This window comes from Paenacidovorax caeni (assembly GCF_001298675.1).
Taxonomy (GTDB): domain Bacteria; phylum Pseudomonadota; class Gammaproteobacteria; order Burkholderiales; family Burkholderiaceae_C; genus Paenacidovorax; species Paenacidovorax caeni.
The window spans coordinates 1-56730 of the sequence record NZ_CYIG01000019.1; the positions used below are offsets into that span (position 1 = coordinate 1).

Sequence of the window (56730 nt, forward strand, 5' to 3'; positions counted from 1 at the left end):
GTGCGTCCGCAGGGCGTCAAATGGGCGTGCCGCTGGCTCATAACGCCGGAATTTGCCGGCGAATCGAGCTGCCATCGTCGCTTCGATCCGCATCGCGAAACTCAACGTGCCTCAGTCAGCTCGGACACGCAGGCGGACTGGGTTTTGCAGACCTTCCTTAAGCGCCCCCAAAGAACATTGAACAAATCTGCCTCCAACCCAATACAGGAAAGCGCAAGCAGCTATCAAAAACAGAGTGGCACCATCACACCGCTGAGGCCTTCTGCGCATGCTCCACCACCCGGTTGCGCCCCGCACGCTTGGCGGCATAGCAGGCCATGTCGGCGGCATGCAGCACCTCGGTCACATTGGCCAGGCCCGTATCCAGCATCACCACGCCAATGCTGGCCCCAAGGGTGAAGCTGCGCCCCTGGTAGGCAGGCTCCCAGTCCTGCAGCGCCGCACGCAACTGCTCGGCCACGGCCAGCCCACGTGCATGGGTGCAGCCCGGAAGCACCACGGCGAACTCGTCACCGCCCACCCGCGCAGCCCAGCCGATCTGGCGCACCTGCGTCTCGATCAGGCGCGCCACGTGGCGCAGCACGTCGTTACCCGCCTCGTGGCCCGCCTCGTCGTTGAGCACGGCGAAGTGGTCCAGATCGAGAAACAGCAGCACGCCTACACCACCCGCCGCGCCTTCCTGCCGCTGCGCAAGCAGGTTCTGCAGGCGCAACTCCAGCCCGGCGCGGTTGGCCAGCAGCGTCAGCGGGTCGTGCCGCACGCCCCAGTCCTGCTGGCGCAGCGCCTCGCGCTCGGCAGTCATGTCCTCCAGAATCCAGACCGACCCGACGCCCTCTTCCGCCTGCCCCAGGGCATGGCCCTGCACGCGCACCCAGACCGGCCCGCCATCCTTGCGCTGAAAGCACACGTCGCCGTTGAAGGCGCCATGGGCCGTGAACGCCTGGCGCACCTGGCGCTCCAGATGCTGGTAATCGGCCACCGAGGCGTGCAGCATGCTGGCGTGCTGGCCACGCAGTGCATCCAGCGAATAGCCGAGCATGTGGCAGGCTTGGCGGTTGAGCAGCTCAAAGACACCGCTGCGGATGATGACGATGCCGACGGGCGCATGGTCGAGGATCGCCTGGAAACGCACACCCAGCACCGCATGCTGCTCGCGCAACTGGGCGCGCTGGTGCCCCAGGCTGCGCAGCACGTCGACCAAGGCATCCACCTCGCCCGCCGCGCGCGGCCAGGGCTCAAGGGCGCTAGGCCCGGCTTGCAGCAGTTGCGGCGCACGATGGCGCAGCACGGCCAGCGGTTGCGCCACCCAGGCCATGCACAGCATGGCGCCCAGGGCAATGAGCAGCAGCAAGGCTGCTGCCATCCACCACATCTGGCCCGACCCACCCTGCCCCGGCACCGCGCGCACCTGCACATCGCTGACGCGCGCCACCATCCATTGCGGCAACGGCATGCCGGCCATGCTCACGATGTGGGCGGGCTGCAGCTGGGTCTGCGCACCATCGACGATGGCCTGCGCACGCGCCTGCCAATCGGCATAGGCCTGCGCCAGGCCGGGTTCGTCGCGCACCTGGCCGAGGATGCGCGCGGGCTGCGAGTGCGCCAGGATGGTGCCGTCGCGCGTGAACACGACCAGGCGCGAGTCGGCACGCAGCGGCAGCGCCAGGGCCGGCGGCAGCAGGGCCTGGGATTGCAGGCGCAGCGTGCCACCGATGACGCCGAACAGACTGCCGTCCTCGCGGTGCAGCGGCATCGTGAAGAGCAGCCGCGCCTCACTGGTGTGCTCGGCGATGGGCTCGGAAACCTGGGGCTTGCCGTCGGCCAGCGCGCGGCGCAGGCCGTCGCGCTCTGCGGGGTCGAGACTGCCGGCCTGCTGCACGCGACCATGGCGCAGGTACAGGCTCAGCAGGCCATTGGAGCGCGCCACCAGCAGGCTGTCGAAAAAGCGGGCGGGCTGTAGCCCCTGGTGGAGCTGCGCTTCCAGCGCAGCAGGCGACTCGACCATGGACGGCGTGATACCCGCCGCCACGGATGCCAGCAGACGCTGGCTTTGCTCGACCTTGCCGGCCAGCAAGCGCGCCAGCATTTCGACTTCGTCGTTTTGCTGCGCTGCCAGCCGCTGCACGGTTTCCTGTCCCGACGCCTGCGCCACGATGAAGGCCCCGAGCCCCCCAGCGAGGGCCACTGCGAGCGCGGCCACGAGCATGAGACGCCAGACCATGGCGCCGGGTGCCCACCAAAAGCTGGCCACGGCCCCGGGATGCCCCTGCGGCGAGGGACTCATACGCAGCCCCGCAGGCGCCCCGCTGCACGGGCCAAGGCGGCAGAGGCAAAGATGGAAGTCATGGTGCGTTGCGTATCCCTGAGTAGCTCAGGCAAATATACGCAGCGCATTGGCCACACCGCCTGGGTGGAACCCTTGAAGCACGGGGCGGAAAACCCTGATCCGCACCAGGGTAGAAATCGCTTTAAACGCCCGCGACCATTTGCAGCGCGCGCGGCTGCGGCAGGGCCAGCACGTTGCCCGTCCCGGCGATGAGCCCGTGCTCGCGCAGATGGCGCAGCACGCGCGAAAAGGTTTCGGGCGCAATGCCGAGCTGCGCGGCGATCAGGCGCTTGCGCTGGTGCAGGGTCACGCGCAGGGAGCCGTTGCCGTCGTGCTGGGCATGGCGCAGCAGCCACTGGGCGCAGCGCGCCTCGGCGTCTTGCGCCAGGCGGCTCACGGCCAGCTCGGTCTGCTGGCAGTAGCCAGCGGCCATGTCGCGCAGCAGGCTCTGCACCGAATCGGGGAGCACGGCGAAGCCACGCATGAACGTGTCGCGTGGCACGCTGCGCATGTGCACCACGGTTTCCGCCACCATGTCGACGGCGCAGGGCTGTTCCAGCAGCACCGGTGCAGCATCAAGCCACGCGGGGCCTTCCACCACGCCGAGCTGATGGCGCATCTGCTCGCCATCGCGCACGCCCAGCAGCACGCGGCCGCTGTCAATGTGCAGTACCGAGGTGGGCCGCTGGTTGCGCACGCGCAGCACCCCGCCAGGCGCCACCACTTCGGCCTGAGCGGAGGGGTCGAAAGACGGAGTCAGGAACATGGCTGCGACTGTGCACGCCCGCGGCCTTTCGGGTTTTGAGACAAATCAACAAAACCCCTGCGCTACCGTCAAGAATGTAAAAGATGTCAGCGGGGTGCGGCCCCGGCCTCAAACCACTGCCGCACGAGCGTGCGCTCGGCATCGGTCATGCCGGTGGCGTTGTTCATGGGCATGAGTTTTTGCACCACCACCTGCTGGTAAATGGCTTGTGCGTTCTGCCGCACCGCGTCGGCCGTGTCGAAGCGCAGGTTTTTCATCTGCACCTGCGCTCCATGGCAGCTGTAGCAGCGCTGCGCCAGCACGCCCTGTACGGTGGCGAAGTCCGCCACTGGCGCAGCCGCTCCCGCAGGCGCCGGGGCGGCGGGGGCCGGGCGCATCCAGACAATCGCGGCCAGCAACACGGCCACGCCGGCCAGCGCATAGGGCAGCGGATTGCCGTTGCGCCCCAGCTTGTAGCCGTGGCGCGCCACGAAGAACTGGCGGATGGCGGCGCCCGCGAACATCATGAGGATGAGCACCAGCCAGTTCTGTGGGTGGCTCCAGGTGAAGCTGTAATGGTTGCTGAGCATGGCAAACAGCACGGGCAGCGTGAAGTAGGTGTTGTGCACGCTGCGCTGCTTGCCGCGCTTGCCGTGGATCGGGTCCACGGGCTGGCCGGCCTTGATGGAGGCCACCACCGTGCGCTGGCCGGGGATGATCCAGAAGAACACGTTGGCACTCATGGCGGTGGCGATCATCGCGCCCACCAGCAGAAAGGCCGCACGGCCCGCGAACCAGTGGCACGCCAGCCACGAGGCCACACACACCAACCCCAGCACCAGGACGCCGACGATCGCGTCGCCGTTTTTCTTCTGCCCAAAGGTGCGGCACGCCAGGTCGTACAGCAGCCAGAACACGGCCAGGAAGCCCAGCGCCACCGCGATGGCTGTGGACGGTGCCCAATCCATGCGCGACTTATCGACCAGGTACGTGCTGGCGTTCCAGAGGTACGAGACGGTGAAGAGCGCGAAGCCGCTGAGCCAGGTGCTGTAGCTCTCCCAGAAGAACCAGTGCAAGTGCTTGGGCAGTTGCGGCGGCGAGACGTTGAACTTCACCGGATGGTAGAAGCCGCCGCCGTGCACGGCCCAGAGCTCACCGCTCACGCCCTGCTTTTTCAGGTCTTCGTCCTCGGGCGGCGTGAGGCTGCTGTCGAGGAAGACGAAATAGAACGACGAGCCGATCCAGGCGATGGCAGTGATGACGTGGAGCCAGCGCAACAGCAGGTTGGCCCAGTCGAGAAGATAGCTTTCCATGATTCTCAACCTTGCGGCATGGGTGCCGCTTTCATTGCAACCTGCTCACCACTGCGGGCGCTCTGAGCAGAACGAAAGAACGTGTTGACGATCTTTTCATAGTGTCCGTTGCCCCGCAAAGGCAATGGCTGCAAGGCGCCCACCGCAAGTCGCACTGGTGTGCGGCGAGGATGGGCAACGCCGCAGACGCTGCCTTTGCGGGGCAACCCTCCGGGCAAGGTAGCAAACAGCCGCACTCGTCGTTGCGCGCCTTGGCCAGGCCGCCGGCATGGCCTGCGGCGCGCGCCTCGATTGCGGCTGTTTGCTGCCTTGCGGGCACCATGAAAAGATCATCAACACGTTCTAAGGCCGCGTACACACTCACCGGGCACCGCTGCGACCTGTCCGAGAAGGTGAAGTGTATGCAATTTTGGTGTACGTTTGCAGCCGCCAAAACCCTTATTCCGTGCGCCGTTGCAGCAGCTGCGCGGCCACGGCCACGGCGATCACCTCCGGTTCCTTGCCCTGGATGCCAGAAATGCCGATCGGGCAAGTGACGTGCGCCAGCTCCGCCGGCGTAAACCCGCGCGCGCGCAGCCGGTGGCTGAAGCGCGCCCATTTGCTGCGGCTGCCGATGAGCCCGATGAAGGGCAGGTCACCCCGCTCGCGCTGGCGCTGCAGGCACGCCATCACCACGTCCAGGTCCTCGGCATGGCTGAAGCTCATCACGAGCACCGCCGTACCCGGCGCGAGCTGCGGCACGGCGGCCTGCACGGGGCTGGAATGCTCGCACTGCACGCCCTCGGGCGCGGGGTTGGGAAAGATGCCATCGCGGCTGTCGATCCAGGTCAGCGCGAAAGGCAGCGGCTGCAGTACGCGCGCCAGCGCATGGCCCACGTGGCCGCCCCCAAACAACGCCACAGGCGCCAGGCGCGGGCCCAGGCGTTGGTACAGCGCGGCAACGTCGGCGGCCTTGATGACGGTGAAGCGCAGGTGCACGACGCCGCCACAGCACTGCCCCAGGCTGGGCCCGAGCGCAAAGCGCCACAGCGCATCCCCCGGAATACCCGCAAGGTGCGCACGCGCTGCCGCCAGTGCCTGCCACTCCAGATGGCCACCGCCCACCGTACCCACCACGGCGCCACCGGCCTCGGCGCTGAAAACGGCCATCCAGGCGCCCGGCTCGCGCGGCGCCGAGCCTTGGGTAGACTCCACCTCCACGAGGCAGGCCGGACCACGCGCCAGGCCGTCCAGCAAGCGCTGCCATGCCGCTGCCCCCGTCGTCACCGTCCCTGTATCCAGCCCCGTCACCATTACTCCTTGCAGGCTCCAGCCCTGTGCCAGCATAGCGCCCACACCATGCATTTTTTCCGCCCGTCTTCCTCCTGCGTTTCCCGTGTCCGGCGTGCTGGCCTGCTGGCTGCAGCCACGGTCTGGCTGGCTGCCTGCCAAGCGCCGCCGCAGGGCCCGGGCGCGCCACTGCCCGCAGATAGTGCGCGGGTCTCCCAGGCCTCCACCGCCCGCGCCTACCGCGAGGACGCTGCACGCCACCTGTACCAGCGCCATGCGGCACGCATCCACGCCGGCAAGCTGCCGGCCATGCTGTACGCCGTGGGCGTGCTGGACGTGGAGATCGACCACACCGGCCAGATCAAGCGCCTGCACTGGCAGCGGGCGCCGCAGCATGCCCCCGAGGTGGTGCGGCAAATCGAAGCCCTGGTGCGCGCCGCAGCGCCCTTCCCGGCTCCTGCGCGCATGGGGCGCGTGACCTACACCGATGTCTGGCTCTGGGATGCCACGGGGCAGTTCCAGCTCGACACACTGACCGAGGGGCAGCTCTGAAAAAATGAGCAGCTAGCGCTTTCTCCAATTGGGTTTCAAGATGTTTTCGATTTGAAAACTTTGTGCATCAAGCGCTAGCAGCTATTGTTTCATGAGCACCGGACTCACGACCCTCGGTACGTGGAATAGCTCCACGGACTCACCAGCAGCGGCACGTGGTAGTGCTGGTCGGCGTGGGCCACGCCGAAGTCCAGGCTGACCTGGTTCAGAAAGTTGGGCTCGGGCAGCTGCACGCCGCGCGCCTTGAAATACCCCGCCACATCGAACGTCAGGCGGTAGGTGCCAGCACGCAGGCTGGCGTTGTCGAACAGGGGGGCATCGGTGCGGCCGTCGTGGTTCAGTACGAGGCGCTTGACCAGCGTGGCCGTCTCGCCGTCGGTGGCGTACAGCGCCACCGCCATGCCCGCGGCCGGGCAGCCATGCATGGTGTCGAGGACGTGGGTGCTCAGGCCCATGGAACTTCTCCTATGCCGCTCTGTGGCGGTATGCGATCACCAAAGTGTATACAGTTTTTGTACATCAAACTCCAGTGGATACCCGCACACCGAGCGAACAGAGGCCCTAGCCGAGTCCGGAGAGCCCCACCAGCGCGCCGGCCTGCAGGTGCCCGAGCACGATCATTGCCACCTGCAGCAGCACCAGCGCCACCAGCGGCGCGAGGTCGAGCCCGCCCACCAGCGGCACCACGCGCCGCAAAGGCCGCAGCAGCGGCTCGCTCAGGCGCTCGATCACGCCGGCGATGGGCGAGCGCGTCTGCACCCAGGACAACAGTGCGTACACGATCAGCAGGCCCGTAAGGCCCGAGAGGACGATGCGCGCAAGGCCGAACAGGGCCAGCACAGGCAGCGCAGCCAGCGGCACCACGCCCCCGAAGAACAGCCACAGCAGCAGGTACTGGGCCGCTTGCAGCAGCAGTGCGGCCACCAGGCTTGACAGGTCCCAGCGCCCTGCGGGGGGGATCACGCGGCGCAGCGGCATCACCAGCCAATCGGTCAGCGCAAACACCAACTGGCCTACCGGATTGGCGAACGGTATGCGCTGCAACTGCATATACAAGCGCAGCAAGCAGGCGCCCGTGAGCAGGCCGGCCACGACATCGAGCAAGAGGGTAACGATCTGGTAGAGCATCGGCAGTGGCGGACAACGGGGCGGACCCCAACCCATGGGATGATAGCGGGCTCGACCACCATGGCCCATCCCCTCACCCTCACCTCGCTGCCCCTGTTCCCGCTGGAGACGGTGCTCTTTCCCGGCGGCACTCTGCCGCTGCGCGTGTTCGAGGTGCGCTACCTCGACATGGTGCGCAAATGCCAGCGCGCGGGCGCGCCTTTCGGCGTGGTGGCGCTGGCCAGCGGCCGCGAGGTGCGCCAGGCAGGCGCACCACAGGAGCAGTTCCACGACGTGGGCACGCTGGCCGCCATTGCGCAGCTCCAGTCGCCGCAGCCGGGCCTGGTCACCCTGAACGCGCACGGCACGCTGCGCTTTCGCGTGCGCCAGAGCCACCAGCTGCCGCACGGCCTGTGGGTTGCCGACGTGGAGCAACTGGACGCAGACACCCCGGCCCCCGTGCCTGCTGACCTGCGCCGCTTCGCCACTGCCCTGGCGCATGTGCTGCAGACCCTGCACGATCGCCAGCCCGAGACTGAACGCACGCCCCCCGCGACGCCAGCGCAGTTGGACGACTGCGGCTGGGTTGCCAACCGCTGGTGCGAGCTGCTGCCCGTGCCGCTGCCACTCAAGCAGCGACTGATGGCGCTGGACAACCCACTGGTGCGCCTGGAGCTGGTGGGAGACGTGCTCGACCGCACGGGTATCGCGCCATGACGGCAGCGCCGTGCGGCGCACCTGCCAGCGCCCCGCCCCTTCTCGTCATGCAGGTCATCACCAAGGGCGAAACCGGGGGCGCGCAGACGCATGTCGAGACACTGTGCCGCGCACTGGCGGGCCGGGTACGCTTCACCGCCGTGATCGGCGGCAGCGACCCGCACCCGCCACTGGCCCGGTCCCTGCACGCCCTGGGCGTGCCGGTGCAGCGCATCGCCGCGCTGAACAACGGCCTCGCCCCGGCCCGGGTGGCGCGTGCCGTGGCCGCGCTGGTACGCCAAATCCGCGCCAGCCGCCCGCAAATGCTGCATGCCCACAGTGCTGCGGCCGGGGTGGTGGCGCGCGTGGCGGGGTACATCACACGCACCCCGGTGGTCTATACCGTGCATGGTTTCGCTTTCAAGGCCGGTGCCCCCTGGCCGCGCCGCGCCCTGGCCTGGCTGGTGGAGGCGCTGTGTGCCCCCCTCACCCGACACCTGGTGTGCGTGTCGCGCCATGAGCTGCGGCTGGCACGCTGCCTGCCAATCGCAGCGCGACGCTGTAGCGCCGTTGCCAACGCCCTGGAAGACCTGCCTGGTGGAGCGCGCGCACGCAACCTGCCGGCACGCATCGTGATGGTGGCGCGCATGGCGGCACCCAAGCGCCCCGACCTGCTGCTGCATGCCCTGGCGCTGCTGCGCGACGAAACGGGCACGGAAATCCCCGCCACGCTGGCCGGTGATGGTCCGGACCTGGCCGCGCACCAGGCACTGGCCCAGCACCTGGGACTGAAGGCCGTTGAATTCACGGGCCTGTGCACCGATGTGCCGGGCCTGCTGGAGCAGCACGGCGTGTTTGTGCTGCTGTCAGACCACGAAGGGCTGCCCATTTCCGTCATCGAGGCCATGCGTGCAGGCATGGCCATCGTCGCCAGCGACCTGCCCGGCCTGCGCGAACTCCTGCCCACCCCGGAACAGGGCCTGCGCGTACCCAACGACACCCACGCCGTGGCCGCTGCACTCCAGCGCCTGGCCCACGACCCCACGCTACGCACAGCGCTGGGGCAGGCTGCACGCGAGCGCTACACGCAGGCATACACGCCTGCGCACATGGCCCAGGCGGTGCTCGACGTCTACCACCACGCTGCCACGGCGCCGCACCATGCAACCCGCCCTTGACCCCCAGCCGCGCGGCTCCTTCGCCGTGCGTTACCAGAATGCGGTGCTACGCTGGGCCCTGGCCGGCCTGCTGGTGCTCATGCTGGCCTACGCCCTGGGCTGGTGGCTGCAAGGCCAAGGCTGGGCCACCGCACAGTTCCCCGCCACGGTGCTGTGGTGCGTCATTCCCTACGCCATGGCCACGCAGTGGCTGTACCAAGGTGCCTACCTGCCGCACTTCGAGCGCGTGAGCTACGTGGTGGTGGCGGCCACCATGCCGTTCGCGCTCACGCCACTGGGCTTCGCGCTGGCACAGCACCCGTATTCGCGCGGCGCCGTGCTGCTGGCCTATGGACTCACAGCCGCCTGGTTCCTGCTGGGCTACCGTGCCATCCGCCGCCGCGACGTGCTGCACCTGGCATGCCTAGATCCCGCCCTGCCGGCCAGACTGCAGGCGCGCATCGGCAGCCCCCGGCTGGAGACCCTGCCGCTGGTGCTGCACGTCTGCCAAGGCACGCCGTTCCCCGCGCCTTGCGACGGCGTGGTGCTCGACCCGGCGTCGCCCAGTGACGCCCGGCACATCCGCGCGCTCAAGCAGAGCCACACGCGCCTGTACAGCCTCGACGCCGTGGCCGAGATGCTGACGGGGCGGTGCATGCTCCCCCAAGCCGATGCCCTGTGGGAGCAGGACGTGCGCCCCGCCTACGATGTGGCCAAGCGCATGTTCGACCTCAGCGCCACGGTGCTGACGCTGCCGCTGTGGCTGCCGCTGTGCCTGCTCACTGCCCTGGCCGTCAAAATCGACTCCCCCGGTCCGGCGCTGTTCTCGCAACAGCGCACGGGCCTGCATGGCCGCCCGTTCCGTCTGTGGAAGCTGCGCAGCATGCACCATGCCCAGTGCGAAGCAGCGCGCACCCGCCCAGCCCAGCCGGGCGACGACCGCATCACGCGCGCCGGCCGCTTCATCCGGCGCACGCGCCTGGACGAATTGCCACAGCTGTGGAACGTGCTGCGCGGCGACATGTCGCTCATCGGCCCGCGCCCAGAGCAGGTGCCCTTCGTGCACGAGTTCGCCCAGCGCATCCCTGCCTATCCCTACCGTCACTGGGTGCGCCCAGGACTCACCGGCTGGGCACAGGTGCAGCAGGGCTACACCGATGGCGCCGCAGAAGCCGCCGTCAAACTCGGCTATGACCTGTACTACGTCACGCACTACTCGCTGGCGCTTGACCTGCTGATCATCTACAAGACCGTGCGCATCGTACTCACGGGCTTTGGGGCACGCTGATGGCCCGCACGCCCCCGCGCGTTTGCCTGCTGCACGACGGCCCGCGCCTGGGCGGCGTGGCCACCATCGTGCAGGAACTGCACGACGGGTTGCACGACGCCGGCTGGGCCGTGGACACAGCGCCACCGCACCCGCACGCCTGGCGCACGGCACGGCACGCCGATGTACTGCTGGCCGCGCACAGTTTCGGCCCTGCCTATGCGGCCTGGGCCCTGGGACGGGCGCTGGGCAAACCCTGGGTGGTCTGGGTTCACGGTCCGCTGCAAGAGGTGCTGAACGAAGCGCGCAGCGCTCCCGCCAAACGCGCCTGGCTGCGCTGGCTGTATCGGCAGGTGCCGCAGTTCGTGTTCATTTCGCGCCACGCCCGTACCTCGCTGGAGGGCTTCCTGGGCCAACCGCTGCCGGATGCGCGGGCGCATGTCATTCCCAACGCGCTGCGCCTGCCGCGCGCCCCCCTGCGCACGGCCCCCACGGCAAGCGGCACGGTGGAACTCGGCTATGTCGGACGCCTGTCGCCAGAAAAGCAGCCTGAGCGTTTGATCGCCATGCTGCGGCTCCTGCCACCGCGCTACCGCCTGAGCCTGGTGGGCGACGGCCCTCTGCGTGCCGCGCTGGAGCAGCAGGCGGCAGACCTGGTACACACCGAGCGCCTCGCGTTCTGCGGCGCACGGCCACGCGCAACCGCCCTGGCGCCAGACTGGCATTTGACGCTGCTGGCCTCGCGCTACGAGGGCGGCTGCCCCCTGAGTGCGATCGAATCGGCAGCGGCAGGCATCCCCTTCGTCGCGCCCCCCCTGCCCGCGCTGCGCGAAACCGTCCCTGCCTGCCTGCTGGCTCCCGGCGACAGCCCGGCGCAGCTTGCTGCCGCCGTGCAGCAGGTGCTGGCCCTGCCCTCGCTGCAGATTCAGCGGGCGCTGGACAGTCTGCTGGCCCGTCACGCCGTGCCGCGTTTCACCGACCAATGGCAGCAGGTGCTGCGCGAGGCTGCCGCATGCTGATCCACTATGTGCGCGGGGGCAACGCCTACCTGCCAGAGTTGGCCGCTTATGCGGACTTTCTGCAAGGCCTAGGCCACCAAGCCCAGATCCACCAGGACAGCGCCAGCGTGCCCGGGGATGCCGCCGTCGTCTGGTGGCTGTGCGGGCGCGTGCCGCGCCACGCGGCGCGGCGCTTCGCCCACGCCTTTCAGGTGCATGAGTACGCCTCGGCCTCGGTGCCTCCCTGGGCCTGGCTGAAGGACCGGGCCAAGCGTGCCAGCCAGCCGCAGCCCCAGTACCGGCTGTTCCAGAACGCCTGGGTGCGCGCGCGCCTGGGCTTCGCCGACGGCGTGCCCTGCGAATTCCGCGACATGGGCATCGCTTCAGCGTTTTTCTCCGCCCAAGGCACACCGGGTTCGCCGGAATTCGACGTGGTCTACCTGGGCGACATGCGGCGGCTGCGGCATTTCATCCCACTCCTCCAGGGGCTGGAACAGGCCGGTCTGCGCACCCTGCTGATCGGCGAGCCGCCGCCAGACCTGCACCCTGTCTTGGCACCACTGCAGCGCACCACACTCACCGGCACGGTGGCACACAGTGCCGTGCCCGGGCTGCTGCGCCGCGCCCGCTTCGGCCTGAACCTGGTGCCGAACCAGGCACCGTACCACCAGCAGACTTCGACCAAACTGCTCGAATACTGCGCCGTGGGCCTGCCCGTGGTGACTACCGATTACCCATGGGTGCGGGCCTTCGCACAAGCACACGAGGCGCGCTTCATCTTGCTGCCGCGGCAGGTCAAGGATAGGGCGCAATACGCCCGCTTTTTTGCCACCCAGCTCGACCATGCCGCCTGCACCGTCCCCGACCTGCGCGCGCTGGCCTGGCCGCGCGTGCTGGAGCGCCTCGCGCTGTGGCACACCCTGGGGTTGCGCCCATGAAGCGCCTGCCAGCCTCCGCCACGCTGGCCATGGCCAGCCTCGTCTCGCTCGGCGCCCAGGCAATGATGGGCGTGGCCATGTTGCACTTCTTCTCGCCCGAAGCGACAGGCCGTTTTGCCGTGATCGCGCAGGTGGCATTCTTCTGGGTCACGCTGGCGCTGGCACAAGGCCCGCTCACCTTCCTCGCCGATGTGCAGCAGCCCCCGGGGCAGGCACTGCGGGCCGTGCTGCGCGCCAGTCTGGCGCGCTGGGGCCTGCTGCTGCCCCTCGTGGGTGCAACCGTCTGGCTTGGCGCCATGGCACAGCCGCTGGCAGTACTAGGCTGGGCCGCGCTGCTGGCCCTGCTGCAAATGCTGTGGTACCTGGCGCAGCCCTGGGCCCTGCGCACAGCCACGCCCACCTCGGCAGCGCTGGCACGCGCGCTGCCCCCATTGCTGGCGCTGGCGCTGGCGGCGGGGTGGAGTGCACTGCACGGCGGCGATGGCGCCAGCGGCCTGCTCGTGGCGGCGGCGGGTGGCTACGCACTGGGCGCACTATGGCTGCGGCCCGCCAAGCGCCGCACGCAAGGCAGCGCGCCTGCTGCGCTCCCGGCAGCGCAGGCGCCCCGGCAGGGCGACCGGCGCAGCGCCTGGCTGCGCATGGCACACACCACCATGGATGCCGTGACAGGCACGGCGCTGCTGCTCATTTGGCAGCGCCTGCACGGCGTCGCCGAAGCCAGCTACCTCGCGGTGCTGCTAAGGCTGCTGGGCTTCGTGCCGACCATCGTTCATGCCGCCTGGGCACAGGTGCTGCTGGCGCGGCGCGAGACGGCGCAGGGGCGCTCGGTCGCCATCGGCCTCGGTGCGGCGCTGGCAACCGGGCTGGTGGGGCTGGCGGGCGCCGCGCTGCTGGACATGGGCCTGCTGGCCGACGGTTGGCGCGGGCTGCAGCCCTACCTCCTGCCGCTGGTTCTCTGGCAGAGCAGCGCCTGCCTTTTCGCCGCCCTGAGCCACCGCCCCTTCCAGCAGGGCCGGGAGCGGCGCTATTCACACCTGGCCATTGCCTTCGACGCGCTGCAGCTGCTGGTGCTGACCCTGCCGCTGCTGGGTGCCGCCGTGTGGTCCCCCACCGAGCATCTGTGGTGGCTCGCGGGCGTGTCGAGCACGGGCTTGCTGGCCTTGAGCCTCTGGATGGCAGGTATAAAACTAAAATAGAAGGTTTATTTCCCCCAAACCGGCTGCTGCCCATGTCTGACCATTCCAACGCCCCTGCCCTGCCCGCGCAAGACGACAACCAACTCATCGCCGAGCGCCGCGAGAAACTCAAGGCGTTGCGCCAGCAGCAGGCGCAGGGCGGCGGCGTGGCATTCCCCAACGACTTCCAGCCCGCCCACCGCGCCAGCGCCCTGCAGGCAGAGCATGGCGCAGCCAGCGCCGAGGCGCTGGAGGCCACGCCCGTGCAGGTGAGCGTGGCCGGCCGCATGATGCTCAAGCGCGTGATGGGCAAGGCCAGCTTCGCCACGCTGCAGGACGCCACTGGGCGCATTCAGCTTTACGTGACGCGCGACGCGCTGGGCGAGGAGCTGTACGCCGCCTTCAAGCACTGGGACCTGGGCGACATCCTCGGGGCCGAGGGCCAGCTCATGAAAACCAAGACCGGCGAGCTGTCGGTCAAGGTGACGCGCCTGCGCCTGCTCACCAAGAGCCTGCGCCCCATGCCGGACAAGTTCCACGGCGTGGCCGATCAAGAGCTGAAGTATCGCCAGCGCTACGTTGACCTGATGACCGACGAGGCCGCACGCCAGCGCTTCGTCGCGCGCAGCAAGGCGGTCAGCGGCATCCGTGAATTCATGGTGCAGCACGGTTTCCTGGAGGTGGAAACGCCCATGCTGCACCCCATTCCCGGTGGCGCCAACGCGCGCCCCTTCGTCACGCACCACAACGCGCTGGAGCAGGACATGTACCTGCGCATCGCGCCCGAGCTGTACCTCAAGCGTCTGCTGGTCGGCGGCTTCGAGCGCGTGTTCGAGATCAACCGCAACTTCCGCAACGAAGGCATCTCGGTGCGCCACAACCCCGAGTTCACCATGATGGAGTTCTATGCAGCGTACTGGAACTACCAGGACCTGATGGGCTTCACCGAACAGCTCATCCGCGACACAGCGCTGAAGGCCGTGGGCACGCTGCAGCTCAGCTACCAGGGCCGTGCAGTGGATCTGTCCCAACCGTTCGCACGCCTGACCATCCGCGAGGCCATCTACCAGTACACCGAAGCGGGCGCGCACGTCGACGACGCGGCCTGGCTGGTGAGCGCGCTCAAGAAGCTCGGCCTGAGCGAGGAGAAGGACCGCCTCTCGACCCGCACACTCGCCAGCCTGCAGGTGCTCTACTTCGAGGAGATGGTGGAAGACAAGCTGTGGCAGCCGACCTTCATCATGGAGCACCCGACCGAGATCTCGCCGCTGGCGCGCGCCAACGATGTGCGTCCCGAAGTGACCGAACGCTTCGAGCTCTACATCACGGGCCGCGAATTCGGTAATGGCTTCTCCGAACTGAACGACGCCGAAGACCAGGCAGCACGCTTCCAGGCCCAGGTGAACGCCAAGGACAGCGGCGACGACGAGGCCATGTACTACGACCACGACTTCGTGCGCGCCCTGGAGTACGGCATGCCGCCGGCTGGCGGCTGCGGCATCGGCATCGACCGCTTCATGATGCTGCTGACCGATAGCCCCAGCATCCGCGACGTGATCCTGTTCCCTGCGCTGCGCCGCGAAGGCTGAAGCGCCCACCCGACGCCCCAGCCCCTTGGAGCCTTTTGCCATGACCACACCACCGCCCCCCGCCATCCAGTTGCCCGCGCCGCGGCTCAGCGCGCCGATGGCGCTGCCGGAATCCTTTACGGTGCTGGTTGTGGACGACCAGCGCTCCGTGCGCGCGGCCCTCAAGGCCGAACTGCAGCACGCGGGCTTGGCCGACATCATGGAAGCCGGCACCGCCGAGGAAGCGCTGGCGCAGTTCAAGGCGCGGCGTCCCGACCTGGTGCTGCTCGACATCAAACTGCCCGGCCGGGACGGCTACTGGGCTGCGCAGCAGATGCGCGAAGCCGAGCCAGGCGACTGGACGCCCATCATCTTCCTGTCCGGCCTGGACAGCGACCTGGATCTGTGGCGCGGCATCGAGTCGGGCGGCGACGACTACCTGGTCAAGCCCGTCAAGCCCATCGTCCTGGTGGCCAAACTGCGCGCCATGCGCCGCCTGCTGGACATGCGCCGGCGTCTGGTCACCCTGTCGGCCGATCTGCACGAGGCCAACCAGCGCCTCAACGAGATGGTGGAGCTCGACGGCCTGACCGGCCTGGTCAACCGGCGCGGCTTCGACCGCATTCTGCACAGCGAGATTCTGTCGGCGCGCCGCGAAGGCCAGCCACTCACCCTGATGCTGTGCGACCTGGACCATTTCAAGCCTTACAACGACGCCAGTGGCCACTTGCAAGGTGACGCCTGCCTGCGCGAAATCGGGCGGCTGCTGCAGGGCGTGTGCATGCGCCCGCGCGACGTGGCGGCACGCTACGGCGGCGAGGAGTTCGCGCTGATCCTGCCGAACACCCCGCGCTCTGGCGCCATGACCTTCGCCCGCGCCCTGGGCCAGATGCTCAAGACCCATCCAATACCGCACCCAGCCTCGCCGCTGGGCCCCCACCTGACGATCTCTGGCGGTATCACCACCTGCGTGCCAGACGAAGGCGCAAACGCCGAAAGCATGATCATGCGCGCCGACCAGGCCCTGTACGCCGCCAAGTCGCAGGGGCGCAACCGCTTCTTCAGCTTTGAGATGCAGATGGACACCATCGAGCAGCGCTGCGCGTGACAGTGCTCCGGTAGCAGCCCACCCGTAAGACTGATTGGCCGATGAGTACAAGCCGCTTCGACAAGTTCAAGACCCACCTGCCCGACTGGGTGCAGGACTGGCTGGACATCATCGTGCCCGGCGCGCAGATCCTGTTGATCATCGGCGCGGCCTGGCTGCTGCAGCGGCTGCTGCGCAAGCTGGTCACGCGCGCAGCGCGGCATTACAACCTGCCGCACGCCATGCTGATGACCATGAACGGGCTGATCCGCTGGTCTATTGTGCTGAGCGCGCTGCTGCTCGTGCTGGAGCGCCTGGGCGTCTCGGCCACGGTGCTGTGGACCGCGTTCACCGGCTTTGCCACCGTGGGTGCGGTGGCCTTCTTTGCCGCATGGAGCGTGCTGTCCAACCTGTTTTGTGCACTGCTGATCTTTACCGTCGGGCCATTTCGCATCGGCGACTACATCGAGCTGCTGGACAACCCCGACAAGCCTGGCGCCAAGGGCCGCGTGGTGGACATCAATTTGCTCTACACCACGCTGGAAGACTTTACCGCCGACCCAGAGCACCCAACGCTGCTGCAGATTCCCAACGCCCTGATCTTCCAGCGCGTGGTGCGGCGCTGGAAGCATGTGCCGCCGCCCACGCCGGTCGCAACCGCCGCAGAGCCCGCGGCACCGGCCCAGAAGCAGGGTTAACGGCGCCGCAACTGCCGGGCGCAGGCTGTGCAGGCTGCCGCCCCAAGCCAGCCCCCGCGTCAACCCGCCATGGGCAGCACATGCAGCTGCTGGGTCTGCGGATCGAGCACCCAGCGCGTGGTGTGGAAGGCGCGCACGCTGTCGCGGTGCGCCACCGACACCAGCGCCCCGCCCTCAGCCTGCGCCAGCTGCACCAGCTGCTGGTACAGGTGGGCTTCGGCGGCCTTGTCCAGCGCGCTGGAAGCCTCGTCGGCAAACACCCAGGCCGGGCGTTTGAGCAGCACCCGCGCCACCGCCAGACGCTGCTGCTCGCCGCCCGACAGGGTGCTGGCCCAGACGGCATGGGTGTCAAGCGCATCGACCAGCCCCGGCAGCAGTGCATCCTGCAGCGCCTGGCGCAGCTGTGCGTCGCTATAGCGATCGGCTGCATCCGGGTAGGCCAGCGCATCGCGCAGGGGCCCTTCGGGCAAATACGGACGCTGGGCAATGAACATGGCGTTGGCCGGGCGCTGCACCTGCCCCTGGGCATGCGGCCAGATGCCGGCCAGCACGCGCAGCAGCGTCGATTTGCCGCTGCCCGAAGGCCCCTCCAGCAGCACACGCTCGTGCGGCAGCACCTGCAGCTGCGCATGCTGCAGCACCGCCCGGCCACCGGGCAGCGCCACCTGCTGCAGCTGTGCCTGCAGCGCGCTGGCCTGCCCCCCTTCCGCCGCACCAGCGGCCGCCCCACCAGCGGGCGGCGTTGTCAGCGTCGTCACCAGCGCACTGTCGTAGGTGCCACTGTGGGTGGCAGCGTCATGCGCCAGCGCCCGTTCAAAGCCGTGCAGACGCTGCACCGTGGCACGCCACACCGCCAGCTGCTGGTAGTTGTCCACCAGCCAGCTCAGCGCCCCCTGCACGGCGGCAAACGCCATGGAGGTCGAGATCAGCACCCCCATTTCGATCTCGCCGCGGAAGTAGCGCGGCGCCAGCAGCAGATCGGTGAACACCATGGCCGTCACCATGTAGAAGGTGGAAAACCAGATCAGGTTTTTTTGCTTGTGGATCAGCGTACGGGTGGTATCCAGCAGGGCGTCAAAGCGCCCGCCCAGCTGGGCACGCTCAATGCGTTCGCCGCCATCAAGGGCAATCGCCTCGGCGTTGTCGCGCACGCGCACCAGGTGGTGGCGAAAGTTGGCCTCCAGGCGCTGCTTGTCGAAGTTGAGCTGGCGCTGCGGTCGGCCAATGATGAAGGTGATCCAGGTGCCCAGGCCGCAGTACAGCACCGCAATCCAGACCATGAAGCCCGGAATGTCCAGCGCCGCACCACCCAGCGCCTGGGGCAGCGTGATGTCCGTGCCCTCCGAGACGCCCCACAGCATGCCGGTGAACAGGCACAGCGTCAGCAGCGAGCGCAGCAGCCCCGAGGCCAGCACCAGCGTCATCTCGGTAAAGACATTGACGTCTTCCTGAATACGCTGATCTGGGTTGTCAGGCACCTGCACTCCGGGGGCGTTGCGCGCCAGCTCCAGCCGGTAAAACGCCTGCTGCCCCAGCCAACGCTGCAGGTAGTGCTGCGTCAGCCAGCGGCGCCAGCGCAGCTGCAGCATCTGCACGACGTAAAACAGCACCACCGCCGCCACAATGATGGCGCCCCCCAGCAGCGGAAACCAGCCCAGCAGGCGCCAGAAGCTGTCGGCATCGCGCTGCTGCAGCGCCGTTGACAAGGCGCCGGCCCATTCCGCGTTGGCGCGTGTCAGCGCCGTGGCGGTGATGGTCAGCACCGCCATCAGTACCAGCATGCCCAGCGCCCGCCAGCGCTCGTCCGAGCGCAGATACGGCAGCACCAGACTCCATGCCTCTTGCAGCGCCTGCCGCGCCGCTTGGACTTTCCCCATGTCAACGCTCCTTGGTAAACCAAAGCGCCATCGTAGGTGCGCAGTTGCCGCACACACCAGAAAAATCTTGCGCCCTCGCGGTGACCAGTGCCGCCGCACTGCCCTGCGTGGGGGGCGCTAGCGGCGCTGTCGCGTCAGGGCAGCAAGTCCAGCGCCTGCATGTACGCCGGCTGCAGCATCAGTTCATCCCACGGCGTGGGCAGGGTCTGCGGCAGCAAGGCCAGGCGGCGCGCCTCGCTGTCCGGGCTGGGCTGCCAGCGCCCCTGCGCCAGGGCCTGGGCCAGCCCGGCGATGAGGTCATCCACCGCGCTGCCATCGCCCAGGCTCTGGTTGCACAGCAGCACCAGGTCGCAGCCCGCTTGCAGTGCGGCCAGCGCGCCCTCGGTGTAGCTGACGAGCTGGCCGTCGAGGCGGCGCGCGCCTTCCATGCTCAGGTCATCGCTGAAGATGGCGCCCTCAAAGCGCAGGCGGCCGCGCAGAATGTCCTGCAGCCACTTGGCCGAGAAGCCGGCCGGGCGGCTGTCCACCTTGGGGTAGATGACATGCGCGGGCATGACGCTGGTGAGGGTGCGCGCCAGCCAGTCGTACGGCGCGGCGTCGTCGTGCAGGATGGCCGTGAGGCTGCGCCGGTCCACCGGGATCTCGGTGTGCGAGTCGGCCTGGACGAAGCCATGCCCCGGAAAATGCTTGCCGCAATGCGCCATGCCCGCCTGCAGCAGCCCGTGCGCCAAGCCCTGCGCCAGCACGCTGACCACACGCGGGTCGCGCGCGAACGCACGGTCGCCAATCACGCCGCTGGCACCGTAGTCGAGATCGAGCACCGGGGTGAAGGAAAAGTCCACCCCGCAGGCGCGCAGCTCGGCGCCCAGCACGTAGCCTGCCGCCGTGGCCGCACGCAAGGCGCGCAGCGCGCCACTGCCTTCGCGCTGCCGGGTGCCCTGGCCGTCGTCCAGCCACATCTGGCCAAACGCCGCCATGGGCGGCAGGTGGGTGAAACCGTCGGTCTTGAAGCGCTGCACGCGCCCCCCCTCGTGGTCCACGCAGATGAGCAGATCGTCGCGCACGGCCTTGATCTCGGCCGTGAGGGCCAGCAGCTGGGCACGGTCTTGCCAGTTGCGCGCGAACAGGATCATGCCGCCCACCAGCGGGTGCGCCAGGCGCACGCGGTCGGCCGCCGTGAGGCTGGTGCCGGCAATGTCGATGATCAGGGGGGAGTGCTCGGTCATGTCGTTTTTGCTCTCATTGAAATAGCTGCCAGCGCTTTCCCAGTAAGGGCTGGAGGCTGATTTGGCTCAAATTTTCTCGACCACGCAGAAGCTGGCTGCGTAATCGGCCTCGTCGGTCACGGTGATGTGGCTGCGCAGGCCGCGTGCGGCAAACCACTCCTGCAATGCGCCGTGCAGCACGATGGCGGGCTGGCCACTTTCCAGGTTGGCGATTTCGCAGGCGCGCCAGGTCATGGGCATGCGCATGCCCAGGCCGATGGCCTTGCTGAATGCCTCCTTGGCGGAAAACCGCGTGGCCAAGTAGCGCACGCCACGCTCAGGCCAGCGCGCACCGCGCGCACGCCAGGTACGCAGCTCGGCATCGCACAGCACTTTCTCGGCGAAGCGGTCGCCGTGGCGCGCCAGGCTGGCGGCAATGCGGCGGATATCGCAGATGTCGGTGCCAATGCCGTAAATCATGGAATATGGGTCAAATCGGTCGCCCGCCCTTACTGGGAAAGCGCTGACAGCTATTGAATCAGGAGTTTCGCTCCAGCATGCCCTGGTCGATGCAGCGCTGGTAGGCCACCACAGTGTCGCCATAGCCCAGCTCCAGCGCGTCGGCAATCAGCGCATGGCCGATGGACACTTCCAGCACGCCGGGCACGCCGGCCAGGAAGTCGGCCAGGTTGTCGCGGTTCAGGTCATGGCCGGCGTTCACGCCCAGCCCCACGTCGAGCGCCGCCTGGGCGGCGGCGCGGTAGCGCTCCAGCTGCACGGCCTGCTGTGGCGTGCCCCAGGCGGCGGCGTAAGGCTCGGTGTAGAGCTCGATGCGGTCGGCACCCACGCTGCGCGCAGCGGCCATCTGCGCCGGTTCGGCATCCATGAACAGGCTGACACGCACGCCGAGCTGGCGGCATTCGGCGATCAGTGGCTTGAGCCGCTCGGCATCCTGCGGAAAACGCCAGCCATGGTCGCTGGTGAACTGGTCTTCGGCGTCGGGCACGAAGGTGGCCTGGTGCGGGCGCACCTGGCGGATGAACGCCATCAGGTTCTGCGTGGGATTGCCCTCGATGTTGAACTCGGCCTGCGGCCAGTCCTTGAGCAGCACCGCGAGCTCGGTCACGTCCTGGGCGCGGATGTGGCGCTCGTCCGGGCGCGGGTGCACGGTGATGCCCTGCGCACCGGCCTCCAGGCACAGTTGGGCGGCGCGCGTGACGCTGGGAATGCCCAGGTGGCGCGTGTTGCGCACCAGGGCGACTTTGTTGACGTTGACCGACAGGGCGGTGCGCGGGTGGGAGGTGGTCATAGCGATTGCAGATCCATCATGAGCTGGCGCGTGCGCAGCACAGGGCTGCCGCAATGGTATTGGAGCAGCTGGCGCAGCAGAGGTTTCAGCTCCGCCGCCACGCCAACACAGGCGCGCAGCACCGCAGGATAGCCCGCGGGCGCCTCCAGCGCCTGCTGCAACGCGCACCACGCATCGCCCGCGAGCGTGGCACGGTCGCCGGTCTGCGCCGGGCGCAGGCCGCCTTCGGGCACCAGCGCATAGCGCGCCTGGGGCCGCAGCGCAGCCAGTGTGGCCGAATCGGCGTCAAGCGCGGGCAGCAGGCCCAGCGCGCGCAACAGCAGCAGCTCAAAGGCGCGCAGCACGGGCTCCAGCGCCTCACCATGCGCCCCGGCCAGCACGCGCACCACGCCAGCGTACAGGTCGAACAGTTCGGCGTGCGGGTCGTCGCGTGCCAGCAGGCGCAGCAGCAGCTCGTTCAGGTACAGGCCCGCGAGCAACGCGTCGCCCGTGGGCATGACGTGCCCACCGACCCACTCGGCGCCCTTGAGCGGGTGGATTTCGTCGCGCACTTCCTGCGACACGGTATAGCCCAGGCGCAGCGGCTGCAGCGGCAGCAGCACGGGGCGGAAGTTGGAGGTGGGCTTTTTCGCACCCTTGGCCACCAGCGCCACGCGGCCGTGGTGGCGGGTGAACACCTCAAGGATCAGGCTCGACTCGCTCCAGTCGTAGCTGTGCAGCACGAAGGCGGGTTCTTCCTGGATGCGGCGCGCGCGCATGGATTGCTATTGCATCAATAGCTGCCAGCGCTTGCTGGGCAAGGGCTGGAGCCCAATTCTGGCAAGAAGATCACTCGTAGCCGAAGGCGCGCACGCGCGCCTCGTCGTCGGCCCAGCCCGAGCGCACTTTGACCCAGACTTCAAGGAACACCTTGGCGTCCATGAGCTTTTCCAGCTCCTGGCGCGCCTCGGTGCTGATGCGCTTCAAGCGCTCGCCCTTCTCGCCGATGACCATGGCCTTGTGGCCGTCGCGCTCGACCACGATGGTGGCGGCGATGCGCAGGAAGCGCTTGTGCTGCTTGCTCTTTTCCTCGTCAAACTTGTCGATGACCACGGTGGAGGTGTAAGGCAGCTCGTCGCCGGTGAAGCGGAACAATTTTTCGCGCACAGTTTCGCTGGCCAGGAACTTCTCGCTGCGGTCGGTCAGCTCGTCCTCGGCGTACCACCAGGGCTGCTCGGGCAGGTACTTTTCGCAGATGCCGAACAGGCGCTCGATGTCGCCCTTGTTCTTGGCGGACATGGGCACGAACTCAGCGAAGGGGTGGCGCTCCTGCATATCGCGCAACCACGGCGCGATCTCGGCGCGGCGGTGCACGGTGTCCAGCTTGTTGGCGATCAGCAGCGTAGGGATGCCGGGTTTGAACAGACTCAGCACCTTGGCGTCGGCCAAGGTAAAGCTGCCGGCTTCGACGACGAACAGGATCAAGTCCACGTCGCCAATGGCGCCCATCACCGTCTTGTTCAGCGACTTGTTCAAGGCCGTGCTGTGCTTGGTCTGGAAACCCGGCGTATCGACGAACACGAACTGCGTCGCACCCTGGGTACGAATACCCGTAATGCGGTGGCGCGTGGTTTGCGCCTTGCGGCTGGTGATGGAGATCTTCTGCCCCACCAACGCGTTCATCAGCGTGGATTTGCCCACGTTGGGCTTGCCCACGATGGCGATCAGACCGCAGCGTTGGTTCGTCGCGCCTGGCGCGCCCGCCCCCGCGGGGCGTGCCGCGGCAAGCATGGATTCAAGGTCATTGGGGCCGCCAGCACTTGCATCGCTAGCGCCAGCAGCTACGTTTTCAGTAGCATCGTTCATCGGTTCTTGGCTTTCAAAGTGACCAGCATGGCGGCGGCAGCGGCTTGTTCGCCCGCACGGCGTGAGCCCCCCGTGCCACGTTCGGCCAAGCCCAGGGGGGGAATGGCGCACTCCACCTCAAAGGTCTGGCGGTGCGCCTCGCCCAAGGTGGCCACCACACGGTATGCGGGCAGCTTCATTTTGCGGCCCTGCAGCCACTCCTGCAATGCGGTCTTGGCGTCCTTGGAGGCGGCCTGCATATGCGGACTAATGGCCACGCCCTCAAACAGGCGGTGCACCAGGGCCTCGGCCTGGGCGTAGCCCGCATCAAGGTATACCGCGCCGATCAGCGCCTCAAGCGCATCAGCGAGGATCGAGGGGCGCTGCGTGCCGCCGGACTTGGACTCACCCTCGCCCAGGCGCAGCACGCCGGGCAGTTGCAGGCGCAGCGCGAGCTGGTGCAGCGTGTCCTGCTTGACGAGGTTGGCACGCACACGCGACAGGTCGCCCTCGGGGAGCGTGCGCAGGCGCTCATACAGCAGGCTGGAAACCGCGAGGTTCAGCACGGAATCGCCAAGAAATTCCAGGCGTTCGTTGTGGTCCGCGCTGAAGCTGCGGTGCGTGACGGCGCGCTGCAGCAGGGCCGGATCAGAAAAGACATGCTGCAGTCGCTGCTGCAGCGCGAGAAGGCTGGCTTGCACCGATCGGGTTGCTTACTTGGCTTCGTCATTGAAGCGATAGACGAGGTACGCCGGACCAGCCAGGGCGATCTCACGCGCGTACTGGTACGACACGACGATCTTGTCGCCGCGCTTGGTGACTTCGAGGTCAGCACCCTTGATGGAGCTGATGTCGTCGATCTGCGCTGCCTTGTCGAAGATGGTGCGCACTTCCGCCACGGTCGAGCCCTCCTTGGCGGCCTTGGCGGCGGCCTTGCGGATGGCCTGGTGCTCCAGGAACACCGGAATCGACTGGCCACCGATAGCGAAGGCCGCCACGGCGAACAGGCCGATGAAGATGACCCCGAAAAAGGACAGGCCGCGCTGGTGCGAACGGCGAGCAAGGCGGTATGCGTGCATGTTTTTCCCTCTGGATCAGTTGAAAGAGCCGATGCGCTTGAGGTTGCCGAAGTTCATCCAGACAAAGAACGCCTTGCCCACGATGTTGGCTTCGGGCACAAAACCCCAGTAGCGCGAATCGAGCGAATTATCGCGGTTGTCACCCATCATGAAATAGTGCCCCTCGGGCACCTTGCACGTCACGCCCTCGACGCTGTAGCGGCAGCCCTCGCGCCCGGCAAAATTGCTGGCCCCCTGCACGAAGGCCGGCGAATCGGGGTTGACGATGATGCGGTGGCGCTGCGCGCCGAGCTGTTCGTCAAACTGCTTGAAGTAGCGCATGGCATCGGCATCGAAAAAGTCGGGCAGTGCCGCGGTGTCGACCGGCTTGCCGTTCACCGTGAGGCGCTTGTTCAGGTAGGCGATCTCGTCGCCCGGCACACCCACTACGCGCTTGATGTAATCCATGCTGGGCTGCGGCGGGTAGCGGAACACCATCACGTCACCACGCTGCACCGGGTTGCCCTCGGTGATCTTCTTGTTGATGAGGGGCAAACGGATGCCGTAGGTGAACTTGTTCACCAGGATCAGGTCGCCCACGAGCAGCGTGGGGATCATGGAGCCCGAGGGAATCTTGAAGGGCTCGAACAGGAAAGAGCGCAGCAAGAAAACGGCGCAGATCACCGGGAACAGCCCTGCCGTCCAATCGAGCCACCAGGGCTGCATGAGCAGGCGCTCACGCGCCTCGGCCACGTCGCCATCCACCTTCTGAATGCCCATACGGTCCAGCTCGGCGCGGCGCTGGGTGTCCGCATCAAGCAGGGCCTGTGCCGCCCGGCGGCGCTGTGGCAGGAAGTAGAAGCGCTCGGCCAGCCAATAGGCCCCGGTGACCACGGTGGCCAGGAACAACAGCAGCGCGAAGTTGCCCTCGATGGCACCGGTGTACCAGGCGCCGATGTAGCCGACAAAGGCCGCGAGCACTACGGCGGTGATGGTTTGCATGGCTTGCATATCGAATCAGTCCTCCACTTGCAAGATCGCCAGGAAGGCCTCTTGCGGCACTTCCACCGAGCCGATCTGCTTCATGCGCTTCTTGCCCGCCTTCTGCTTCTCAAGCAGCTTGCGCTTACGCGTGATGTCGCCGCCGTAGCACTTGGCCAGCACGTTCTTGCGCAGCGCCTTGATGGTCTCGCGCGCGATGATGTTGGCGCCAATGGCGGCCTGGATGGCCACGTCGAACATTTGGCGCGAGATGATCTCGCGCATCTTGGCGGCCACGGCGCGACCGCGGTACTGACTCTGGCTACGGTGCACGATGATGGACAGCGCATCCACCTTCTCGCCATTGAGCAGGATGTCCACCTTCACCACGTCGGATGGGCGGTACTCCTTGAACTCGTAGTCCATGGACGCATAGCCGCGGCTGACCGATTTGAGCTTGTCGAAAAAGTCCAGCACGATCTCGCCCAGCGGTAGCTCATAGGTCAGCATGACCTGGCGCCCGTGGTACTGCATGTTCATTTGCACACCGCGCTTCTGGTTGGCCAGCGTCATCACCGGGCCGACGTAGTCCTGGGGCATGTACAAATGCACCGTGACGATGGGCTCGCGGATCTCCTGAATGCGGCCCTGCTCCGGCATCTTGGAGGGGTTCTCCACCATGATGACCTCGCCGTCGCCCTTGACCACCTCGTAGACGACGCTGGGCGCGGTGGTGATCAAATCCTGGTCAAACTCGCGTTCCAGGCGCTCCTGCACGATCTCCATGTGCAGCAGACCCAGGAAGCCACAGCGAAAGCCAAAGCCCAGCGCCTGCGACACCTCGGGCTCGAAGTGCAGCGAAGCATCGTTGAGCTGGAGCTTTTCCAGCGCGTCGCGCAGCGCGTCGTACTGGTTCGCCTCGGTCGGGTACAGACCGGCAAACACCTGGGGCTGGATTTCCTTGAAGCCGGGCAGCGCCTCCGTGGCCGGACCTGCGTTGTTGGGGAGCTTCTTCTCCAGCGTGATGGTGTCGCCCACCTTGGCCGCCTTGAGCTCCTTGATACCCGCGATGATGTAGCCCACCTCCCCCGCGCGCAGCATGTCACGCGGCTGGTTGGCCGGGGTGAACACGCCCAGCTGGTTGGCCTCATAGGCTGCGCCCGTGGCCATCATCTTGAAACGCTCGCCCTTCTTCAGCTCGCCATCGACGACCCGCACCAGCATCACCACACCAACGTAGCTGTCAAACCAGCTATCGATGATCATGGCGCGCAGCGGGCCATCGGCCTGGCCTTTGGGCGGTGGCACTTTGGCCACCACGGCCTCCAGGATTTCGTCGATCCCCATGCCCGACTTGGCCGAACACGGAATGGCTTCGCTCGCATCGATGCCGATCACGTCCTCAATTTCGGACTTGGCGTTCTCCGGGTCGGCCTGGGGCAAGTCCATCTTGTTGAGCACCGGCAGGACTTCAACACCCAGGTCGAGTGCGGTGTAGCAATTGGCCACCGTCTGCGCCTCGACCCCCTGGGACGCATCGACCACCAGCAGCGCGCCCTCACATGCGGAAAGTGAACGGCTCACCTCGTAAGAAAAATCGACGTGGCCGGGTGTGTCAATCAGATTCAGGTTGTAGACCTTGCCGTCACGGGCCTTGTACTGCAGGGCAGCAGTCTGCGCCTTGATGGTGATGCCGCGCTCTTTTTCGATATCCATCGAGTCGAGCACCTGGGCCTCCATCTCGCGCTCGGCCAAGCCGCCGCAGCGCTGGATCAGGCGGTCCGCAAGGGTGGACTTGCCGTGGTCGATGTGCGCAATGATGGAAAAGTTACGGATGTGGTTCATCAACGGGAAAACGTCAGACAGTGGAAAGCGGCTAAGGCACGCAAGAAAAAAGGGCGCGTCGAATGGCGACGCGCCCTGAGCCGACAATCAATCCATGGCAACTACTTGCGAAGGCTGGAGCGCCGATTGTAGGCAAAACGGCTACCGCAGGCAGCACCGCCGCACGGCATTCTACCGGCACGGACGCCACGCCCTCCTCTGCGGAAATGGGCTCCGCTTTTCAATGAAAAAGCGGCTCCAGCCCTTGTGCAGCAAGCGCTGGAAGCTCACTTTTTTGGTCACCCCCGCCGCCGTGCCGCGCGCAGGCCGAAGGCCGCCGCCAGGGCCGACAGCAGCAGGACACCCCACTCGCTCAGGGTGGGAATGGCCTGCGCGCCGGTAGGTGCAGCCTTGGACAGCCCCGGGCCACCGGGGTCGTCGATGAAGCCATTGGCCTCCAAATCGTTATCGCCTTCACCACCGTCTTGGATGGTCAGGGTGATGGTGTTGCCACTGATCACGGCACCGCGAAATTCATACCAATGATCGGTTCGGTTGGCCAGCGTTTTACCGAATTTGTAGTACTTGGTACCTGCTGGTAGCGGCTGGGGGTAGGTCAGCACCACGGTGGCGCTGCTGCCTGCGTCCCCGGTGGCCAATTTAAGGGTGACGATGCCCTGTGGCATCTCCACCGTGCTGGGGGGCGCGGTGGGGATGCTGCTGGTGGGTGCGGTGCTGGCGGTCTGAATCGTCCACTTGTTCTCTGCTGGAGGCGTGACACCTACAGGCTGGCCTTTTTGTGGGCCTTCAGGCACTTTGATCTCATAGGCAAACACAGCGGTAGATGCTTGTGCGGCCTGGATGTTGGTCAGCGTGCAGGTGGCACCCTGACCGGCACACACCCCCGTCCAAGTGCTAAAGCGGTAATGGGTGGCAGGCGTGGCAGTACATGTGGCATTGCCACCGTGGGTGACCGTAGCTGGATTGCAACTGGCCACTCCCCCCACATTGGCGTGGACACTGGCCGTGATGGCGTAGGTGGGTGCAGGCTGGAAGTTGGCGATGAATGCGCAGTTTTGTGCAACCGTGGCTGTGGTGTAGGTGTTGCCTGCAATGCTGCCGCCGCATGTGCCATTCACACCATCAACCACATAGCCGGAGTTGGGGCTCAGGGTGAAGCTGGGCGTGGCCTGGTAGGCCACCACCTGCTCGGTATCGGGGCTGATGCTGCCGTTAGCGCCAGCGCTGGGGCTCACGCTGTAGCCGCGTGGTGCCTGGCAACTGCCGGTGGTGCCCCCGCCTGTGCCCGCACAACTCCAAGTGAAGGTGGTGCTTGCGCTGGTGACGCTGCTGGGTGTGCCGGCGCTGCACAACTCCCCACTGGGGGCGCTGGTAAGCAAGGGGGTGTTGCCGCTGTTGTGTGCATTGCCGCAGGCGCCATTGACAGGGCCTTGGGTGACAGTCGCCGTGGGTGCAGAACAAGCCTGTGTACCAGTAGCTGTGCCCGCACTGGCCACGGGGGTGACGCAAAAAGTCAGCTTCTGATCCACATCGTCCGCAACCAAGACGTATTTCAAGGCCGTAGCACCGCTGATAACCGTGCTACCACGCTTCCACACAAAAGTACTCGCACCCTCGTTGTCGCCGTCGGCATCGGCGTAGGTGTAGCTGCCGCTCAGCTCTTGGCCCACGGTAGCTGCACCGGTGATGGTGACACTGCTAGCCGTGGGGGCCGCATTGGGCTTTAAGCTCTCAGCAAAATGCCCCACAACGCGGTGGTTGTAGAAATCAGGAATCATCAGATAGCCTGCCGGGGCGTTGTAGCCCAGGCCCAGTGGCGCTTTGAGCCCCGACGCTGTGGTGGCTTGCGTACTACTCGTAAAGTCGGTTTGCCCCAAGACGTAGTCAGCAGCTGCCCCATTGGCTTTACTCGCTGGGTCGTTATAGACAAGAACACGGTTGAGCGTGTGGTCCGCCACGTACAAAGCGCCGTCAGCCAGCACATCGATACCGTACACAGCGCTACTCACCGTCGAAGCCGAAACTACTCGTGAGAATTGAACGGTAGTGAAATCTTGCACGCCCAGCACGCCGTCAGCGGGCGCACCATTGGCCTTGGCAGCCGCATTGTCAAAGCGCAGGATGCGTCGGTTGGTCGTGTCACTCACATAGAGGTTGCCAGCGGCATCAACCGTCAAACCGTAGATCTTATTGCCGAAGGTGTATGCCGTGACCCCTCCTGCCCCTGCCGTGGTGAGGTTAGCTGCGCCCAGCACGCCATCGGCGCTAGCGCCATTAGCCTTGGTGGCGGCATTATTGAAGCGCAGCACCCGCTTGTTCGCCCCATCAGACACGTAGAGGTTGCCATGCGCGTCGAGGGCGATACCGAACAGGGAGCTGCCGGTGCCAAAAAGATTGGCTTCGGTACCTGTATTCATGGAAACAAAGTTCGCCTGGCCCAGCACGCCATCGGCCTCCGCGAAACTGGGCTTGGTGGCAGCGTTGTCGTAGCGCAGCACGCGCATGTTGCCGTGATCCGTCACGAATAGGCGCCCGGCTGCATCCATGGCACAGGTCATAGGCAGGAACAGTGATTTCGCAGAGAGTCCGCCGTTGTTGTCCGCATAGCTGGTGAAGTCAGGCTGGCCGAAAACAGCTTCAGCCACGCCGCCCTTCTTGATGGCCTCAGCAGCAGAAAAACGCAGAATGCGGTGCTGGTTGTGAGCCACCACGAACACCTTGCCAGTGGCCGCATCAGCACAAATGTCAGTAGGCCCCACAAAGCGGGTGGCCGATGCACCACCACCTGCCGTGGTGAAGTCGTCCGCCCCCAGCACCAGGGTGGCCGCTTGGCCATTGGTCCAAGCAGTAGCCGCCGTGGCACTACCCACCGCTGTTGCTAACGCCAGCGTACAAACCAGTGGCGCAACGATGGGCACACGGATGAAGCGAGATCGCAGAAAGAGACGCAAAGCACGGGGAAATGGCATAGATGTGTGCCTTTGACAAGAATCTAAGTCAGGAGACACACACGGTAACAAAGCGCTAGCGCTGAAGATTGCACAAGATTGCAATGCAATCCACGCCTCTGGACTGGCCTGGATACTTCAGGTCTCAAAGCAACTCGAGCCTTACCCAGCAAGCGCAAGCAGCTATCAAAAAAGAAGTGATTGAAATCATCAAGCCAGGTCGGATGGTGCGTGCAGCTCCAAGGGCAAGCACAAACGGTAGCCCTTGCCACGCTGACCAGCGATGGGGTTGCCAGCACCAGATGGCTCTTGCAGTTTGCTGCGTAAACGGCTGATCAATACGGCCAGATTTTCCACGGTCAAGGGCGTATCCATGGTGCGGCCTAATTGATGGATTAAGCGATCGCTGTCCATTTCCTGGTGTGGTGCCAGTGCCAAAGTTTCCAGCAGTTGGGTTTCACGTGCGGTCAGCATCCAGACATGGCCATCGGGTGCGCGCAGCTGCTGGCGCTGAAGCAGCAACTGGTAGCGTGGCGCACGGATGGGCCGCTGCACCCGGCGCAACAAGTTGGTAATGACCGCTTCCAGCTCAACCACATTGGTCGGCTTGGTCAGGTACACGTCTCCTCCCATGAGGTAGCCCATGGAACGATCTGAAGGACGGGTGCGTGCCGTGAGCATGACGATGCCCAGATCAGGCTGGGTGGCGCGCAGTCGCTGGGCAATACTGAAACCATCTTCATACGGCAGGTTCACATCCAACACCACCACGTCGATGCGGAACTTCCTCATCCACGCATTCAAGGCTTCACCAGAATCGGCCCCTAGCACGCGCCAATGCGGGCGCTGCAAATAGCACAACATTTCTTCGCGCAAATCGTCGTGGTCTTCCACCACAACAACGGTCATCTGTTCAGACATAGTTCAAAAACGATGTGCTGGGAATCCGGTACGTAGCGCACTGTGGCGCGCATCAGGCAAGCAACCTGGGCCACCCAGTACAGGCCCAGTCCCGTACCGCTGCAAAACAAAGCACTGGAGGCGCGGTAGTATTTTTGGAACAATTTTTCGGGTTCGGGCCAACCGGCCCGGCCCGGTGCGTTGCACACCTTGATGTGTACCGAGGTCTCCAGCACATCCAGCCGCAGTGTGACCGGGCTGTGGGGGTCACCATAGCGCAAGGCGTTATCTAGCAGGTTACGCACCATCAGGCGCAGCAGCGCACCATCTACTTGCAGTTGCACGTTGGCGGGCAGTTCCAGCCGAATCCGCTGGGCTTGCGCCGTGTTCTCTGCGCACTGCACCAGCAAGGCCGTAAGGTCTTCGTGATCGGGCTGTACCGTCAGGGCGCCTTGCTCCAGGTAATCCACCGCCACACAGCGCTCCAAAATGGCATCAATGTTGTCCACAGCCCGCTGCATCTTTGTCAAACGCGCCCCACGATCTTCGGGCTGGGCGTCGGGGGTGCGCTGTAAATGTTGGATCGCTACCCGCAACAACGACAGAGGATTTTTCAACTCATGCAGCACCATGCTGAGAAAGCTGCTCGTTTCGGCATGGCGCTGTTTTTCGTAGCGCAATGCTGCATCGGTTGCATGCTTTTGTTGCTCTAAAGCCGTCTGGTGCTGAAGTTTGAGCTGTGTGTGCCTGGCCATGATGAGCAAAGCCATGAACATGGTGAACGCATTGCTCGGCAAGGTCGGGTACAGCGACACATTGGACAAGAGTGGCAAAGGTGCGATGGCAGGCATCAGCCAAAGCAACAAGTAGGCCACAAGACAAATGCTGAGCGTCTTAAATAGCAGCCGTAGTGTCCGATCCTCTATGGAAGCGAACCACACCACCACACCACCCCATAGCGTGACACACAGCATCCCCAGATTGTTCAGTGCCATCGCTTGCGCACCCTGACCTAAGCTGATCAGCAGCAATTGCACGGGCAACAGACCCACACAAACCGTATAAACCAACGTACACCACGCGGGGACATTGAACAAAGGCAATATGGCCCTGAACAACAAGCAAGCCCATGCGAAATGGATGCTGTTGGCATAAAGAGTGAGTTGATTGAGAACCCCCACAGAGTCAGGCAACAAATACTTGGCCACCAGACCCATTTGCAAGCCCACCAGCACAAAAGTTGCAAGATCAAACCCGGCGTTCAGCCCCCACAAAGGCTCGCGCGTCACACGCCAAGCGAACAGTGACAGGCACATCACGACCACACTAAACCCCATGTACAAACCAAGCAAAACATGGGTACGGATGTCGAACTCTTGGCTTTCCTCGGTAGAAATCACCGTGAAATGGGCAATCGTGTTAGCACTGTGTACACGCACAAAAACCGTGGCATCGTCTCCTGGCGAACTGCGATAAGGCACACTGAATGCCAGTTCACCGCGCTCGCGCCCGTGGTAGGCGTGGCGGGTACCAAAATGCTGCACCTCCCAGGCGCCATCGATTGCACGCTGGAATATCTGGATGTCTTGCAGCAAACTGGGTTGCACACGAATGACCCAGATACCGGGTGGAGGCTGGCGCAGCTGTAACCGCACCCAAAAAGGAATGCCTTTGTTGCGCAGCGGCAAAGGCCCCTCAAAAGTCTGCCACCCCTGGGCACGCTCAATATCCGCAATGGACAGCACGCCCTCAGGATCTTCAAGATAACTGCGCTGCTCGACCAAATCCAAGGCTGCCTGCGCTGGCAACGCCATACACAGCACGCTGGCGCACACCCACAGTACATGACGCCCTAGCCTCACCAAGCAAGCTCTGCACCTTTGCAGCGCGGTATGCATGAGCAGTACAGGTATAGCCAATAGGCAGGAAGGCACAGTATGAGTTTGCACGATAGCAAGCTGCCACATGGAGACAAAAAGCGCTCAAGCCCAATAAAAACAAGCGCAAGCAGCTATCAATTAAGGAGCAAATTAACACGATAGGCCCATCCTGCACCGAGCAATGTGATGAGCACGGTTGGCACCCCCTGCAATGCCTTAGTACTGAATGCACAAGGCCTTGAAAGCTATCGCTTGATTGTAGGAAAAGGATGCCACCACAAATCTTTGTGGCAGCCCTTATTTGGATAGCTTTTCCGCCTGTTCAACGCACGGCACCGTCAGGGCATAACCTACGCCCCGCACGGCGCGAATAGGCTCCAGCGTGGGGCTGGCGGGGGCCAGTTTGCGGCGCAGGCGGCTGATCGCCATCTCCAGCCGGTATTCCATGCCGGGGGGATCGCCCAAGGCTTGGGCCAATGCCCGTCGGCTGGCGCTGGCAGGGGCGCAGCGCACCAGCACTTGCAGCAGCAAAACCTCGCTGGCGGTGAGCGGCAGCGGCCCCCCTTGGGGCGGAATCAGGCACTGGCGCCAGGCATCGAGGCACCACGTGGCTGGCACGGCTGGTGGCTTGTGGCAAGGCTGCAGGCGACGCACCAGGTTGGCAATAACGGCCAGCAGCTCGTCTGGCGGTGTCGGCTTGACGAGATAGGCATCGGCCCCTTCGTGCAGCCCGTTGAGCCGGTCACGTGCTGCACCCCGTGCGGTGAGCACCACCACCCCTAGCTCGGGGCGCTGGGCACGCAACGTGGCGCAGATCGACAAACCATCTTCCCCAGGCAAACCAACATCGAGCACCACCAGGCAGCACGGTTGGTGCGCCAAGTGGGCCTGCAGGGCCGCGCCATGGGGCAAGCCGGTAGCAACGTAGCCAGCACATTGCAGGTGGAACACGAGTTCGTCGCGCAAAGCGGTGTTGTCTTCAACCAAGGCAATCGGTGTGCGAGCAGGCAAGGGGATGGAGGTCATGGCGCATGGTGGGAGGGGGTTGCAGGTAAGAACAACTCAAAACTGGCACCTTGTACCCATTCGGGCTGCAATTGCAAGCTGCCGCCGTGGCGCTGGGCAATGTCACGCGCCAGGGCCAAACCCAATCCCAAGCCAGGATGGGCACTGGCTTCGTCCAAACGCACGAATTTATCGAAAATGACGGCCTGCTTCGCGGGTGCAATGCCGGGGCCATGGTCGCAAATGCACCAGCACAGCCCCGGCTGGGCGCTGCGGCCCTGCGCGCGCACGTTGAGGTGGATATGGATGGGGGTGCCCGGATGCGCGTATTTGAGCGCGTTATCCAGCAAGTTCAGCAGGGCAAAGAGCAGCAGCCGCGCATCGCCACGCACCTGGGGCCATGCAGGCAGCGCGGGGGCTGCACTGAACTGCACGCGTGCAGCCTGCTCTGGTGCCTGCAAGGCCAGGGCCTGGTGGGTGAGAGCCTGCAAGTCCAGCACCTCATCTTGCAAACTGCCAGGGCCACTGTGCAAACGCTCTTGGGCTTCGGTCAACTCCATCAGGGCGCTCATGCGTGCCACCGCCTGGGCAATGCGGTCGTAACGCTGACTGCGCTGGGCTGGATCGACCTGCATGTGGTCAAGCAAGCGCAGGCTGTGGGTGGCGGCATCAATCACCGCCACCGGGGTGCGCACTTCGTGTGCCACCATGCCCAAAAAACGCTGCTGCTCTTCGCGTGCGTGGCGTTCACGCTGGGCATCGGCCAGGGCAGTGGCAGCGCGCTGCTGGGCAGCGTCGCGGGCGCGCTGGGCATCCCGGGTTTGCAGGGCCATGCTGGCGTGCAACACCAACACCACCGGCAGCACCGACCAGCGCACCAGCTCCATCATCCAGGGCTGGAATGCCAGCAGCTCCAGCCGCGCCCCCACGGCTGGCCACATGACGAAAAAATGCAGGGGCAAAACGATGGCCAGCGCACGCTCAGACAAGGTACTGCTGCGCCACAATGCCCGGTACGCGGGCCATGACAACAGCGGTGCCAGCAGCAAATTGAGCATTTGTGGCACCACGACGGCACTGAAATACGGCGTCCAGGCGGCGCCCATGGCGAGCACTCCTACACCCACACCTGCCCCCTGGTAGTAGCGACGCAACCAGGGAAAGCGCCGATGCAGCTGCAGCCAATGCATTTGGCACAGCGAGCCGATCACAGCCTGCGCGCCCTGCAAGGTATCGCCCAGGCGCTGGATCAGCGCGGCATCATCCGTGTGCAGCAGTGCGGGTAACAAGCCGTCAATGGCTGCCCAACGCAAAGCGCTGCAGCCCACAAACAAGGCAAACAGCGCATACAAGGCGCTGCGCGTACTCCACCAGGCGATCAGGTTGAGCAGCGCCACCCCGGTCAATACGCCCAGCAACCAGCCCGACAGCACTGCCTCACCTGCAGCCAGGGCGGGAGCTGTAGCCATGGCAGGGCCACAAGCACAGGCCCATGCCAACAGCCACAGCGTAGTGCTCAGCGCGCGGGGCGAATCAGCACGTACTGAGCCCATTCGCCACGGCGCACCAGCAGGTTGATGGGCTTGGCCTTGTCCACCTTGGCCAGCACGGCATCAAAGTCCTTGACGCTGGCGATCTCGGTGTTGGCCACGGCCAGGATCACATCGTCCTCGCGCAGGCCAGCACGCGCTGCCGCGTCAGTTGCCGCGACGATGCGAACGCCACCCTTGAGCTTCAGCTCTTTCTTCTGCGCTGCCGTCAGGTCTGCCACCGTCAGGCCGAACTGCTGGGCGGCCGCGGACGGCTTGGCCTTCGCAGTCGCCGCGGAAACCTTTTCATCAGGCTCAACCTCGGCAATGGTCAGGGTCAGGTCCTTGTGAGCACCCCGGCGGAACACGGTCAACACGCTCTTGCTGCCCGGCTTGGTGTTGCCCACCAGGCGCGGCAGATCGGCCACCTTCTCAATCGCCTTACCGTCGAAGCGTGTGATCACGTCGCCCGGCTCAACGCCGGCCTTCTCAGCGGGCGAATCAGCCTCAACGGCGGACACCAAAGCACCCTGCGGCTTACCCAGGCCGATGGATTCGGCCACGTCCTTGGTCACAGGCCCGATCTGCACGCCGATGCGCCCGCGCGTCACGCGGCCTGTAGCACGCAGTTGATCGCTAACGCGGATGGCCTCGTCCATGGGAATGGCGAACGAAATCCCCATGAAGCCACCCGACCGCGAGTAGATTTGGCTGTTGATACCCACCACCTCACCGCGCATATTAATCAGCGGCCCCCCCGAATTGCCGGGATTGATGGCCACGTCCGTTTGGATAAAGGGCAGGTAGTCACCCGTATCGCGCTGCTTGGCGCTGACGATACCTGCGGTGACGGTATTCTCCAATCCAAATGGCGAGCCGATGGCCATGACCCACTCGCCCACTTTCAGGCGGCTGACGTCACCAACCTTCACGGCGGGCAAGCCGGAGGCCTCGATCTTCACCACAGCCACGTCAGTGCGCTTGTCTGCACCGATGATCTTGGCCTTGAACTCACGCTTGTCGGTCAGGGTGACCACCACCTCGTCGGCACCTTCGACCACGTGGGCGTTTGTCATCACATAGCCATCGGGCGTCAGGATGAACCCCGAGCCCACGCCGCGCGGCTGTTCCTCGTCGGGCTGTGGGCGCTGGGGCCGCTGCTGGCGCGGCATATTGGGCATGGGCAGACCGAAACGCTTGAAAAACTCGAGCATTTCCTCGTCCATGCCTGCCGCACCCATCCGGCCAGACGTCTTTTCCAAGGTGCGGATATTGACCACAGAAGGCCCCACCTGCTCCACCAGCTCGGTGAAATCAGGCAGGCCGCGCACGGCAACGCCTTGCGCATGGGCAGGCACCGCCACGGCGACCAAGCCGCCCGCACCACCTAGCAAGAGCGCAGCGGAAAAAGCACAGGAATGCAGCAGCTTCCAATCAAACTTGGGCATCGTCTTCCTTTCAGAGTCAATTCAACAGCCAACGGCCAGTCTGACTGGCCGCTTGGGGTGTGAGAGCGGGTGACGTCAAGACGCCAAAGGCTCAGCGCTGTGCGGATTTCGGTGTATCGAAAGTGGCATTGCGCAGAAAACCTGCCGGCATTTGCAGGTTCGTGGCGCCATGGTACTGCCGGTGCGCCGCCACCAGCTCATCCAGCCGTGGGTCGCGCAGCATCACCTGTGCGCCAGGCTGTGTGCCATCCCCCTCGGCAGCAACTGCCACCATGGGAGCAGGAACGGCGGCGGGGGCAGACTGCGCCGGCGCCGCTGCCGCCAGCTGCCCATCCAGCGCCGCATCATCACGCAACCCCATGGCCGCGTTCCAACCAATGGCCGACACTGCTGCCAGCGAGGCGAAGCCGGCAACCATTTTCCAGCGAAACACCGAAACATTGGCAGCTGGTACTTGTTCGCGCCGTACCACCTGCTGCTGCGGCGCGGGCTGGGGTTGCGGCAACGGCTCCTGGGCCATGCGTGCGCGCACGGCAGACAACAGGTCGTTGCGGCCATGGTGAACCATCTCAGGGGAGCGCAGCACATCACCCACGAGGTGGTACATGGCCCAGGTCGCATGGCCCTCAGGGGTGGCAGCAGCGGCTATGGCCTGGGCGAATTCGTCGCCCTGCAATTGCCCGTCGGCCAGGGCCGACAGTTGTTCGCGTTGTTTCAGTTCATCGTTCATGGCATACACCTCAGCGTAACGCCCTACCAGCGCTTGCCGGACTGCTTGTCCAGCAAAGGCTTGACACGTTGCGAAATGGCCTCGCGGGCCCGAAAAATCCGAGAACGCACGGTTCCAATGGGACAGTCCATGGCTGCAGCGATTTCGTCATAGCTCAGGCCCTCGATTTCGCGCAGCGTGACCGCTTGGCGCAATTCTTCGGGCAAGGCCTCCATCGCAGCATTCACCGCCGCTGCAATTTCCTGGGCTGCCAGTACCGTTTCCGGCGTTTCGTCGCTGGTTAGTTCCACGCCGAGGCTGGAAGTTTCATCGTCATCATCACTGCCGCCACGCAATGCACTTTCCGTAATGACCGGGTTACGCCGCAAGTCCACCAACGCTTTCTTGGCCGTGTTCACGGCAATGCGGTAGAGCCAGGTGTAAAACTGCGCCTCACCACGGAACTGGTGCAGCGCCCGGTAGGCACGGATGAAAGTTTCCTGGGCGATGTCCTGCACCAAGTCGGTGTCACGCACCATGCGTGCAATCAGACGTTCGATGCGGCGTTGGTATTTGAGCACCAGCAACTCGAAAGCCCGCTGGTCACCGGCCACGGTGCGCTCCACCAGTTGCAGATCGCTGTCGGGGCTGGCCGGCGTGGGGGGAGAAGCTGTCATGAAAAGGCTGTCGAGTCAGGAGGTATCGGTGGGTTGGGCTGGCCCGGCATCCAGTCTGGGGCGGGAATATACCGCACGGCGTAAATCCATCCAGCACGCGCTATGCGTGTGGCGCTCCACCCAGATCCAATGCCCCGCATACCCCTCACCGCACAGCGAGAGCAACATGCGGGCCTGGGCATCCATGTGCACCCGCAAGAGCCCAGCAAACGGCGGCTGGCCGGGAATTTCAAGGAACCACGTGGTGCCATCCCACACCAAGACGCCCTGCGGCAATTGGTACACGAAGTGCAGCGCCACACCCGTACATGCCAGCCACAACAACACAGCGCCCGCCAGCGCGAAAGCCGAGGGCGATGCACCTGCGCGCGACCAACCGAGCAGAACCAAACCTCCGGCCACCGCCACGCCGAGCACGCCACACCACAAGAAGCGGCTGCGCCGGACCTGAAAACGCAGGGCGGGAGCGTTGTACGAGGGCATCCAGCGCGGCGGCTACGCGCAATGCGCTTGGATTTACTTAGACCCGCTTGAAGACCAGCGAGCCGTTGGTTCCGCCGAAGCCGAAATTGTTCTTCAGCGCCACATCAATCTGCAGATCACGTGCAGTGTTAGCGCAGTAGTCCAGGTCACACTCCGGATCCTGGTTGAACAAGTTGATCGTTGGCGGCACCTTCTGGTGGTGCAGGGCCAACACGGTGAACACACTTTCGATGCCACCGGCACCACCCAGCAGGTGGCCGGTCATCGACTTGGTGGAACTTACCACCGTCTTATGGGCATGGTCGCCCAGCGCTGCCTTGATGGCATTGGTCTCGTTCACATCGCCCAGCGGCGTGGACGTCCCATGAGCATTCAGGTAGTCAATCTGGTCGGCATTGATACCGGCATTACGCATCGCACTCAGCATGGCACGGCGCGGACCATCCATGCTCGGCGCTGTCATATGGCCAGCATCTGCGCTCATGCCATAACCTGCCAATTCGGCATAGATTCTGGCGCCGCGCGCCTTGGCATGCTCGTATTCCTCCAGGACCACTACGCCCGCACCCTCGCCAAGGACGAATCCGTCACGGTCCTTGTCCCACGGGCGAGAAGCCGTCTTGGGGTCGTCATTGCGCGTGGACAGGGCACGCATGGCAGCAAAGCCACCAACGCCCAGGGGAGACACCGTGGACTCCGTGCCTCCGGCGACGACGACGTCCGCATCGCCGTACTCAATCATGCGCCCCGCCTCGCCGATGCAATGCAGGCCTGTGGTGCACGCCGTCACCACCGAAAGGTTGGGGCCCTTGAAGCCAAAGCGCATGGAAACATGTCCCGCCACCATGTTGATGATGGAGGCCGGGACGAAGAACGGTGTAATGCGGCGGGGGCCGCGCGACACCAGTTCCGCATGGGTATTCTCGATCAGGGGCAAGCCCCCGATGCCCGAGCCGATCACGCAGCCGATGCGTACGGCCTGCTCTTCCGAAAGCGACTCCCCAGTGGGCAGCCCCGCATCCTGCACCGCCTGGGCGGCTGCTGCGATGCCGAAATGGATGAACGCATCCATCGCGCGCGCATCTTTGGCGCTGATGTACGACTCCAGATCGAACCCCTTGACCTCGCCCGCGATCTTGCAAGCGAAGTTCGACGCATCGAACTTGGTGATAAGGTCAATGCCGGACTGGCCGGCAAGGAGGTTGGCCCAGGCGCTCTCCACGGTATTACCCACGGGACTGATGCAACCCAGGCCGGTCACGACAACGCGACGACGGCTCATGCGTTCAAAACCTTCTGATGATCGCTCGGGACGGCAAAAGGCCGCCTCAGGCCTTCTGGTGGGTGTTGGCGTAGTCGATGGCGTTCTGCACCGTGGTGATCTTCTCGGCGTCCTCATCAGGGATTTCGATGCCGAACTCGTCTTCCAGGGCCATCACCAGCTCCACGGTGTCGAGAGAGTCGGCGCCGAGGTCGGCCACGAAAGCCTTCTCATTCGTCACTTGGGACTCTTCCACACCGAGTTGCTCGGCAATGATCTTTTTGACACGTGCTTCGATATCGCTCATAGGTTTCCCTCTGGGGGTTGTGAATGAATCCGCGATTCTAGCCGCATAGGGAGAAAGCCCCTCGCAGCTCGCCGCTCGGATGATTCGGCGTTAACTTGTGCTAATTACATGTACATGCCGCCATTGACATGCAACTCCTGCCCTGTCACGTAGCCTGCACCCTCCGATGCCAGGTACGCGACGGCGTGCGCGATGTCCGATGGCTTGCCCATATGGCCCAGTGGGATCTGGGCATTCAGTGCTTTTTGCTGCTCTTCGGGCAACTGCGCGGTCATGTCAGTGACGATAAAGCCGGGCGCCACACAGTTCACCGTGATCCCGCGGCTGCCCAACTCGCGCGCCAGAGCGCGCGTCATCCCCGCAACGCCGGCCTTGGCGGCAGCGTAGTTGGCTTGCCCCGGATTACCCGAAGCACCCACAACGCTGGTGATACTGATGATGCGACCAAAGCGCTGCTTCATCATCGGCCGGATGGCGGCACGGCTGGTGCGAAACACCGCCTTGAGGTTGGTGTCGAGCACGGCATCCCAGTCGTCGTCTTTCATGCGCATGGCGAGCGTGTCCCGTGTGATGCCCGCATTGTTCACCAGCACATGCAGACCGCCCTGGGTCTTGACGACCTCGTCGATCAACGCCTCGGTGGCAGCGCTATCGTTCACATCGAGTCTGGCGCCACGGCAACCAGCGTAGCCGGCGAGCGCCTCAGAAATGCCAGCGGCACCGGCGTCGGTGGTGGCCGTACCGACCACCTGGTAGCCTTGTCGCGCCAGCTCCAGTGCGATGGCGGCGCCAATGCCGCGCGAGGCGCCGGTGACCAGCGCAACCTTGGATGCAGAATTCGTCATGCGAGCAACTCCTTGGCTTCGGCCAACGTGGCCGGATCGTACAGCGCGGCACCAACCAGGCCCGCGTCAATGCGCTTGGTCAGGCCTGCCAGCACCTTGCCAGGGCCACACTCGATGAGGTGGGTCACACCACGCGCCTGCAGCGCCTGCACGCACTCGACCCAGCGCACCGGGCCGAAGGCTTGGCGGTACAGCGCGTCGCGAATGGCTTCAGGCTCCTGCACCACGGCCACATCCACGTTATTCACCACCGGGATCTGCGGCGCACCCAGGGCCACCTGAGCCAGCGCCGCGCGCAGCCTCTCGGCCGCGGGCTTCATCAGGCTGGAATGGAAAGGCGCAGACACGGGCAGGGGCAGCGCGCGCTTGGCACCTGCCGCCTTGAGGACTTCACAAGCTTTGTCGACACCGGCCTTGGTACCCGCAATCACGGTCTGAATGGGGTCGTTGAAGTTCACTGCCTCAACCACTTCGGCAGATCCCGCGCCAAACGATGCGGTCGCCTCAACACAACCGGCAATGACCTTGGAGGACTCCAACCCGAGGATGGCGGCCATGGCGCCAGCGCCCACGGGCACAGCCTCCTGCATGGCGGCGGCACGCAAACGCACCAGCGGCGCAGCCTGGGCCAACGTCAGCACACCCGATGCCACCAGCGCGGAATACTCGCCCAGCGAATGCCCTGCCACCGCCACAGGCAGCGCGCCGCCCTGGGCACGCCACACTCGCCATGCAGCGACGCCGGCCACCAGCATCACCGGCTGGGTGTTGGTGGTCAGCGCCAGGGCCTCCTTGGGGCCGTCATGGATCAGGCGGCCGACATCTTCGCCCAGGGCATCGGACGCCTCGCGCAGCGTCTCGGCCACCACAGGATGATCGCCCCAAGCGTCCAGCATGCCCACGGACTGCGAGCCCTGCCCCGGAAACACGAATGCAAAGGATTTAGCCATTGTCTCTTCTAAGAATATGAAAGAAATCAGTCTCTAGCGCTTACCTGTCAAGCGCCAGCAGCTACATTTTCAGTAGCACCGCTCCCCACGTGAAACCGCCGCCCACGCCTTCGAGCATGACATGCTGGCCGGGACGCACCTGCCCGCTGCGCACCGCATGGTCCAACGCCAGGGGAATCGAGGCCGCCGAGGTATTGCCGTGCTGGTCCACAGTGACTACCAGCTTCTCCAGCGGCAGCTTCAGCTTCTTGGCCGTGCCCTGCATGATGCGGATGTTGGCCTGGTGCGGGATCAGCCAGTCGATATCAACGTCCTGCAGACCGGCCTTGTCGAGTGCTGCGCGTGCGGCTTTTTCCAGCACGCCCACGGCCAGCTTGAATACCGCCTGGCCATCCATCTTGAGCAGCGGATCACCCAGCACCCGGCCGCCCGACACGGTACCGGGCACGCAGAGAATGTCGACGTACTTGCCATCGGCATGCAAATCGCTGGCCAGAATGCCAGGCGTATCAGAAGCCTCCAGCACTACGGCACCCGCCCCGTCACCAAACAGTACACAGGTAGTACGGTCGTTGAAGTCCAGAATGCGGCTGAACACCTCAGCGCCCACCACCAGGGCGCGGCGTGCCGATCCGGCACGAATCATGGCGTCGGCCACCGTCAGTGCATAGACGAAACCACTGCACACAGCCTGCACATCAAAAGCGGGGCAGCCATTGGCACCCAGCTTGTTCTGGAGAATGCACGCCGCCGAGGGGAACACCATGTCCGGCGTAGACGTGGCAAAGATGATCAAATCCAGATCCTGCGCCTGGCAGCCTGCAGCCTCCAGGGCACGGCGGGAGGCTTCCAGCGCCAGATCGCTGCTCGTCACCTGGGGATCGGCGAAATGGCGCGCATGAATACCCGTACGCTCGACAATCCAGGCATCGGAGGTTTCAATGCCGCGCTGCGCCAGCTCGTTTGCAAGGTCTTGGTTAGTGACGCGGCGTGGCGGCAGATAACTGCCAGTGCCGGTGATGCGGGAATAGCGTTTGTTCAAGGCAGGGGGGCCGCCGTTGCCAGGGCAGGCTGCGCCGTGGAGGACGCCAGCAGGGGCGCCGCATGCGCAATCCGCGACCGGACACGGTCGAGCAGGTTGTTGCGGGCCGCATCATACGCGCGGTTCAGCGCCTGTTCAAAAGCCAGCGCGTCGGCCGATCCATGGCTCTTGAACACCAGTCCACGCAGCCCAAGCAGCGCCGCACCGTTGTAACGACGGTAATCCATACGCTTCATCAGCGCAGATAGAACCGGATAAGCCACGATGGCAGCAATTTTCGTAAAGATGTTGCGCTTGAATTCCTGCTTCAACCCACCAACGATCATCGCTGCGACGCCCTCGCTGGCCTTCAGCGCCACGTTGCCGACGAAACCGTCACACACCACGATATCCACGGTGCCTTTGAAGATGTCGTTGCCTTCCACGTTGCCTTGGAAATTCAGATCACCCGACTGGGCAGCCGCGCGCAACAGCTCGCCTGCCTTTTTGATGACTTCATTGCCCTTAATGACTTCCTCGCCAATATTGAGCAACCCCACGCTGGCGGAAGAGTCCTCCTGAAGCACGGACACCAGTGCTGCCCCCATCACAGCGAACTGCAGCAGGTGCTCGGCCGAGCAATCAACGTTGGCCCCCAAATCGAGCACCGTGGTGGCGCGCCCCTTGTCATTGGGCATTTGGGTTGCAATCGCCGGGCGGTCGATGCCATCCAGCGTTTTCAGCAGGTAGCGCGCAATGGCCATCAGCGCACCCGTATTCCCCGCCGACACAGCTGCCGCAGCCGTGCCATCTTTGACCTGCTGAATGGCCACGCGCATGGAGGAGTCCTTCTTCCTGCGCAGCGCCACTTCCACGGGATCATCCATGCCGACGACCTCGCTGGCCGCGACCACGGTCGCGCGTTCGTGCGCGAACGCCTTCAAGCTCTCTGGCTGCCCCACGAGCAGCAAATGGGCGTCGGAATGGGTATCGAGAAACTGGCGGCACGCCGCCAACGTGACGCGGGGGCCGTGGTCGCCCCCCATGCAGTCAACTGCCAAGGTGATCATGGGTGGCCTGGAAACTTGCCAATGCAGCGGTCAAAACAAAGGCCCGTGCTACATATTTCGGTAGCCACGGGCCTCGGACGGGCAGAGAACAGGTCAGGCTTCAGACTTGTTCTTCAGCACCTGACGGCCACGGTACACGCCGTTGGGGCTGATGTGGTGGCGCAGATGCGTTTCACCGGTGGTGGGCTCCACGGCGATGCCAGGCACCGTCAGGGCATTGTGCGAACGGTGCATGCCGCGCTTGGAAGGAGATTTTTTGTTTTGCTGAACAGCCATGATGGCTCCTGGGTCTTAAAGGGTTGGTAAAAACGCGATTCAGCCCATTAAAGACACGAGGGGGATTCGCGCGAAGCCCTCGATTATAGCCGAATCGATTTCAGCGCTGCATCAACGTTTCGAATCCTTGCCAGTGCGCAAAGCCGCCAGCGCAGCGAAGGGGTTGGGCTTTTGCGCATTGGCGTCCTCGAAATCCTCGCTTTCGGACTCCATGGGCACCGCCTCCGGACAGTGTTCATGCATGGGCACCATGGGCAGCGCCATCAGCAGCTCGTCCTCGATCAGGGCGTGCAAGTCAAACTCGCGGCTGAGCACCAGCAGGTCTTCCTCACATTCATCGTCCAATGCTTCGGCGGTGCTTTCGTCGGCCACGAAGCGGAACGAACGATCCACATCCAGCGGCACATCCACGGTACCCAAGCAGCGCTGGCAGTGCATGGGGAACATGCCATGCGCACGCAGGTGCAGCCAGATTTGGCTGGCGCTGCCCGCTGGCGCCACGAGCGTGCCCGCTGCCTCCCAGTCCACACGCAGATCGGGGTGCAGCCCCTGCGCTTCCTGGGCTAAACGATCGTAGGCGAGCAGCGATTCATGCCCTTCCAGCCGCGCGCCTGCCTGGGCGAAGGCCTTTACGTCGAGCCGACGGGGGGAAAACTCCTTGGTCATCGCGGCAGTGTAAGAGAATCCCGCCCATGCTTGAATCACCCTCCCCGCAACGCCTGTTGGTACTCGGCTCCACCTCGCCCTACCGGCGTGAGCTGCTGCAGCGCCTTCGCCTGCCTTTTGAGACCACCGCCCCCGCTGTAGATGAGACCCCGCAACCCGGCGAAGCACCGCGTGCGCTGGCCCTGCGGCTGGCGCTCGCCAAGGCGCACGCCGTCGCTGCGCGGCACCCGCAGGCCGTCGTGATCGGATCCGACCAAGTCGCCGACCTGGCCGGGCAGCCCCTGGGCAAGCCCGGTACGCATGAACGCGCTACGGCCCAGTTGCGCCAGATGCGCGGCCAGACTGTGGTCTTCCAAACCGCCGTGGCCGTGGTATGCCAGGCCACGGGCTTTGCACAGGTCGACCTGGCGGCGGTGAAGGTGCGCTTTCGCGACCTGACGGATGCAGAAATCGAGCGTTACCTGCGCGCCGAAACCCCTTACGACTGCGCCGGCAGCGCCAAAAGCGAGGGCCTGGGCATCAGCCTGCTCGACGCCATCGTCAGCGATGACCCGACGGCCCTGGTCGGTCTGCCCTTGATCCGCACCTGCCGCATGCTGCGCGCCGCGGGCCTGACACTGCCATGAACACCGCAACCCGAATCGGCACACTCTATCTGGTGCCCGCGCCGCTGGACTTCGGCTGCGATACGCAAACCCCCTTGCAGGACATGCTGCCCGAAGGCACGCTGCGCAGTGCCGCACAGCTCACGCACTGGGTCTGCGAGAACGCCAAGAGCTGCCGTGCCTACCTCAAGCGCATCGACGCCCTGCACCCGCTGGCTGCGCCGCTGCAGCAGCAGCACATCACCGAACTGCCACGCGAAGTGCACAAGAAGGGCGACCACACCGGCCAGTTCAACGCCACGCCGCTCATCGCGCCGCTGCTGGCGGGCCACGACATGGGCCTGGTCAGCGAGGCCGGCATGCCCGCCGTGGCCGATCCCGGCAGCTCCGTGGTACGTGCCGCGCACGACGCAGGCGCCCGGGTGGAGCCACTGACAGGCCCGGTATCGCTGCTGCTGGCACTGGCCGCCAGCGGCCTGAATGGGCAGAACTTCGCCTTCACCGGCTACCTGCCACAAGACGCGGGCGAACGCGCCCAGCGCATCCGCCAACTGGAAGTGCTGGCACTCCAGCAGGGCCAGACGCAGCTGTTCATCGAGACGCCGTACCGCAACGCCGCGCTATGGCAAGCGTTGCTGCAGCACCTACAGCCAACCACCCGGCTGGCCCTTGCGGCCGGACTGACGCTGCCCCAGGCCCGCATGGAAAGCCGCGCCGTACGCGATTGGCGCAAGGGCGGCACAGCGCCCGATAACCGCACCCCGGTGGTGTACGCCATTGGCCGCTGAGGCCCTATCACTTCATTTTTGATAGCTGCCAGCGCTTGTCTGGAAAGGGCCAGAGGCCAATTTAACCTTAAACTCAGCGCACATTGGGCAGTGCGCTGCGCATGGCATGCACCGCCCCTGCGCCCACCGCTGCGCCAAAGCGCTTGGCCAGGCGCTCGGCCACGTTGTCGCGGCGCGTGTAGTCGATCACATCTTCGGCCTTGACGACCTCGCGTGCCACGTAGTCAAGATTGCCAAAGCGGTCAGCCAAGCCCATCTCCACCGCCTGCTGGCCGGTCCAGAACAGGCCACTGAACGTCTCGGGCGTGACCTTGAGTCGCTCGCCGCGCCCCTTCTTCACCACCTCGATGAACTGTTGGTGGATCTGGTCGAGCATCTGCAACGCGAACTGGCGTTGCTTCTCGCTCTGCGGGCTGAACGGATCAAGGAAGCCCTTGTTCTCACCCGCTGTCAGCAGGCGCCGCTCGACGCCCAGCTTTTCCATGGTGCCGGTGAAGCCAAAACCGTCCATCAGCACGCCAATGCTGCCAACGATGCTGGCCTTGTCGACGAAGATATCGTCGGCCGCCGCCGCGATGTAGTACGCCGCAGAGGCGCAGGTTTCCTCGACCACCGCGTACACCGGCTTGTCGTACTTGGCGCGCAGGCGCACGATTTCATCGTTGATGATGCCAGCCTGCACCGGGCTGCCGCCAGGTGAGTTGATGAGCAGCACCACGGCCTGTGAGCCTTCATCCTCAAACGCGCTGCGCATGGCAGCCACCACCAGTTCGGCACTGGCCTCGGCACCGCCGGCAATTTCGCCCTTGATATCCACCACGGCCGTATGCGGCGCACTCTTGCTGGGCGTGCCGCCTTCGTACACGAAGAGGGCCCAGGCCACGGCACCCAGGAACGCCAGCCAGGCAAAGCGCCAAAAGATGCGCCAACGGCGCGCGGCACGTTGCTCGTTGACCGTGGCAAACACCAGCTTTTCCAGCACCTCGCGCTCCCAGCCAGGTGGCGTCTGGGAAGCCGCCGGTTTGCCTGCGGCGGGACGGGCCGTAGCAGCAGCCGCCCACAAATCAGGGGCAGCGGGGGCATGGCCCCCGGTATCCGTGGATCCGGGGCGTTGGGGGTCGGTCATGGTTCAAAACTCTACAGGTTGCATGTGGGGGGCAGTATGCCAGCGCACCCGGCCCTCGACTTCGGACACAGCGATCTTCACCAGGCTGGCGCCACGGCACGGCCCCTCAATGCAGCGCCCGGTACCTGGCTCGTAGACCGCGCCGTGGGTGGCGCAGAGCAGCCAGCGACCGCTGTCATCGAAGAAGCGACCTTCCTGGTAATCCATCTCCATCGGCACATGGGCACAGCGGTTGAGATAGGCCTGCGGCTGGCCCTGAAAACGCACAGCAAAGGCCCTGCAGCGCTGGCCGGCGTAGACCACGTCAAAGCCCACCGCCAGCCCACCTTCCTGCAGTTCCGTGCTGACGCACAACGCAATGACTTCTTCTTCAAACGCTGTCATGGCCACATCCTCATGCGTTGCTTTCAAGCCACGCATGCAAGTCCGCGACGGAATCCGCAACGAACAGTGGCGCATAGCGGGCGAACTCATCGGTCGGGTGCGCACCGTAGCCCACGCCCACGCTGGCACAGCCAGCGGCCTGCGCCATCTGCAAATCGTGGGTGGTGTCGCCGATCATCAGCACGCGCTCCGGCGCCACGTCGAATTCGGCCATCAGCTCGTGCAGCATCAGGGGGTGGGGCTTGCCCGCCGTCTCGTCGGCGGTGCGCGAGCCGTCGAACATGCCGCGCAGCTGGGCTGTGTGCAGCGCCTCATTCAGCCCACGCCGACTCTTGCCCGTGGCCACCGTCAACAGGTGCCCTCGGTCACGCAGCGCACCAAGCAACGGCATGACGCCGGCAAACAGGCTCAGATCGTTCTGGTGCTGCAGGTAATGGTAGCGGTAGCGGTTGCCCAGCTCGGCATAGCGCTCACGCGGCACGTCGGGGGCCGCATGGGCCAGTGCCTGCATCAGCCCCATGCCGATGACATAGGAGGCGGCCTCGTCGCTGGGCATGGCACCTCCCACATCGCACACTGCGGCCTGGATGCAGCGCACGATGATGGCCGTGGAGTCGCACAGCGTGCCATCCCAGTCGAATGCGATCAAGTCAAAGCGGCGTGGTCGGTCGGTGGGCATGGTGAATTTCCAAAAGCGTTGGGGGCGATGAAATCTGCCAGCTCGGGCGGCAGCTCGGCGTGCAATGTCACGCGCTCGCCGCTGGCGGGGTGGTTGAACTGCAGGCGCCAGGCATGCAGAAACATGCGCTTGAGCCCTTGCCGTGGCAAGCGCTTGTTGAGGTCAAAGTCGCCGTACTTGTCGTCCCCCGCAATCGGGTGCCCCTGGCTTGCCAGATGCACGCGGATCTGGTGGGTCCGGCCGGTCTTGATCGTCACCTCAAGCAGCGTCATGGCCGGCAGGCCCTGCAAGGGCCGAGGCGCCAGGTGAGCACGCACTTTCACCAACGTGACCGAGCGCATGCCGTCCGGATCGTCGGGCGTCGTAACGCGCACGCGCCGTTCGCCGTCAGGGAGCAAGTACTTGTGCAAGGGCAAGTCGATCACCTTGTTGGCGGCCGGCCAGGTGCCCTGCACCAGCGCAAGGTAGGTCTTGCCTGTTGCGCGCTCGCGAAACTGGTCCTGCAACTGGTTCAGCGCTGAGCGCTTCTTGGCCACCAGCAAAATGCCCGAGGTCTCTCGGTCCAGCCGGTGCACAAGCTCCAAGAACTTCGCTTGCGGGCGTGCCTGGCGCAGTTGCTCGATCACACCAAAGCTGACGCCGCTGCCACCATGCACGGCCACCCCTGAGGGCTTGTCGATGGCGATCAGATGCTCATCTTCCAGCAGCAGCGGGAACTCGCGCGCTGGCGCCGGATGCCCCGCCTTGAGTGCCACTTTCTCTGAGACGCGCACGGGCGGCAGGCGCACCTGATCGCCCTCGGCAACGCGCGTGTCGGCGCTGGCGCGGCCCTTGTTCACCCGCACCTCACCGCTGCGGATGATGCGGTAAACATGTGTCTTGGGAACGCCCTTGAGCTGGCGCAACAGGAAGTTATCCAAGCGCTGGCCGCTCGACTCTGCGTCCACCGCGACAAGGCGGGCCGCCGGGGCTGGGCTTGGTTTGCCCTCTATAATGTGTTTCACCTGCGCACGTTGAATGTAAGTGGTTGATTTCTCTGGAGTTTAGTCCAGCGGACATTTTCCTGGGTTTCCCCCGGCGCAGGCAGGTCGATGCCAACGGGCTTCGTGCATGCACCGCGGCAGGCGTTTGAAGAGCCTGCGGCCCTTGCTGCGCGCCGCACGGCAGGCTGACGCATTGAAACACACGGAATACTGGCCTGCAGCATGTGCGCTGCTGGCGGATCAAAGCGAACATGTGGGTTGTCTGGGCATGGATGGAGTCAATCTGGCGGAGGCTTGCGCCCCCGGCGGTGGCCATTGGCATGCCGGGAAACGCCCATTTGCCTGCCCTGCGCGCCGAGCCCTGCGTGACAGCGCCGCGCGCCGCGCGCCTCGCCCCCATCCACGCGCCCCCGCCCCCCTGGCTCACATAGCGCCTGGCCTGCGGCCAGCGCTGGCGTTTGCGCGCGTTCCTTTGTTTCAAGGCATCAGCCTCGGCATCTCGGCTCTGTGCAAGAGCCTGTGAGAACGAGTGAACATGCCGGTGTCCCGTGTCCCCCTGGTACACGGCACCCTTAAAACAAACAAAGGAATCGCATCATGAAGCGGATGCTCATCAACGCCACGCAGCCCGAGGAACGGCGCCTGGCCATCGTGGACGGCCAAAAGCTGCTGGACTACGAAATCGAGATCGAAGGACGCGAACAACGCAAGGGCAACATCTACAAAGCCGTGGTCACACGCGTCGAGCCCTCGCTCGAGGCCTGCTTCGTCGATTACGGCGAGGACCGCCATGGCTTCCTGCCGTTCAAGGAAATCTCCAAGCAGTACTTCGCCGAGGGCGTCTCGCCCAGCCAGGCGCGCATCAACGAGGTGATCCGCGAAGGCCAGGAACTGCTGGTGCAGGTCGAAAAGGAAGAGCGCGGCAACAAGGGCGCGGCCCTGACGACGTTCATCTCCCTGGCCGGCCGCTACGTGGTGCTGATGCCCAACAACCCGCGCGGCGGCGGCGTCTCGCGCCGCATCGAGGGCGAGGACCGCGCCGAGCTCAAGGAGGCGATGGACCAGCTCGAATACCCCAAGGGCATGAGCATCATCGCGCGCACCGCCGGCATCGGCCGCAGCGCACCCGAGTTGCAGTGGGATCTGAACTACCTGCTCAAGCTCTGGACAGCCATCGACGGTGCCGCCAAGGCGGGCAAAGGCGCCTTCCTGATCTACCAGGAGTCGAGCCTGGTGATCCGCGCCATCCGCGATTACTTCAACAGCGACATCGGCGACATCCTGATCGACACGGACGACATCTACGAACAGGCACAGCAGTTCATGTCGCACGTGATGCCCGAGCACGCGGCCCGCGTGAAGCGCTACCGCGACGACGCGCCGCTGTTCAGCCGCTTCCAGATCGAGCACCAGATTGAATCGGCCTACGCCCGCACCGTGACCCTGCCCTCGGGCGGCGCCATCGTGATCGACCACACCGAGGCGCTGGTCAGCGTGGACGTGAACTCGGCCCGCGCCATCAAGGGCGGCGACATCGAGGAAACCGCCACGCGCACCAACCTCGAGGCCGCCGACGAAGTGGCGCGCCAGATGCGCCTGCGCGACCTGGGCGGCCTGATCGTGATCGACTTCATCGACATGGAGGAGAGCAAGAACCGCCGCGAAGTGGAAAACCGCCTGCGCGACGCCCTGCGCCAAGACCGCGCGCGCGTACAGTTCGGCACCATCAGCAAGTTCGGCCTGATGGAAATGAGCCGCCAGCGCCTCAAGCCCGCCCTGTCGGAAGGTGCCCACATCAACTGCCCGCGCTGTGGCGGCTCCGGCCACATCCGCGACACCGAGTCCTCGGCGCTGCAGATCCTGCGCATCATCCAAGAGGAGTCGATGAAGGACAACACCGCCGCCGTGCACGTCCAAGTGCCGGTGGAAGTGGCGTCCTTCCTGCTGAACGAGAAGCGCACCGAGATCGCCAAGATCGAACTCAAGCAACGCGTGTCCGTGCTCATGGTGCCCAATAAGTCGATGGAGACGCCGCACTACAAACTCGAGCGCCTCAAGCACGACGACCCGCGACTGGACCACATCGAGGCAAGCTACAAGCTCGCCGAAGAGCAGGAAGAGCGCACCCAGGTCACGCGCCGCTCGCAAGAGCCGACCAACAAGCAGACGCCGGTCATCAAGGGTGTGCTGCCCGATGCCCCGGCCCCCGTGGCAGAGCCGCGCCCCGAAGGGGCACAGCGCCCACCGCGCAATGGCCAGCGCCCCGGCGCCACGCCCGCGGCGGCAGCCCCCAGCCCGGCACCGTCGCCTGCCCCGGCTCCGCAGGAGCAAGGCTTTTTCGCTTGGCTCAAGAGCCTGTTCGGCTTTGGCGCGGCCCCGGCGCCAGCGCCCGTGGCAGCCCCAGCTGCCGCCACGGACGCTGCAGCCGGTGCCCGCCGCGAAGGGCGTGGTGAAGGACGTGGCGACGGACGCAACCGCCGCAATGGCGAACGCGGTGCAGCGCGCGGCGAAGCCCAGGGCAGTACGGCAGAGGCACGCAACGGCCGCCGCACAGAGCGCAGCGGCGAACCACGCCAAGGCGAGCGCAATGGCAACGCCCCGCGCGACCAGCGTGCGCGCCGTGATGCGGACGCACGCCCGGCCATCGATGCCGAAGGCACCACACCGACCGCCGACGGTGCACCCCAGGAAGCCCGCAGCGAGCGTGCACCGCGCAATGGCGAGCGCCGCGAGCGCGGCGACGGCAATGGCCGCCGCGAACGCACCGAGCGCGGCGAACGTGCGGAACGCCCGGAGCGCACCGAAGGCGGTCGCCGCGAGCGTGCCCCGCGTGGCGAAGGCACCTCCGCGCCCCTGCCGGTGGCCGACTTCGCCGACACCGCACCGCTGTCCTCCCTGCCCGACCTGGACTTGACGGGCAACGACACGGTTGCGCCGGAAGCCGCCGCGCCAGCCAGCGAAGAGCAGCGCCGCGAGCGCCGCTCGCGTGACCGCTATGGCCGCGACCGCCGCAACCGTGGTGAACAAGGCGAGCGCCCTGCCCGCGAGGAGGGCGCTGCGGAAGCGGCACCCACCCCCACCCCGGCGGAAGACGCCAGCACCGAAGAAGCACCGCGCCGCAGCTACTTCACCGCCGCGCCGGTCGCGCCGGTCGCCCCGGCCAGCGCCCCCGAAGCAGCCACGCCGGTCGAAGCCCCTGCCCCAGAGGCTGCGGTGACCGCCACCGCAGCCCCAGTGGCAGCCACGCCAGTCGCTGAGGAGGCCAGTGCCCCCGTGCCAGCCACAGCCGCCGAGGCAGCGCCTGCCGTGGTGGCCGCAGCGCCCGTAGCGCCAGCTGCGGAGGCGACAGTCGCCGCACCAGCACCCGCGACACCTGTTGCACCTGTGGCACCCGTGGTCTCCGCAGCAGGCATGCCCAAGGTGCAATCCTTCACGCTGCCCGTCAGCGAGCTGGCGCAGATCGCCGCGGCATCCGGCCTGCAGTGGGTGAATTCGGACGCCGACAAGGTGGCCGCCGTGCAAGCCGCGATTGCTGCCGAGCCCCGTCCCGCCCATGTGCCACGTGAGCGGCCGCCGGTGGTCGTGCCCGACGAAGGCCCGCTGGTCCTGGTGGAAACGCGCCGCGACCTGAGCGACCTGCAGCTGCCTTTCGAGCAGACGCAGCGCAGCTGATGCAGCAGTACCCCGGGGCCGCGCCCCGGGGTTGATATTCAAAAACCATAGCTGCCAGCGCTTTCCCAGCAAAGCCTACAGCCCAATTTGGCTAGAAACTCAGGAGTCCAAGCCCCATGCTGTTTCTGCTCTCCCCCGCCAAATCGCTGGACTACGACAGCCCGCTTCCTGCCGGGCTGCCGCACTCCCAGCCCCAGTTCATTCCAGACGCAGCCCGCCTGATCGACGTGCTGCGCACCCGCTCGCCCCAGGACATTGCCTCGCTCATGTCCATCAGCGACGCACTGGCAGCGCTCAACGTGGCGCGCTACGGCGCATGGTCGCCCCGCTTCACGCAGGAGAACGCACGCCAGGCCGTGATGGCCTTCAATGGCGACGTATACGAGGGCCTGCAGGCCGCCACGCTCTCACTGCCCGACCTGGACTGGGCGCAGCAGCACCTTGCCATCCTCAGCGGGCTCTACGGCGTGCTGCGCCCGCTCGACCTGATGCAGCCCTACCGCCTGGAAATGGGCACGCGCCTGGCCACGGATGCCGGCGTCAACCTTTACCAGTTCTGGGGCACGCGCATCGCCGAGCACCTGAACCGCCAGTTGGCGGACGATACCGACCCGGTGGTGGTGAACCTGGCGTCGCAGGAGTATTTCAAGGCCGTGGACCGCAAGGCGCTCAGCGCCCGCGTGGTCGAGTGCGTGTTCGAGGACGGCAAGGGCGGCGCGTACAAGATCATCAGCTTCTACGCCAAGCGCGCGCGCGGCCTGATGGCACGCTGGGCCATCCAGCAGCGCGCCAGCACACCACGCCAGCTCGAAGGCTTCGACTTGGAGGGCTACGCCTTCCACCCCGCTGCCTCCTCCCCCGAGCGCCTGGTGTTCCGCCGCGCGGCACAGCCATGAGCGCCCGCCAGCCCATTACGCCCGCGCTGCGCGCATGGATCGCCGAGCGGGCGGCCGAGGGGCTGGATTTACCCGCCCTGGTCGATGCCATGTGCCAGGCCGGCTGGGACGCCCAAGTGGCCCGCCAGGCCGCCGAGGAAACCTTGCCCTCGGACACTGCCGCAGCCGCCTCGCCAGAGGCCACACTTGCCACGAACCTGCCCGAGCCTGCGCTGCAAGGCGCCCCCACGCGCATCGATGTTGGCGACCGCACGGTGGACGTGCTCATGGCCCTGGCACACCCGCGCGTCGTGCTGCTGGGCAACCTGCTCTCGCCCGAGGAATGCACGGCGCTGATCGATGCTGCGCGCCCGCGCATGGCGCGCTCGCTCACCGTGGCCACAGCCACTGGCGGTGAAGAAGTCAACGCCGACCGCACCAGCGAGGGCATGTTTTTCCAGCGCGGTGAAACGGCGCTGGTGCAGCGCATCGAGGCACGCATTGCCCGGCTGGTGAACTGGCCCGTGGAGCACGGCGAGGGCCTACAAGTGCTGCGCTACGGCCCGGGTGCCGAATACAAGCCGCACTACGACTATTTCGACCCCGCCCAGCGCGGCACCCCCACCCTGGTGCGCCGGGGAGGCCAGCGTGTGGCCACTCTGGTGCTGTACCTGAACGCGCCCGCCCAGGGCGGCGCCACCACCTTCCCCGACGTAGGCCTGGAGGTGACGCCGCATCCGGGCCACGCGGTGTTCTTCAGCTACGCGCGCCCCGATCCGGACACCCGGACCCTGCACGCTGGCGCCCCTGTGCACGCGGGTGAAAAATGGATCGCCACAAAATGGCTGCGCGAGCGCGAGTTCCACTGACCACCCCTGCGTGGCAGGCCCTGGCACGGCGTCACGCATGACGCCCCCTGCACAAAGCGAGCCCCCCATGGCACCACCCACCACCCCTGTGCGTGAGTTCACCGTACGCGGTGTCTTCCTTGGCGCACTTATCACGCTGGCCTTCACGGCGGCGAATGTCTACCTCGGCCTCAAAGTCGGGCTGACTTTCGCCTCGGCCATTCCCGCCGCCGTGATTTCGATGGCGCTGCTGTACCGCCTGCGCGACTCCAACATCCTGGAGAACAACCTGGTGCAGACCCAGGCGTCGGCGGCTGGCACGCTGTCATCGGTGATTTTCGTGCTGCCGGCACTGCTCATGCTCGGCCTGTGGAACGGCTTTCCCTTCTGGCAAACGGCACTGGTCTGCGCCGCCGGCGGCACCCTGGGTGTGCTCTACACCGTGCCGCTGCGGCGCGTGATGGTGGTTCAGTCCGGCCTGCCCTACCCCGAGGGCGTGGCCGCCGCCGAAGTGCTGCGCGTGGGCGAGGCCCAGCGCCATAAGGCCGAGGGCAAGGGGCAGAGCGCGGGCCTGCGCCAGTTGGGCTGGGGCACCGGGCTGGCCGCGCTGTTCGGTTTCCTGAGCGGCGGCCTGCGCCTGCTGGGCGATGCGGTCAACCTGTGGATTCCCGCGGGGGGCGTGGTGTTCCGGGTGGCCGCTGGCTTTTCGCCCGCGTTGCTGGCCGCCGGCTACCTGATGGGCGCCGCCGCCGGCGTGGCAGTGTTGTTGGGGCTGGTGCTGTGCTGGGGCGTTGCCGTGCCCTGGCTCACCGCCCTGGCCCCTGCGGAGCACGGGCAGACCCTGCCTGCGCTGGCCAACCAGCTGTGGGCGGGCAAGGTGCGCTTTCTTGGTGCGGGGGTGATTGGCATTTCGGCCCTGTGGACCGTGGCCACGCTGATTCGCCCCATCCTGCAAGCGGTTCGCCAGCAGGGCGCACGGCCCCAAGCCGGCAGTACAGCAGTGCCCGCGACCGACCAGGACATGCCCCGGCACTGGATGCTGGCCATCGGCGCGGCCGCGCTGGCGGTGCTGTTCCTGGTCACCCAAGGCTTCATCGCCCAGTACCTGCCGGACATGCCACCCGCCACGCGCTACGCCCTCACGGCCCTGTGCGTGCTGTTCGCGGCGGTGTTCGGCTTTCTGGTGGCGGCGGCCTGCGGCTACATGGCCGGGCTGGTGGGTTCGTCGGCCAGCCCGATCTCGGGCATCGGCATCATCGCCACCATCCTGATGGGCCTGGCGCTGCTGACGCTGCACACGCTGGTGCCGGCGTTCGCGGCCAGCGTCTCGGGCCCGTTGGGCGTGGCGCTGGTGCTGTTCATGGTGTCGGTGATCCTGGCCATGGCGGCCATCTCCAACGACAACCTGCAGGACCTCAAGACCGGCTACCTGGTAGGCGCCACCCCTTGGCGCCAGCAGGTGGTGCTCATCATCGGTTGCCTGGTGGGGGCCGTGGTGATTCCGCCAGTGCTCGACCTGCTTTACAACGCCTATGGGTTTGCTGGCGCCCTGCCGCGCCCGGGCATGGACCCGGCACAGGCCCTGGCCGCCCCGCAGGCCACGCTGATGCAGCAGATCGCCAGCGGCATCTTCAGCGGCGCGCTGGAGTGGACGATGCTGGGGCTGGGCGTGCTGCTGGGCGTTGGCGTCATCGTGGCCGACGTGGCCTTGCGCCGTGCCGGGCGCGGTGCGCTGCCGCCGCTGGCGGTGGGCCTGGGCATCTACCTGCCGCCCACCATCGGTCTGACGCTGGCCGTGGG

Annotated in this window: 53 protein-coding genes (1 of these 53 only partly in view); 16 read left to right on the forward strand and 37 right to left on the reverse strand. The window is 65.6% G+C overall.

Annotated features, from left to right (window positions below; genetic code table 11):
* Window positions 1–244: 244 nt before the first annotated feature.
* The 4 genes from BN2503_RS09740 to xdhC form a co-directional block, all read right to left on the reverse strand.
* A complete protein-coding gene (locus BN2503_RS09740; RefSeq protein ID WP_054256467.1) occupies window positions 245–2284 on the reverse strand; it encodes a sensor domain-containing diguanylate cyclase in 2040 nt (679 codons plus the stop codon).
* Window positions 2285–2468: 184 nt separating this feature from the next.
* On the reverse strand, window positions 2469–3092 hold the full coding sequence (locus BN2503_RS09745; RefSeq protein ID WP_054256468.1) for a Crp/Fnr family transcriptional regulator: 624 nt from the start codon (window positions 3090–3092) through the stop codon (window positions 2469–2471).
* A gap of 86 nt (window positions 3093–3178) precedes the next feature.
* Window positions 3179–4384 carry a urate hydroxylase PuuD gene (locus BN2503_RS09750; RefSeq protein ID WP_054256469.1) on the reverse strand — a complete coding sequence of 402 codons (1206 nt, stop codon included), beginning with the start codon at window positions 4382–4384 and terminating at the stop codon, window positions 3179–3181.
* 438 nt (window positions 4385–4822) lie between these two features.
* On the reverse strand, window positions 4823–5677 hold the full coding sequence (gene xdhC, locus BN2503_RS09755; protein ID WP_054256470.1) for a xanthine dehydrogenase accessory protein XdhC: 855 nt from the start codon (window positions 5675–5677) through the stop codon (window positions 4823–4825).
* 45 nt (window positions 5678–5722) lie between these two features.
* On the opposite strand from xdhC, the gene BN2503_RS09760 reads away from it, so the two are divergent.
* Window positions 5723–6205 carry a hypothetical protein gene (locus tag BN2503_RS09760; protein WP_139235418.1) on the forward strand — a complete coding sequence of 161 codons (483 nt, stop codon included), beginning with the start codon at window positions 5723–5725 and terminating at the stop codon, window positions 6203–6205.
* A gap of 104 nt (window positions 6206–6309) precedes the next feature.
* Here the strand turns inward: BN2503_RS09760 and uraH are convergent, their stop codons facing one another.
* Window positions 6310–6660 (reverse strand): hydroxyisourate hydrolase, encoded by a 351-nt coding sequence (gene uraH / locus BN2503_RS09765; protein WP_054256471.1) that lies wholly within the window; start codon window positions 6658–6660, stop codon window positions 6310–6312.
* Between the two features lie 106 nt (window positions 6661–6766).
* Window positions 6767–7333, reverse strand: coding sequence for a YggT family protein (locus BN2503_RS09770; RefSeq protein WP_054256472.1), 567 nt, complete (start codon window positions 7331–7333; stop codon window positions 6767–6769).
* A gap of 60 nt (window positions 7334–7393) precedes the next feature.
* Here BN2503_RS09770 and BN2503_RS09775 point away from each other — a divergent pair, with 60 nt between their 5' ends.
* The 9 genes from BN2503_RS09775 to BN2503_RS09815 are packed head-to-tail and all read left to right on the forward strand — an operon-like array spanning window position 7394 to window position 16896.
* Window positions 7394–8029, forward strand: coding sequence for an LON peptidase substrate-binding domain-containing protein (locus BN2503_RS09775; protein WP_054256473.1), 636 nt, complete (start codon window positions 7394–7396; stop codon window positions 8027–8029).
* Window positions 8026–9186, forward strand: a complete 1161-nt coding sequence (locus BN2503_RS09780) for a glycosyltransferase (RefSeq protein ID WP_054256474.1) — start codon at window positions 8026–8028, stop codon at window positions 9184–9186. Before BN2503_RS09775 ends, BN2503_RS09780 begins: the two co-directional genes overlap by 4 nt.
* Window positions 9170–10453 carry a sugar transferase gene (locus BN2503_RS09785; protein WP_054256475.1) on the forward strand — a complete coding sequence of 428 codons (1284 nt, stop codon included), beginning with the start codon at window positions 9170–9172 and terminating at the stop codon, window positions 10451–10453. Before BN2503_RS09780 ends, BN2503_RS09785 begins: the two co-directional genes overlap by 17 nt.
* Entirely contained in the window at window positions 10453–11451 is a 999-nt protein-coding gene (locus BN2503_RS09790; RefSeq protein WP_054256476.1) for a glycosyltransferase, read from the forward strand. Before BN2503_RS09785 ends, BN2503_RS09790 begins: the two co-directional genes overlap by 1 nt.
* Window positions 11445–12368, forward strand: a complete 924-nt coding sequence (locus tag BN2503_RS09795) for a glycosyltransferase (protein WP_054256477.1) — start codon at window positions 11445–11447, stop codon at window positions 12366–12368. Before BN2503_RS09790 ends, BN2503_RS09795 begins: the two co-directional genes overlap by 7 nt.
* Complete coding sequence (locus tag BN2503_RS09800; RefSeq protein WP_054256478.1) at window positions 12365–13564, forward strand: hypothetical protein; 1200 nt, start codon at window positions 12365–12367, stop codon at window positions 13562–13564. The genes BN2503_RS09795 and BN2503_RS09800 overlap by 4 nt, the downstream gene beginning before the upstream one ends.
* 32 nt (window positions 13565–13596) lie before the next feature.
* Window positions 13597–15132, forward strand: coding sequence for a lysine--tRNA ligase (gene lysS, locus BN2503_RS09805; RefSeq protein ID WP_054256479.1), 1536 nt, complete (start codon window positions 13597–13599; stop codon window positions 15130–15132).
* Window positions 15133–15172: 40 nt separating this feature from the next.
* On the forward strand, window positions 15173–16219 hold the full coding sequence (locus tag BN2503_RS09810; protein WP_082366552.1) for a GGDEF domain-containing response regulator: 1047 nt from the start codon (window positions 15173–15175) through the stop codon (window positions 16217–16219).
* A 41-nt stretch (window positions 16220–16260) separates the two neighbouring features.
* A complete protein-coding gene (locus BN2503_RS09815) occupies window positions 16261–16896 on the forward strand; it encodes a mechanosensitive ion channel family protein (protein WP_054256480.1) in 636 nt (211 codons plus the stop codon).
* Window positions 16897–16955: 59 nt separating this feature from the next.
* Here the strand turns inward: BN2503_RS09815 and BN2503_RS09820 are convergent, their stop codons facing one another.
* The 27 genes from BN2503_RS09820 to BN2503_RS09950 form a co-directional block, all read right to left on the reverse strand.
* Window positions 16956–18773, reverse strand: coding sequence for an ABC transporter ATP-binding protein/permease (locus BN2503_RS09820; protein ID WP_054256481.1), 1818 nt, complete (start codon window positions 18771–18773; stop codon window positions 16956–16958).
* Window positions 18774–18907: 134 nt separating this feature from the next.
* The gene (gene nagZ, locus BN2503_RS09825; protein ID WP_054256482.1) at window positions 18908–19999 is read right to left on the reverse strand and encodes a beta-N-acetylhexosaminidase; all 1092 of its coding nucleotides are present in this window, start codon (window positions 19997–19999) and stop codon (window positions 18908–18910) included.
* A 66-nt stretch (window positions 20000–20065) separates the two neighbouring features.
* Window positions 20066–20458 carry a holo-ACP synthase gene (gene acpS / locus BN2503_RS09830; RefSeq protein ID WP_054256483.1) on the reverse strand — a complete coding sequence of 131 codons (393 nt, stop codon included), beginning with the start codon at window positions 20456–20458 and terminating at the stop codon, window positions 20066–20068.
* 58 nt (window positions 20459–20516) lie between these two features.
* Window positions 20517–21287, reverse strand: coding sequence for a pyridoxine 5'-phosphate synthase (locus tag BN2503_RS09835; protein ID WP_054256484.1), 771 nt, complete (start codon window positions 21285–21287; stop codon window positions 20517–20519).
* Window positions 21284–22045, reverse strand: coding sequence for a DNA repair protein RecO (gene recO, locus BN2503_RS09840; protein ID WP_054256485.1), 762 nt, complete (start codon window positions 22043–22045; stop codon window positions 21284–21286). The genes BN2503_RS09835 and recO overlap by 4 nt, the downstream gene beginning before the upstream one ends.
* A gap of 70 nt (window positions 22046–22115) precedes the next feature.
* Window positions 22116–23132, reverse strand: a complete 1017-nt coding sequence (era, locus tag BN2503_RS09845; protein ID WP_054256486.1) for a GTPase Era — start codon at window positions 23130–23132, stop codon at window positions 22116–22118.
* Window positions 23129–23812 (reverse strand): ribonuclease III, encoded by a 684-nt coding sequence (gene rnc / locus BN2503_RS09850; RefSeq protein WP_054256487.1) that lies wholly within the window; start codon window positions 23810–23812, stop codon window positions 23129–23131. The genes era and rnc overlap by 4 nt, the downstream gene beginning before the upstream one ends.
* A gap of 12 nt (window positions 23813–23824) precedes the next feature.
* Window positions 23825–24190, reverse strand: coding sequence for a DUF4845 domain-containing protein (locus BN2503_RS09855; protein WP_054256488.1), 366 nt, complete (start codon window positions 24188–24190; stop codon window positions 23825–23827).
* Window positions 24191–24205: 15 nt separating this feature from the next.
* Entirely contained in the window at window positions 24206–25180 is a 975-nt protein-coding gene (lepB, locus tag BN2503_RS09860; RefSeq protein WP_054256489.1) for a signal peptidase I, read from the reverse strand.
* Between the two features lie 6 nt (window positions 25181–25186).
* Complete coding sequence (gene lepA, locus BN2503_RS09865) at window positions 25187–26995, reverse strand: translation elongation factor 4 (RefSeq protein ID WP_054256490.1); 1809 nt, start codon at window positions 26993–26995, stop codon at window positions 25187–25189.
* Window positions 26996–27273: 278 nt separating this feature from the next.
* Window positions 27274–29964, reverse strand: a complete 2691-nt coding sequence (locus tag BN2503_RS09870) for an IPTL-CTERM sorting domain-containing protein (protein ID WP_139235419.1) — start codon at window positions 29962–29964, stop codon at window positions 27274–27276.
* 189 nt (window positions 29965–30153) lie between these two features.
* Window positions 30154–30864 (reverse strand): response regulator transcription factor, encoded by a 711-nt coding sequence (locus tag BN2503_RS09875; RefSeq protein WP_074930239.1) that lies wholly within the window; start codon window positions 30862–30864, stop codon window positions 30154–30156.
* A complete protein-coding gene (locus tag BN2503_RS09880; RefSeq protein WP_158447350.1) occupies window positions 30849–32633 on the reverse strand; it encodes a sensor histidine kinase in 1785 nt (594 codons plus the stop codon). Before BN2503_RS09880 ends, BN2503_RS09875 begins: the two co-directional genes overlap by 16 nt.
* 387 nt (window positions 32634–33020) lie before the next feature.
* Entirely contained in the window at window positions 33021–33749 is a 729-nt protein-coding gene (locus BN2503_RS09885) for a response regulator transcription factor (protein ID WP_074930241.1), read from the reverse strand.
* Window positions 33746–35197, reverse strand: a complete 1452-nt coding sequence (locus BN2503_RS09890) for a sensor histidine kinase (RefSeq protein ID WP_054256495.1) — start codon at window positions 35195–35197, stop codon at window positions 33746–33748. The genes BN2503_RS09885 and BN2503_RS09890 overlap by 4 nt, the downstream gene beginning before the upstream one ends.
* A 47-nt stretch (window positions 35198–35244) precedes the next feature.
* Window positions 35245–36705 carry a DegQ family serine endoprotease gene (locus tag BN2503_RS09895; RefSeq protein ID WP_054256496.1) on the reverse strand — a complete coding sequence of 487 codons (1461 nt, stop codon included), beginning with the start codon at window positions 36703–36705 and terminating at the stop codon, window positions 35245–35247.
* A 91-nt stretch (window positions 36706–36796) separates the two neighbouring features.
* Entirely contained in the window at window positions 36797–37435 is a 639-nt protein-coding gene (locus BN2503_RS09900) for a sigma-E factor negative regulatory protein (RefSeq protein ID WP_054256497.1), read from the reverse strand.
* Window positions 37436–37458: 23 nt separating this feature from the next.
* Window positions 37459–38091: an RNA polymerase sigma factor RpoE gene (rpoE, locus tag BN2503_RS09905; RefSeq protein ID WP_054256498.1), complete on the reverse strand. Its 633-nt coding sequence runs from the start codon at window positions 38089–38091 to the stop codon at window positions 37459–37461.
* A gap of 15 nt (window positions 38092–38106) precedes the next feature.
* Window positions 38107–38574 (reverse strand): hypothetical protein, encoded by a 468-nt coding sequence (locus tag BN2503_RS09910; RefSeq protein WP_054256499.1) that lies wholly within the window; start codon window positions 38572–38574, stop codon window positions 38107–38109.
* A 37-nt stretch (window positions 38575–38611) separates the two neighbouring features.
* Window positions 38612–39856 (reverse strand): beta-ketoacyl-ACP synthase II, encoded by a 1245-nt coding sequence (gene fabF / locus BN2503_RS09915; RefSeq protein ID WP_054256500.1) that lies wholly within the window; start codon window positions 39854–39856, stop codon window positions 38612–38614.
* A 46-nt stretch (window positions 39857–39902) separates the two neighbouring features.
* Window positions 39903–40142 carry an acyl carrier protein gene (acpP, locus tag BN2503_RS09920; protein ID WP_003058049.1) on the reverse strand — a complete coding sequence of 80 codons (240 nt, stop codon included), beginning with the start codon at window positions 40140–40142 and terminating at the stop codon, window positions 39903–39905.
* A gap of 104 nt (window positions 40143–40246) precedes the next feature.
* Entirely contained in the window at window positions 40247–40987 is a 741-nt protein-coding gene (gene fabG / locus BN2503_RS09925; RefSeq protein ID WP_054256501.1) for a 3-oxoacyl-ACP reductase FabG, read from the reverse strand.
* A complete protein-coding gene (gene fabD, locus BN2503_RS09930) occupies window positions 40984–41937 on the reverse strand; it encodes an ACP S-malonyltransferase (protein ID WP_054256502.1) in 954 nt (317 codons plus the stop codon). The genes fabG and fabD overlap by 4 nt, the downstream gene beginning before the upstream one ends.
* Window positions 41938–41998: 61 nt before the next feature.
* Window positions 41999–42979: a beta-ketoacyl-ACP synthase III gene (locus BN2503_RS09935; RefSeq protein ID WP_054256503.1), complete on the reverse strand. Its 981-nt coding sequence runs from the start codon at window positions 42977–42979 to the stop codon at window positions 41999–42001.
* Window positions 42976–44028: a phosphate acyltransferase PlsX gene (gene plsX / locus BN2503_RS09940; protein ID WP_054256504.1), complete on the reverse strand. Its 1053-nt coding sequence runs from the start codon at window positions 44026–44028 to the stop codon at window positions 42976–42978. The genes BN2503_RS09935 and plsX overlap by 4 nt, the downstream gene beginning before the upstream one ends.
* A 93-nt stretch (window positions 44029–44121) precedes the next feature.
* Entirely contained in the window at window positions 44122–44304 is a 183-nt protein-coding gene (gene rpmF, locus BN2503_RS09945; RefSeq protein ID WP_024001319.1) for a 50S ribosomal protein L32, read from the reverse strand.
* A 111-nt stretch (window positions 44305–44415) separates the two neighbouring features.
* Window positions 44416–44970 carry a YceD family protein gene (locus BN2503_RS09950; RefSeq protein WP_054256505.1) on the reverse strand — a complete coding sequence of 185 codons (555 nt, stop codon included), beginning with the start codon at window positions 44968–44970 and terminating at the stop codon, window positions 44416–44418.
* A 26-nt stretch (window positions 44971–44996) separates the two neighbouring features.
* On the opposite strand from BN2503_RS09950, the gene BN2503_RS09955 reads away from it, so the two are divergent.
* On the forward strand, window positions 44997–45596 hold the full coding sequence (locus BN2503_RS09955; RefSeq protein ID WP_054256506.1) for a Maf family nucleotide pyrophosphatase: 600 nt from the start codon (window positions 44997–44999) through the stop codon (window positions 45594–45596).
* A complete protein-coding gene (locus BN2503_RS09960; RefSeq protein ID WP_054256507.1) occupies window positions 45593–46363 on the forward strand; it encodes an SAM-dependent methyltransferase in 771 nt (256 codons plus the stop codon). Before BN2503_RS09955 ends, BN2503_RS09960 begins: the two co-directional genes overlap by 4 nt.
* 73 nt (window positions 46364–46436) lie before the next feature.
* On the opposite strand, the gene BN2503_RS09965 is transcribed toward BN2503_RS09960, so the two are convergent.
* The 4 genes from BN2503_RS09965 to BN2503_RS09980 are packed head-to-tail and all read right to left on the reverse strand — an operon-like array spanning window position 46437 to window position 49556.
* Entirely contained in the window at window positions 46437–47489 is a 1053-nt protein-coding gene (locus BN2503_RS09965) for a S49 family peptidase (RefSeq protein WP_054256508.1), read from the reverse strand.
* A gap of 3 nt (window positions 47490–47492) precedes the next feature.
* On the reverse strand, window positions 47493–47873 hold the full coding sequence (locus BN2503_RS09970; protein ID WP_054256520.1) for a Rieske (2Fe-2S) protein: 381 nt from the start codon (window positions 47871–47873) through the stop codon (window positions 47493–47495).
* 10 nt (window positions 47874–47883) lie between these two features.
* Entirely contained in the window at window positions 47884–48552 is a 669-nt protein-coding gene (locus BN2503_RS09975; RefSeq protein WP_054256509.1) for an HAD family hydrolase, read from the reverse strand.
* The gene (locus BN2503_RS09980; RefSeq protein WP_054256510.1) at window positions 48519–49556 is read right to left on the reverse strand and encodes an RluA family pseudouridine synthase; all 1038 of its coding nucleotides are present in this window, start codon (window positions 49554–49556) and stop codon (window positions 48519–48521) included. The genes BN2503_RS09975 and BN2503_RS09980 overlap by 34 nt, the downstream gene beginning before the upstream one ends.
* A gap of 576 nt (window positions 49557–50132) precedes the next feature.
* Here BN2503_RS09980 and BN2503_RS09985 point away from each other — a divergent pair.
* From BN2503_RS09985 to BN2503_RS10000, 4 genes are all read left to right on the forward strand, one after another.
* Entirely contained in the window at window positions 50133–53207 is a 3075-nt protein-coding gene (locus tag BN2503_RS09985; RefSeq protein WP_054256511.1) for an Rne/Rng family ribonuclease, read from the forward strand.
* A 116-nt stretch (window positions 53208–53323) separates the two neighbouring features.
* Window positions 53324–54103 (forward strand): peroxide stress protein YaaA, encoded by a 780-nt coding sequence (gene yaaA, locus BN2503_RS09990; protein ID WP_054256512.1) that lies wholly within the window; start codon window positions 53324–53326, stop codon window positions 54101–54103.
* Window positions 54100–54951: a 2OG-Fe(II) oxygenase gene (locus BN2503_RS09995; protein WP_054256513.1), complete on the forward strand. Its 852-nt coding sequence runs from the start codon at window positions 54100–54102 to the stop codon at window positions 54949–54951. The genes yaaA and BN2503_RS09995 overlap by 4 nt, the downstream gene beginning before the upstream one ends.
* A gap of 67 nt (window positions 54952–55018) precedes the next feature.
* Window positions 55019–56730, forward strand: the 5' portion of a protein-coding gene (locus tag BN2503_RS10000; protein WP_054256521.1) for an OPT family oligopeptide transporter. 283 nt of this gene lie beyond the right edge of the window; the window shows 1712 of its 1995 coding nt (coding positions 1–1712); its start codon is at window positions 55019–55021; the stop codon falls past the right edge of the window.

Coding starts and splice junctions, on each gene's coding strand:
- BN2503_RS09745 (WP_054256468.1), bottom strand. CDS start 3,092: ATGTTCCTGACTCCGTCTTTCGACCCCTCCGCTCAGGCCGAAGTGGTG.
- BN2503_RS09785 (WP_054256475.1), top strand. CDS start 9,170: ATGCAACCCGCCCTTGACCCCCAGCCGCGCGGCTCCTTCGCCGTGCGT.
- recO (WP_054256485.1), bottom strand. CDS start 22,045: ATGCGCGCGCGCCGCATCCAGGAAGAACCCGCCTTCGTGCTGCACAGC.
- BN2503_RS09790 (WP_054256476.1), top strand. CDS start 10,453: ATGGCCCGCACGCCCCCGCGCGTTTGCCTGCTGCACGACGGCCCGCGC.
- era (WP_054256486.1), bottom strand. CDS start 23,132: ATGAACGATGCTACTGAAAACGTAGCTGCTGGCGCTAGCGATGCAAGT.
- BN2503_RS09890 (WP_054256495.1), bottom strand. CDS start 35,197: ATGGCTACAGCTCCCGCCCTGGCTGCAGGTGAGGCAGTGCTGTCGGGC.
- uraH (WP_054256471.1), bottom strand. CDS start 6,660: ATGGGCCTGAGCACCCACGTCCTCGACACCATGCATGGCTGCCCGGCC.
- xdhC (WP_054256470.1), bottom strand. CDS start 5,677: ATGGTGACGGGGCTGGATACAGGGACGGTGACGACGGGGGCAGCGGCA.
- plsX (WP_054256504.1), bottom strand. CDS start 44,028: ATGATCACCTTGGCAGTTGACTGCATGGGGGGCGACCACGGCCCCCGC.
- BN2503_RS09740 (WP_054256467.1), bottom strand. CDS start 2,284: ATGAGTCCCTCGCCGCAGGGGCATCCCGGGGCCGTGGCCAGCTTTTGG.
- BN2503_RS09800 (WP_054256478.1), top strand. CDS start 12,365: ATGAAGCGCCTGCCAGCCTCCGCCACGCTGGCCATGGCCAGCCTCGTC.
- BN2503_RS09760 (WP_139235418.1), top strand. CDS start 5,723: ATGCATTTTTTCCGCCCGTCTTCCTCCTGCGTTTCCCGTGTCCGGCGT.
- yaaA (WP_054256512.1), top strand. CDS start 53,324: ATGCTGTTTCTGCTCTCCCCCGCCAAATCGCTGGACTACGACAGCCCG.
- fabG (WP_054256501.1), bottom strand. CDS start 40,987: ATGACGAATTCTGCATCCAAGGTTGCGCTGGTCACCGGCGCCTCGCGC.
- lepB (WP_054256489.1), bottom strand. CDS start 25,180: ATGCAAGCCATGCAAACCATCACCGCCGTAGTGCTCGCGGCCTTTGTC.
- BN2503_RS09955 (WP_054256506.1), top strand. CDS start 44,997: ATGCTTGAATCACCCTCCCCGCAACGCCTGTTGGTACTCGGCTCCACC.
- BN2503_RS09970 (WP_054256520.1), bottom strand. CDS start 47,873: ATGACAGCGTTTGAAGAAGAAGTCATTGCGTTGTGCGTCAGCACGGAA.
- rpoE (WP_054256498.1), bottom strand. CDS start 38,091: ATGACAGCTTCTCCCCCCACGCCGGCCAGCCCCGACAGCGATCTGCAA.
- BN2503_RS09750 (WP_054256469.1), bottom strand. CDS start 4,384: ATGGAAAGCTATCTTCTCGACTGGGCCAACCTGCTGTTGCGCTGGCTC.
- BN2503_RS09835 (WP_054256484.1), bottom strand. CDS start 21,287: ATGACCACCTCCCACCCGCGCACCGCCCTGTCGGTCAACGTCAACAAA.
- BN2503_RS09885 (WP_074930241.1), bottom strand. CDS start 33,749: ATGACCTCCATCCCCTTGCCTGCTCGCACACCGATTGCCTTGGTTGAA.
- BN2503_RS09870 (WP_139235419.1), bottom strand. CDS start 29,964: ATGCCATTTCCCCGTGCTTTGCGTCTCTTTCTGCGATCTCGCTTCATC.
- rpmF (WP_024001319.1), bottom strand. CDS start 44,304: ATGGCTGTTCAGCAAAACAAAAAATCTCCTTCCAAGCGCGGCATGCAC.
- BN2503_RS09815 (WP_054256480.1), top strand. CDS start 16,261: ATGAGTACAAGCCGCTTCGACAAGTTCAAGACCCACCTGCCCGACTGG.
- acpS (WP_054256483.1), bottom strand. CDS start 20,458: ATGATTTACGGCATTGGCACCGACATCTGCGATATCCGCCGCATTGCC.
- BN2503_RS09995 (WP_054256513.1), top strand. CDS start 54,100: ATGAGCGCCCGCCAGCCCATTACGCCCGCGCTGCGCGCATGGATCGCC.
- BN2503_RS09900 (WP_054256497.1), bottom strand. CDS start 37,435: ATGAACGATGAACTGAAACAACGCGAACAACTGTCGGCCCTGGCCGAC.
- BN2503_RS09960 (WP_054256507.1), top strand. CDS start 45,593: ATGAACACCGCAACCCGAATCGGCACACTCTATCTGGTGCCCGCGCCG.
- BN2503_RS09975 (WP_054256509.1), bottom strand. CDS start 48,552: ATGCCCACCGACCGACCACGCCGCTTTGACTTGATCGCATTCGACTGG.
- fabF (WP_054256500.1), bottom strand. CDS start 39,856: ATGAGCCGTCGTCGCGTTGTCGTGACCGGCCTGGGTTGCATCAGTCCC.
- BN2503_RS09810 (WP_082366552.1), top strand. CDS start 15,173: ATGACCACACCACCGCCCCCCGCCATCCAGTTGCCCGCGCCGCGGCTC.
- BN2503_RS09795 (WP_054256477.1), top strand. CDS start 11,445: ATGCTGATCCACTATGTGCGCGGGGGCAACGCCTACCTGCCAGAGTTG.
- acpP (WP_003058049.1), bottom strand. CDS start 40,142: ATGAGCGATATCGAAGCACGTGTCAAAAAGATCATTGCCGAGCAACTC.
- lysS (WP_054256479.1), top strand. CDS start 13,597: ATGTCTGACCATTCCAACGCCCCTGCCCTGCCCGCGCAAGACGACAAC.
- BN2503_RS09965 (WP_054256508.1), bottom strand. CDS start 47,489: ATGACCGACCCCCAACGCCCCGGATCCACGGATACCGGGGGCCATGCC.
- fabD (WP_054256502.1), bottom strand. CDS start 41,937: ATGGCTAAATCCTTTGCATTCGTGTTTCCGGGGCAGGGCTCGCAGTCC.
- BN2503_RS09775 (WP_054256473.1), top strand. CDS start 7,394: ATGGCCCATCCCCTCACCCTCACCTCGCTGCCCCTGTTCCCGCTGGAG.
- BN2503_RS09985 (WP_054256511.1), top strand. CDS start 50,133: ATGAAGCGGATGCTCATCAACGCCACGCAGCCCGAGGAACGGCGCCTG.
- BN2503_RS09875 (WP_074930239.1), bottom strand. CDS start 30,864: ATGTCTGAACAGATGACCGTTGTTGTGGTGGAAGACCACGACGATTTG.
- BN2503_RS09855 (WP_054256488.1), bottom strand. CDS start 24,190: ATGCACGCATACCGCCTTGCTCGCCGTTCGCACCAGCGCGGCCTGTCC.
- BN2503_RS09820 (WP_054256481.1), bottom strand. CDS start 18,773: ATGGGGAAAGTCCAAGCGGCGCGGCAGGCGCTGCAAGAGGCATGGAGT.
- BN2503_RS09770 (WP_054256472.1), bottom strand. CDS start 7,333: ATGCTCTACCAGATCGTTACCCTCTTGCTCGATGTCGTGGCCGGCCTG.
- BN2503_RS09950 (WP_054256505.1), bottom strand. CDS start 44,970: ATGACCAAGGAGTTTTCCCCCCGTCGGCTCGACGTAAAGGCCTTCGCC.
- BN2503_RS09895 (WP_054256496.1), bottom strand. CDS start 36,705: ATGCCCAAGTTTGATTGGAAGCTGCTGCATTCCTGTGCTTTTTCCGCT.
- lepA (WP_054256490.1), bottom strand. CDS start 26,995: ATGAACCACATCCGTAACTTTTCCATCATTGCGCACATCGACCACGGC.
- BN2503_RS09910 (WP_054256499.1), bottom strand. CDS start 38,574: ATGCCCTCGTACAACGCTCCCGCCCTGCGTTTTCAGGTCCGGCGCAGC.
- BN2503_RS09780 (WP_054256474.1), top strand. CDS start 8,026: ATGACGGCAGCGCCGTGCGGCGCACCTGCCAGCGCCCCGCCCCTTCTC.
- nagZ (WP_054256482.1), bottom strand. CDS start 19,999: ATGACCGAGCACTCCCCCCTGATCATCGACATTGCCGGCACCAGCCTC.